Source organism: Kibdelosporangium persicum (assembly GCF_013280595.1).
GTDB lineage: Bacteria > Actinomycetota > Actinomycetes > Mycobacteriales > Pseudonocardiaceae > Kibdelosporangium > Kibdelosporangium persicum.
In genome coordinates this window covers 171,455-227,705 of the sequence record NZ_JAAATY010000008.1, presented here as the reverse complement: position 1 = coordinate 227,705, position 56,251 = coordinate 171,455, and the positions used below count along the sequence as shown (strand labels likewise).

The 56,251-nt window shown below is 68.0% G+C and carries 54 protein-coding genes and 1 tRNA gene (2 of these 55 cut by a window edge); 25 read left to right on the top strand and 30 right to left on the bottom strand.

The genetic code is table 11. The annotated features are described in order from the left end of the window. Nucleotides 1–260: the end of an RdgB/HAM1 family non-canonical purine NTP pyrophosphatase gene (gene rdgB, locus GC106_RS17160; protein ID WP_173131236.1), read on the top strand. The gene continues 346 nt to the left of window position 1, outside the view; the window shows 260 of its 606 coding nt (coding positions 347–606); the start codon falls outside the window, past its left edge; the stop codon is at nt 258–260. A gap of 36 nt (nt 261–296) precedes the next feature. Here rdgB and GC106_RS17155 read toward each other — a convergent pair whose 3' ends face one another. Further along, a complete protein-coding gene (locus GC106_RS17155) occupies nt 297–815 on the bottom strand; it encodes a TetR/AcrR family transcriptional regulator (RefSeq protein WP_173131234.1) in 519 nt (172 codons plus the stop codon). Between the two features lie 62 nt (nt 816–877). On the opposite strand from GC106_RS17155, the gene GC106_RS17150 reads away from it, so the two are divergent. After that, nucleotides 878–2,026: an FAD-dependent monooxygenase gene (locus GC106_RS17150; protein ID WP_173131232.1), complete on the top strand. Its 1,149-nt coding sequence runs from the start codon at nt 878–880 to the stop codon at nt 2,024–2,026. A 289-nt stretch (nt 2,027–2,315) separates the two neighbouring features. Here GC106_RS17150 and GC106_RS17145 read toward each other — a convergent pair whose 3' ends face one another. The 7 genes from GC106_RS17145 to GC106_RS17115 form a co-directional block, all read right to left on the bottom strand. Continuing rightward, nucleotides 2,316–3,242, bottom strand: coding sequence for a hypothetical protein (locus GC106_RS17145; protein WP_173131230.1), 927 nt, complete (start codon nt 3,240–3,242; stop codon nt 2,316–2,318). Nucleotides 3,243–3,360: 118 nt separating this feature from the next. After that, nucleotides 3,361–3,834 carry a thioredoxin-dependent thiol peroxidase gene (gene bcp / locus GC106_RS17140; RefSeq protein WP_173131228.1) on the bottom strand — a complete coding sequence of 158 codons (474 nt, stop codon included), beginning with the start codon at nt 3,832–3,834 and terminating at the stop codon, nt 3,361–3,363. Nucleotides 3,835–3,854: 20 nt separating this feature from the next. Continuing rightward, nucleotides 3,855–4,403 (bottom strand): hypothetical protein, encoded by a 549-nt coding sequence (locus GC106_RS17135; RefSeq protein ID WP_173131226.1) that lies wholly within the window; start codon nt 4,401–4,403, stop codon nt 3,855–3,857. Between the two features lie 173 nt (nt 4,404–4,576). Then, entirely contained in the window at nt 4,577–4,759 is a 183-nt protein-coding gene (locus tag GC106_RS17130; RefSeq protein WP_173131223.1) for a hypothetical protein, read from the bottom strand. A gap of 98 nt (nt 4,760–4,857) precedes the next feature. Then, the gene (locus tag GC106_RS17125; protein ID WP_173131220.1) at nt 4,858–5,091 is read right to left on the bottom strand and encodes a hypothetical protein; all 234 of its coding nucleotides are present in this window, start codon (nt 5,089–5,091) and stop codon (nt 4,858–4,860) included. A gap of 19 nt (nt 5,092–5,110) precedes the next feature. Then, complete coding sequence (locus GC106_RS17120) at nt 5,111–5,677, bottom strand: GNAT family N-acetyltransferase (protein WP_312872696.1); 567 nt, start codon at nt 5,675–5,677, stop codon at nt 5,111–5,113. 1 nt (nt 5,678) lies between these two features. Continuing rightward, a complete protein-coding gene (locus GC106_RS17115) occupies nt 5,679–6,122 on the bottom strand; it encodes an NUDIX hydrolase (protein ID WP_173131217.1) in 444 nt (147 codons plus the stop codon). Nucleotides 6,123–6,184: 62 nt separating this feature from the next. Here GC106_RS17115 and GC106_RS17110 point away from each other — a divergent pair, with 62 nt between their 5' ends. Beyond that, nucleotides 6,185–6,634 (top strand): nuclear transport factor 2 family protein, encoded by a 450-nt coding sequence (locus GC106_RS17110; RefSeq protein WP_173131213.1) that lies wholly within the window; start codon nt 6,185–6,187, stop codon nt 6,632–6,634. Here GC106_RS17110 and GC106_RS17105 read toward each other — a convergent pair. The 4 genes from GC106_RS17105 to GC106_RS17090 form a co-directional block, all read right to left on the bottom strand. Beyond that, complete coding sequence (locus GC106_RS17105) at nt 6,594–7,391, bottom strand: TetR/AcrR family transcriptional regulator (RefSeq protein ID WP_173131487.1); 798 nt, start codon at nt 7,389–7,391, stop codon at nt 6,594–6,596. The two genes, GC106_RS17110 and GC106_RS17105, sit on opposite strands and share 41 nt — an antisense overlap. A 114-nt stretch (nt 7,392–7,505) precedes the next feature. Continuing rightward, the gene (locus GC106_RS17100) at nt 7,506–7,715 is read right to left on the bottom strand and encodes a hypothetical protein (protein ID WP_173131210.1); all 210 of its coding nucleotides are present in this window, start codon (nt 7,713–7,715) and stop codon (nt 7,506–7,508) included. A 408-nt stretch (nt 7,716–8,123) separates the two neighbouring features. Beyond that, nucleotides 8,124–8,498, bottom strand: coding sequence for a Rossmann-fold NAD(P)-binding domain-containing protein (locus GC106_RS17095; RefSeq protein WP_173131207.1), 375 nt, complete (start codon nt 8,496–8,498; stop codon nt 8,124–8,126). Between the two features lie 361 nt (nt 8,499–8,859). Continuing rightward, nucleotides 8,860–8,933: transfer RNA gene (locus GC106_RS17090), tRNA-Leu, on the bottom strand. 133 nt (nt 8,934–9,066) lie between these two features. Here GC106_RS17090 and GC106_RS17085 point away from each other — a divergent pair. Beyond that, nucleotides 9,067–9,288 carry a DUF3618 domain-containing protein gene (locus GC106_RS17085; RefSeq protein WP_173131203.1) on the top strand — a complete coding sequence of 74 codons (222 nt, stop codon included), beginning with the start codon at nt 9,067–9,069 and terminating at the stop codon, nt 9,286–9,288. A gap of 16 nt (nt 9,289–9,304) precedes the next feature. On the opposite strand, the gene GC106_RS17080 is transcribed toward GC106_RS17085, so the two are convergent. Continuing rightward, nucleotides 9,305–9,694 (bottom strand): hypothetical protein, encoded by a 390-nt coding sequence (locus GC106_RS17080; protein WP_173131200.1) that lies wholly within the window; start codon nt 9,692–9,694, stop codon nt 9,305–9,307. Nucleotides 9,695–9,819: 125 nt separating this feature from the next. Then, nucleotides 9,820–10,458, bottom strand: a complete 639-nt coding sequence (locus GC106_RS17075; RefSeq protein WP_312872695.1) for a TetR/AcrR family transcriptional regulator — start codon at nt 10,456–10,458, stop codon at nt 9,820–9,822. 76 nt (nt 10,459–10,534) lie between these two features. Between GC106_RS17075 and GC106_RS17070 the strand changes: the two genes are divergently transcribed. After that, a complete protein-coding gene (locus tag GC106_RS17070) occupies nt 10,535–12,004 on the top strand; it encodes a flavin-containing monooxygenase (RefSeq protein WP_173131197.1) in 1,470 nt (489 codons plus the stop codon). Nucleotides 12,005–12,049: 45 nt separating this feature from the next. Here GC106_RS17070 and GC106_RS17065 read toward each other — a convergent pair whose 3' ends face one another. The 3 genes from GC106_RS17065 to GC106_RS17055 all read right to left on the bottom strand — a co-directional run bounded on the left by GC106_RS17065 (nt 12,050) and on the right by GC106_RS17055 (nt 16,553). Further along, entirely contained in the window at nt 12,050–12,574 is a 525-nt protein-coding gene (locus GC106_RS17065) for a helix-turn-helix transcriptional regulator (RefSeq protein ID WP_173131194.1), read from the bottom strand. A gap of 82 nt (nt 12,575–12,656) precedes the next feature. Beyond that, entirely contained in the window at nt 12,657–14,108 is a 1,452-nt protein-coding gene (locus GC106_RS17060) for an LCP family protein (RefSeq protein ID WP_312872693.1), read from the bottom strand. A 510-nt stretch (nt 14,109–14,618) separates the two neighbouring features. Then, entirely contained in the window at nt 14,619–16,553 is a 1,935-nt protein-coding gene (locus GC106_RS17055) for a phospholipase A2 (protein WP_173131191.1), read from the bottom strand. 94 nt (nt 16,554–16,647) lie between these two features. Between GC106_RS17055 and GC106_RS17050 the strand changes: the two genes are divergently transcribed. Both GC106_RS17050 and GC106_RS17045 read left to right on the top strand, forming a co-directional pair. Next, complete coding sequence (locus GC106_RS17050) at nt 16,648–20,082, top strand: tetratricopeptide repeat protein (RefSeq protein WP_173131188.1); 3,435 nt, start codon at nt 16,648–16,650, stop codon at nt 20,080–20,082. 367 nt (nt 20,083–20,449) lie between these two features. Further along, nucleotides 20,450–21,337, top strand: a complete 888-nt coding sequence (locus tag GC106_RS17045; protein WP_173131186.1) for an SDR family NAD(P)-dependent oxidoreductase — start codon at nt 20,450–20,452, stop codon at nt 21,335–21,337. Nucleotides 21,338–21,517: 180 nt separating this feature from the next. Here the strand turns inward: GC106_RS17045 and GC106_RS17040 are convergent, their stop codons facing one another. Continuing rightward, nucleotides 21,518–22,405, bottom strand: coding sequence for a universal stress protein (locus tag GC106_RS17040; protein ID WP_173131185.1), 888 nt, complete (start codon nt 22,403–22,405; stop codon nt 21,518–21,520). 84 nt (nt 22,406–22,489) lie between these two features. On the opposite strand from GC106_RS17040, the gene GC106_RS17035 reads away from it, so the two are divergent. The 4 genes from GC106_RS17035 (at nt 22,490) to GC106_RS17020 (ending at nt 27,615) form a co-directional block, all read left to right on the top strand. Continuing rightward, nucleotides 22,490–23,914: a PucR family transcriptional regulator gene (locus GC106_RS17035; protein WP_173131184.1), complete on the top strand. Its 1,425-nt coding sequence runs from the start codon at nt 22,490–22,492 to the stop codon at nt 23,912–23,914. Nucleotides 23,915–23,966: 52 nt separating this feature from the next. After that, entirely contained in the window at nt 23,967–25,301 is a 1,335-nt protein-coding gene (gabT, locus tag GC106_RS17030) for a 4-aminobutyrate--2-oxoglutarate transaminase (RefSeq protein ID WP_173131183.1), read from the top strand. After that, a complete protein-coding gene (locus GC106_RS17025; RefSeq protein ID WP_173131182.1) occupies nt 25,298–26,683 on the top strand; it encodes an NAD-dependent succinate-semialdehyde dehydrogenase in 1,386 nt (461 codons plus the stop codon). Before gabT ends, GC106_RS17025 begins: the two co-directional genes overlap by 4 nt. Before the next feature lie 182 nt (nt 26,684–26,865). Further along, nucleotides 26,866–27,615 carry a S1 family peptidase gene (locus GC106_RS17020; RefSeq protein ID WP_173131479.1) on the top strand — a complete coding sequence of 250 codons (750 nt, stop codon included), beginning with the start codon at nt 26,866–26,868 and terminating at the stop codon, nt 27,613–27,615. Nucleotides 27,616–27,677: 62 nt separating this feature from the next. Here GC106_RS17020 and GC106_RS17015 read toward each other — a convergent pair whose 3' ends face one another. Further along, on the bottom strand, nt 27,678–28,166 hold the full coding sequence (locus tag GC106_RS17015) for an Lrp/AsnC family transcriptional regulator (RefSeq protein ID WP_217280599.1): 489 nt from the start codon (nt 28,164–28,166) through the stop codon (nt 27,678–27,680). A 91-nt stretch (nt 28,167–28,257) separates the two neighbouring features. Here GC106_RS17015 and GC106_RS17010 point away from each other — a divergent pair, with 91 nt between their 5' ends. From GC106_RS17010 to GC106_RS17000, 3 genes are read left to right on the top strand one after another with little or no spacing between them, the layout of a single operon-like run. Further along, nucleotides 28,258–29,328 carry a thiamine pyrophosphate-dependent dehydrogenase E1 component subunit alpha gene (locus GC106_RS17010; protein WP_173131180.1) on the top strand — a complete coding sequence of 357 codons (1,071 nt, stop codon included), beginning with the start codon at nt 28,258–28,260 and terminating at the stop codon, nt 29,326–29,328. Further along, nucleotides 29,328–30,308 (top strand): alpha-ketoacid dehydrogenase subunit beta, encoded by a 981-nt coding sequence (locus GC106_RS17005; RefSeq protein ID WP_173131178.1) that lies wholly within the window; start codon nt 29,328–29,330, stop codon nt 30,306–30,308. The genes GC106_RS17010 and GC106_RS17005 overlap by 1 nt, the downstream gene beginning before the upstream one ends. Then, nucleotides 30,305–31,564, top strand: a complete 1,260-nt coding sequence (locus GC106_RS17000) for a dihydrolipoamide acetyltransferase family protein (protein ID WP_173131175.1) — start codon at nt 30,305–30,307, stop codon at nt 31,562–31,564. The genes GC106_RS17005 and GC106_RS17000 overlap by 4 nt, the downstream gene beginning before the upstream one ends. A gap of 38 nt (nt 31,565–31,602) precedes the next feature. Here the strand turns inward: GC106_RS17000 and GC106_RS16995 are convergent, their stop codons facing one another. From GC106_RS16995 to modA, 3 genes are read right to left on the bottom strand one after another with little or no spacing between them, the layout of a single operon-like run. Next, nucleotides 31,603–32,655 (bottom strand): ABC transporter ATP-binding protein, encoded by a 1,053-nt coding sequence (locus tag GC106_RS16995; RefSeq protein ID WP_173131172.1) that lies wholly within the window; start codon nt 32,653–32,655, stop codon nt 31,603–31,605. Next, nucleotides 32,652–33,446 (bottom strand): molybdate ABC transporter permease subunit, encoded by a 795-nt coding sequence (modB, locus tag GC106_RS16990; protein ID WP_173131169.1) that lies wholly within the window; start codon nt 33,444–33,446, stop codon nt 32,652–32,654. Before modB ends, GC106_RS16995 begins: the two co-directional genes overlap by 4 nt. Nucleotides 33,447–33,462: 16 nt before the next feature. Continuing rightward, nucleotides 33,463–34,221: a molybdate ABC transporter substrate-binding protein gene (gene modA, locus GC106_RS16985; protein WP_173131167.1), complete on the bottom strand. Its 759-nt coding sequence runs from the start codon at nt 34,219–34,221 to the stop codon at nt 33,463–33,465. A gap of 179 nt (nt 34,222–34,400) precedes the next feature. On the opposite strand from modA, the gene GC106_RS16980 reads away from it, so the two are divergent. Together GC106_RS16980 and GC106_RS16975 are read left to right on the top strand one after the other, a co-directional pair. After that, nucleotides 34,401–35,984, top strand: a complete 1,584-nt coding sequence (locus tag GC106_RS16980) for an ABC-F family ATP-binding cassette domain-containing protein (RefSeq protein WP_173131164.1) — start codon at nt 34,401–34,403, stop codon at nt 35,982–35,984. A gap of 229 nt (nt 35,985–36,213) precedes the next feature. Beyond that, nucleotides 36,214–36,681 carry an ester cyclase gene (locus GC106_RS16975; RefSeq protein ID WP_173131161.1) on the top strand — a complete coding sequence of 156 codons (468 nt, stop codon included), beginning with the start codon at nt 36,214–36,216 and terminating at the stop codon, nt 36,679–36,681. A gap of 3 nt (nt 36,682–36,684) precedes the next feature. Here the strand turns inward: GC106_RS16975 and GC106_RS16970 are convergent, their stop codons facing one another. Together GC106_RS16970 and GC106_RS16965 are read right to left on the bottom strand one after the other, a co-directional pair. Further along, the gene (locus GC106_RS16970; RefSeq protein ID WP_173131158.1) at nt 36,685–39,483 is read right to left on the bottom strand and encodes a helix-turn-helix transcriptional regulator; all 2,799 of its coding nucleotides are present in this window, start codon (nt 39,481–39,483) and stop codon (nt 36,685–36,687) included. Nucleotides 39,484–39,496: 13 nt separating this feature from the next. Continuing rightward, nucleotides 39,497–42,226, bottom strand: coding sequence for an ATP-binding protein (locus GC106_RS16965; RefSeq protein ID WP_173131155.1), 2,730 nt, complete (start codon nt 42,224–42,226; stop codon nt 39,497–39,499). Between the two features lie 324 nt (nt 42,227–42,550). Between GC106_RS16965 and GC106_RS16960 the strand changes: the two genes are divergently transcribed. Next, entirely contained in the window at nt 42,551–43,297 is a 747-nt protein-coding gene (locus GC106_RS16960; protein ID WP_173131152.1) for a metallophosphoesterase, read from the top strand. On the opposite strand, the gene GC106_RS16955 is transcribed toward GC106_RS16960, so the two are convergent. Beyond that, the gene (locus GC106_RS16955; protein WP_173131149.1) at nt 43,283–45,064 is read right to left on the bottom strand and encodes a sensor histidine kinase; all 1,782 of its coding nucleotides are present in this window, start codon (nt 45,062–45,064) and stop codon (nt 43,283–43,285) included. The genes GC106_RS16960 and GC106_RS16955 overlap by 15 nt on opposite strands. Nucleotides 45,065–45,580: 516 nt before the next feature. Between GC106_RS16955 and GC106_RS16950 the strand changes: the two genes are divergently transcribed. Beyond that, nucleotides 45,581–46,930 carry a DUF222 domain-containing protein gene (locus GC106_RS16950; protein ID WP_173131146.1) on the top strand — a complete coding sequence of 450 codons (1,350 nt, stop codon included), beginning with the start codon at nt 45,581–45,583 and terminating at the stop codon, nt 46,928–46,930. Here the strand turns inward: GC106_RS16950 and GC106_RS16945 are convergent. The 3 genes from GC106_RS16945 to GC106_RS16935 all read right to left on the bottom strand — a co-directional run bounded on the left by GC106_RS16945 (nt 46,927) and on the right by GC106_RS16935 (nt 49,603). Next, nucleotides 46,927–47,583 (bottom strand): response regulator, encoded by a 657-nt coding sequence (locus GC106_RS16945; RefSeq protein WP_173131143.1) that lies wholly within the window; start codon nt 47,581–47,583, stop codon nt 46,927–46,929. The two genes, GC106_RS16950 and GC106_RS16945, sit on opposite strands and share 4 nt — an antisense overlap. Before the next feature lie 303 nt (nt 47,584–47,886). Continuing rightward, on the bottom strand, nt 47,887–48,372 hold the full coding sequence (locus GC106_RS16940) for an ester cyclase (protein ID WP_173131140.1): 486 nt from the start codon (nt 48,370–48,372) through the stop codon (nt 47,887–47,889). Nucleotides 48,373–48,832: 460 nt separating this feature from the next. Further along, nucleotides 48,833–49,603, bottom strand: a complete 771-nt coding sequence (locus GC106_RS16935) for a DeoR/GlpR family DNA-binding transcription regulator (RefSeq protein WP_173131136.1) — start codon at nt 49,601–49,603, stop codon at nt 48,833–48,835. 220 nt (nt 49,604–49,823) lie between these two features. On the opposite strand from GC106_RS16935, the gene GC106_RS16930 reads away from it, so the two are divergent. The 6 genes from GC106_RS16930 (at nt 49,824) to GC106_RS16905 (ending at nt 54,639) form a co-directional block, all read left to right on the top strand. Continuing rightward, nucleotides 49,824–50,954 (top strand): sensor histidine kinase, encoded by a 1,131-nt coding sequence (locus GC106_RS16930; RefSeq protein WP_173131133.1) that lies wholly within the window; start codon nt 49,824–49,826, stop codon nt 50,952–50,954. Next, nucleotides 50,941–52,053 carry a hypothetical protein gene (locus tag GC106_RS16925; protein WP_173131130.1) on the top strand — a complete coding sequence of 371 codons (1,113 nt, stop codon included), beginning with the start codon at nt 50,941–50,943 and terminating at the stop codon, nt 52,051–52,053. The genes GC106_RS16930 and GC106_RS16925 overlap by 14 nt, the downstream gene beginning before the upstream one ends. Further along, nucleotides 52,050–52,691, top strand: coding sequence for a response regulator transcription factor (locus GC106_RS16920; protein WP_173131127.1), 642 nt, complete (start codon nt 52,050–52,052; stop codon nt 52,689–52,691). The genes GC106_RS16925 and GC106_RS16920 overlap by 4 nt, the downstream gene beginning before the upstream one ends. Nucleotides 52,692–52,777: 86 nt before the next feature. After that, nucleotides 52,778–53,437, top strand: a complete 660-nt coding sequence (locus GC106_RS16915; RefSeq protein WP_173131124.1) for a response regulator — start codon at nt 52,778–52,780, stop codon at nt 53,435–53,437. A gap of 3 nt (nt 53,438–53,440) precedes the next feature. Further along, nucleotides 53,441–54,082, top strand: coding sequence for a sensor histidine kinase (locus tag GC106_RS16910; protein ID WP_173131121.1), 642 nt, complete (start codon nt 53,441–53,443; stop codon nt 54,080–54,082). Between the two features lie 158 nt (nt 54,083–54,240). Then, nucleotides 54,241–54,639: a nuclear transport factor 2 family protein gene (locus GC106_RS16905; protein WP_173131117.1), complete on the top strand. Its 399-nt coding sequence runs from the start codon at nt 54,241–54,243 to the stop codon at nt 54,637–54,639. Between the two features lie 207 nt (nt 54,640–54,846). Here GC106_RS16905 and GC106_RS16900 read toward each other — a convergent pair whose 3' ends face one another. Together GC106_RS16900 and GC106_RS16895 are read right to left on the bottom strand one after the other, a co-directional pair. Continuing rightward, nucleotides 54,847–55,254, bottom strand: coding sequence for a DUF5313 family protein (locus tag GC106_RS16900; RefSeq protein WP_173131114.1), 408 nt, complete (start codon nt 55,252–55,254; stop codon nt 54,847–54,849). A gap of 224 nt (nt 55,255–55,478) precedes the next feature. Next, nucleotides 55,479–55,712: a hypothetical protein gene (locus GC106_RS16895; RefSeq protein WP_173131111.1), complete on the bottom strand. Its 234-nt coding sequence runs from the start codon at nt 55,710–55,712 to the stop codon at nt 55,479–55,481. 497 nt (nt 55,713–56,209) lie between these two features. Here GC106_RS16895 and GC106_RS16890 point away from each other — a divergent pair, with 497 nt between their 5' ends. Further along, nucleotides 56,210–56,251, top strand: partial view of an MFS transporter gene (locus tag GC106_RS16890; RefSeq protein ID WP_173131108.1) — the beginning only. The gene runs 1,218 nt beyond the window's last position; the window shows 42 of its 1,260 coding nt (coding positions 1–42); the start codon lies at nt 56,210–56,212; the stop codon falls past the right edge of the window.

Here is a 56,251-nt window from a genome sequence, read left to right as displayed (position 1 = left end):
AGCGCAGGGGAGGGGCCTTCATCTGCGCCGTCGCGCTGGTCGTCCCGGGCCAGGAGGATGTCGTGGTCCGTGGCGTATGGCCGGGCCGGATCATTCGGGAAGCCAGGGGCACCAACGGTTTCGGCTACGACCCGATCTTCGTGCCGGAAGGCGAGACCCGCTCGTCGGCCGAGCTCGAGTCGGCCGAGAAGGACCGCATCTCGCACCGCGGCCGGGCACTGAATCTCCTGCTCCCGCACTTGCGGGCACTCGCGGGCTGAGCCTGCTCTGTTGTGAAGCTCCGCTTCGCAACAGAGCTACACCGCGAAAGCGGCCATGAACAGCGGTGTCAGGGCCCGCTGCAGGTCCTCGAGCGATCTGGCCGGTCCAGCGCCGACGACCTGGTCGAAAAGCAGGCCGTCGATATGAGCGACCAGATCGGCCGCGCGGCGTTTGGCGTCGGGCACGTTCGTTTCGGCCAGCACCTCTTCGGCCATCGACCGGAAGTGCCCGCTGAGCCGCTCGAGGGCGGCCCGCAGTTGCGGCCTTCTGGTGGCCTCGAGGGTCAACTCGAACCTGGCGAGCATCCGCTCGCGTCCGGCCGTCGCCCAATGCTCGATGAGTCCGGCGACGGCGGCGAGGTCGTGCGCGTCCACGGCGCTGATCTCCGCGGTGCTCAGATCGGCGAGCCGGTCCAGCACCCCGACCAGCAATGCCTCTCTGGTGCGGAAGTAGTACGACGTCGAACCCTCCGCGACACCGGCCGCCCGGTCGACGGCGCGATGGGTGAGCCCACGCATGCCTTCGCGGGCCAGTGTGACGATCGCTGCGTCCATCAGTTCAGCTCGGCGGTCCGGCACTCTACAAGTGTAGAGTCCTCTACAGGTGTAGAGGGGAGATGATCGTGCCGAAAGCGGTGATCGCCGGCGGGGGAATCAGCGGCCTGGCCGCCGCCATCGCCCTGACCCGTGTCGGGTGGGACGTCGAGGTGTTCGAGCAGGCGCCCGAACTCGGCGAGGTGGGCGCCGGCCTGACGTTGTGGCCGAACGCGTCGCGCGCCCTGGACCACATCGGCCTGGGCGACCGGATTCGCGACGTCGGCCTGCTCGCCGGCAACGGCGGCATCATGACGTCGCGCGGCGACCGGCTCATCCACGCAGACACATCCGAACTGGACCGTCGATACGGTCCCGCCGTCGCACTCCATCGAGCCGATCTGCTCGCCGCGCTGGCCAAGGCAGTGCCGGACGGCGTGCTACGCACCGGAACTCTGATCACTGGGGCCCGGCTCGACGGCGAAGGGGTGGTCGTCTCACACAGCCACGGCGAATCGCGGGCCGACCTGCTGGTCGGCGCCGACGGCCACCGCAGTGTCATCCGTGCCCGGTTCTGGCCGGGTACGGACCCGATCTACTTCGGCGCCACGGCCTGGCGGACCGTCATCGACCGCCCGGGGCAGCGGCTGGAGGTGGTGGGCGAGTTCTTCGGCCAGGGCGAGGAGTTCGGGCTGATCCAGCTGCCCAAGGACCAGGTGTACGCCTTCGCGGGTACCCTCGCCCCGCCAGGCCGGCGCAGCCCGGACGGCGAACTGGCCGAGCTGCGCCGCCGGTTCGGCCACTGGGCCGCCCCGATCCCGCAGCTGCTCAGCGAGGCGTCGCCGGACAAGATCCTCCGGCACGACCTGTCGTACGTGCCGAAGCTGAAGACCTACGTGCACGGCCCGGTCGTCCTGATCGGCGACGCCGCGCACGCGATGACGCCGAACATGGGACAGGGCGCCTGCCAGGCCCTGGAGGACGCCGTCACTCTTGGCGTCGTCGTCCAGCGGGGAAACCTGGCGCGGTACGACAGCCTGCGCCTGCGCCGGACCCAGTCAGTCTCCCGGATGTCCCGACAGGCCGCCCGGCTCGGCCTGCTGACATCCCCCGTCATGGCCGCTGCCCGCGACCGGCTGATGAAACTGGTGCCTGCCTCGGTGATGTTGCGGTCATTCAGCCGTATGTACAACTGGTCACCACCTTGTACAACGAGCTCGACCTGGGGTTAGTGGAGCAGGGGCGCGGCGCGTTTGGCCGGGTGACACCCCGTCTCCTGTCTCGATGGTGTCGTGCCTCTTCGGCCATGTGTATGACTGCTCATCACTTTGGACAACGGCGCCGAGCTGCGTTGATGTGCGGAACTGTTCAATGTGCGCGGCGGGCTCCGGACCATCTGGGTGCACTGCTCGTCTTGGCTGCCGCGAGGTGACGGATCCGGGCTCTACCTCGGCGAAATCGTCGTCCTTTAGCCGTTTGTACAACGGGTCTCCCCTTTGTACAAACGGTCCGATCTGGCGGCTAGCGCAGCAGCGGGTTGATCGCTTGGGCGGCCACCGTGACCGATCTGGCGGCGGCTTCGTACTTCCGCCCGGCCGGATGCTCGGTCAGCAGCACCACGGTGTACCGCCATTTCGCGCCGACCAGGCCGGTGCTGTGCAGGGACACGTGCCGGTCGTTGTTTGTCCAGGCCTGTTTGATCGCCCATGGCTGATCGGTCGCCGACGGAATCCCGAAGTGCTGCTTGAACCCGTCCGATCCGGTCGGCGACGCGTTGGCCATCCCGTCGAGAATCGTCTCGCGGACCACGGGTGGCGCGTCTCCGAGGATGTAGTCGTAGATGCGGACCACGTCGTTCGCTGTCAGCAATGTGTCGCCCCATTGGCCGGGATTCCTGGGGGGCTCGGTGGCCCTCAGGCCCATCCGCTGGCGCATCCGGCCGATGATCGCCGTGCCGCCGCCCTCGGAAACCCACAACTCGCTGCAGATCTCGTCGTCGCTGACCTGGACCATGGTGGCGATCCGCTTGCGGAGCAGCCCATCGCCGGGGTGGCGCAGGATCGCGTCCACCCCGACGATCAGCTTGACCAGCGACCCCGCGTAGAACGGCCGGTCCGCGTTCTGCGACGCCAGCCGTGCGCCGGACCCGCGGTCGATCACCACTCCGGCGGCGGCCGAGTTCCTCGCCACCTGCCGCACCGCCTGCTCGATGTCCACTTTGTCCGCCAGCGCCCCCGGGGACGGCAGGGCCGGGGGCGATGCCGGGCCGGGTAACGGATCACTCGGCGGCACCGTCCATTCCGAGGGTGCCGGTGCCGCGCCGTCAGATCCGGTCAGCAACGGGATCTCCTGCGCCGGTTCGGGGCTTGCCTTTGTGGTGGCACAACCGGAGAGCCCCAGCACGACGGCCGTGATGGCCACCGTGAACGTCCACTGTGTCCGCCTCATGCCCCGGAAACGCCGGAGCTATATCCCCAGGTTGACGGCGGATCGGCTCAACTTTCCGGGGCTGAGCGGCGTTGACGCACGAGCTGGCGCCAAGGTTGAGCCAGCCGGCCGAAAATCCTCAGACGCCCAGGTCGCGGCGGAGTTTCGCCACGTGACCGGTCGCTTTGACGTTGTAGGCGGCCTTGGCGATCTTTCCGTCACCGTCGACGATGAAGGTGGACCGGATCACGCCCATCACGGTACGGCCGTAGTTCTGCTTCTCGCCGAACGTGGCCCACTGGGTCATCACCGCACGGTCCGCGTCCGACAGCAGCGGGAACGTCAGGCCCTCGGTCTCGACGAACTTCGCCAGCTTCGCCGGGCTGTCCGGGGAGATGCCGATGACGTCAAACCCGGCGTCGTTCAGTTCGGCCAGGTTGTCCCGGAAGTCGCACGCCTGCTTGGTGCACCCCGGCGTGCCCGCCGCGGGGTAGAAGTAGACGACCACCGACCGGCCGCGGTAGTCCGAAAGCGACACCGGCTTGCCGGTGCTGTCGGGAAGGGTGAACTCGGGTGCCGGATCGCCGACGGCCAGCCTCTTCTGCTCGCTCATAGCCGCAGAAACTACCCGGCTCAGGCGGTGCCCTCGAACTCGGCGCGGTCACCGGCCGTCGCGATGTCCGGCTGCACGGTGACCAGCAGGTCGACCGGCCCGGACGGCACCGCGAACGCGAACGTCAGCCGGATGCTCTTGCCGGGCGGGACCTCGATGTCGGCGCTGACGTTGCCCGCGTATCCCTGCGCCTTGTCCACCACGGGGACCACCGCGACGCCCTCGGAGTTCGTCGCCCGGACCACCAGCTCGGCGGGCCGGTACGTCCGGTTGCCCTGGTTCTCCAGCGCGACCTCGAATGCCACCGCGCGCGGCGGCCGTGGATAGGCGGTATCCCCTGGTACGAACGACTTCGGCGCCAACACGGTGACCATCAGGGAACCAGCGACGACCCGGCGTTCGCCGAACTTGGCGGGCCGGTCGGCGATCGCGTCCGGCGGCTGGGCCGGGGACGGCGCGGCGGCGGGGGAGACCCCGGTCGCGCTCGCGCTGTTCAGCACACCCGCATCACACCCAGTCGCCAGCGCGACGACCACGCATGCGGCGACCGCCAGTCCGACGGTTCTCACGGGTTCCTGCTTTCAGCCTATGGGGGAGAGAGGTGTGACTTCCACAGAGTGGGGCTTGTCGCGCTAAATACCCACAGTGATGCCGAGGTCGAGTCGGAGCTGGTGTCGTGATGTGGCCAAGCCGTAACCGAAACCGCACCTGGAGTGACCATGGCCACTCGGGCCGGCCACCCTCAGGCGGCCATGGCGAAGAACACCACGAAAAGGGCGACTGTGATCAGCCACGAGGCGATCAACCAGCCGAAGTCACGCCATGGGGAGACGGGGTGGTTGTCCTCACCGGGCACGTAGACACCGCGGGCCTCGAACCAGTCGACCACGCGAAGCGCCCGCCGCAGCGGTTCGAGTCCCCGCATGGTTCTCAGACCTCCCGGACGGCCGCGCCTCGGACACCTTTCGACATGGTGTCAGTTTCTCCGGATCGGTCAAGCCACCGGGTGGAGGATCACCGCGGTCAGACGGGTGGGGTGAACCCGGTGAGCCAGCCGGGGTCGGCGGACTCGCCGCAGAACGGGCACGGCCGCTCGACCATCACGCCCGGCGCGATCTCGTGGTAGATCGAGCCTTGACCAGGCACGGTCATCGGCCGGAGCACGGCCATCTCGTCCTCGTCCTCGAGACGGATGTGGGTGACCTGACGGCAGCCGTGGCAGACGGTGCGCTGAGGCAGTGACCCGGGCGTCGTCATGACCCCAAAGTACCGGTGCTCACCACACGTCGCCGGGTCGCCAATCGCACACGATTTCGCCCGACAGGTCGAATGGGGCGGCCACCGGCAGGACGTAGACGCTGCCGTCGTCGTCCTCGGTCCGCTCGACGCCGCGGGGCGAAAGCACCGATGACGGGCCTGTCCACAGCTGCCATCCGCGCCCTGCGTAGAGAGCCGCACCTTCGTCGCTGGCGCTCAACGCGCCCAGGTCGTATCCGCCGCGCACGATGCGTTCGAGTGCGTCCATGATCGTTCCACCGTGCCCTCGGCGTTGATGGCCCGGATGGACGGCCACCGCCTCCACGTAGCCCGCCCGCAGCGGCCGACCTTCGATGATCATGCGTCGCTGTCCGACGGCGCCGTGCGCGATCAGGTCGGGTCCGTCCCACAGCAGGGCGTGCATGCCGCCCAGCGCGTGCTCCCAGTCCTCGTCGGCGAAGTCGCCGTCGAAGGCGACGTCCATCAGCGCTCGCGCCGCGGCGGCCGTGGCGGCGTCCAGGTCGGCTGTGTGGGCAATCCGCAGTTGTGTCACGTAGCCATCCTGGTGGCGCACGGTTTCGGCCACCTCAGATTTTCGGCCACCCGAGCAGGGCGAACGTCTCCTTGGCGCGGTACGCGCGGATCCCGGCGGCCGGGTACTCGATCATGTCGGACGGCAGGTCGTCCAGGTCGAACCAGCCGAGTTCGGAGCACTTCCGCGGCTCCCGGTTCACCGGTTCGCCCGTCCACCGGAGCGTCTCGAAGAACAACCCGACCCGGGGTTCGATCCCGAAGCCGGTCACGTGGGACGTGTGCACGTGGGTCAGGTCACCGGGCTCGATTCGGACCCCGATCTCCTCGTCGGCCTCGCGGACGGCCGCGTCGAGCACGGATTCACCGGCGTCGAGCTTGCCGGATGGCAGGTGCCACATGCCGTCGAAGCGGGGCAGCGGGTCACGACGGCGGCTGAGCAGTAGTTCGCCGTCCCTGATCAGCAGCAGGTGTACGTCCACGATGTGCCGGTCTGTCATCGAGCGCGATTTTACGGGCCAGCCTGACGTACACTGTACGGTAAGCGAGGAGAGGCAGGGGTATGACGGAACTTCCAGAGGCTGTCGTGGCGAGCGGCGCGTTCGAGCCGACGGCCGAGGACATCGCCGGCGTCGAGGCATGGTTCGCCGAGTACGACGGGCATGCCGCCAACGCTGACGTGGAGCGGATGGCGGACATGGCGATGTTTCCGCTCAACATCGTCAGCGACAGCGCGGAGACGGGCAACGGCGGCGCGGCTCAGCAGACGCGCCGGCAGTTCGTCGAAAGCATGTCCCAGGTCATGGGCGAGCCTGGCGAAGTGAAGATGGAGTCACGGCGCACGCCCATCTTCCTGACCAAGCAGCTCGTGCTGGTGATCAGCGACGCGACCTTCACGGTCGAGGGGCACAGCCAGCAGGTGCGCTACGCAGACCTGCTGGTCAAGCGGGAAGGCAAGTGGTACTTCCAGACTATGGTCCAGGGTGGCTGGGGCGATCAGCTGAGCGGCTGACGAACACTTCGATCCCGTCGAGCAGCCGTCCCAGGCCGAACTCGAACGCGAAACCGGGATCGATCGTCCCGTCGAAGGCCGCACCCGCGGCGGCCCCGACGGAGGTGGCGAGCGGGTACTTCTCCGTGTCGCCGATCTGGGCGAGGAACGGCTGGTGGGCCACCCACCAGTCGTTGTCCGTCATCCCCGTCTCGCGCTCGGCCTGGGTCTTCTCCACGCTGACGCGGGCGGCACCGTGCACGTACTGCAGGACGAGGGTGAGCACGGCGTCCATTTCGATCTCGCTCAGGCCGACGTCGGCGACGGCCCGCAGCTCGTAGTCGTACTTGGCGATCAGGTTCGGCCCGAGCGGCGGGCGCGTCGTCGCGACCTGCAGCAACCAGGGGTGGCGCGAATAGAGGGCCAGGTTCTCCCGGGCGAGGAACTCCAGCCGTTCGCGCCACGGCCTGGCCGCCAGATCGGGCCGGTCGGTCTCGCCGTAGACCGTGTCCAGCATGACGTCCAACAGTTCGCCCTTGCCGGGCACGTGCGTGTAGAGCGACATGGTCCCGACGCCGAGCTGGTCGGCGACCTTACGCATGGACAGGACGGCCAGGCCCTCCCGGTCGGCCAGGTCGATCGCGGCGCGCACGATCCGGTCGACCGTCAGCGCGGGCTTCTTACCGCGACTGGGTTTCTCGGCCGTACGCCACAACAGGGCGAGGCTTCGCGCGGGATCCCCTGAACCGCTGTACTCGACCACCGACACCTCCCGCATCGCCCTTGTGGTCGTCACCGTACAGCGCACGGCAAGCAATTCCAGCAGGATGAGCGGGCCGGTGATTCCGGACTGTCGATTATGGACGGGGGACGGCGGGGGAGAATGATCGAATCAATTCCCGCGGGTGTCGGCGGGGCCGGTGTCGCGCGTGGCGTACGCCAGATCCATTTCGATGCCGGAGATCTTGCCGTCGGTCACCAGAATCGCGCGCTTGCCGAGGCCCGCGGCCTCAAGACGCAGCCCGACCTCGTAGGCCAGGCTCGCGTACTGCCGGTTGGTGAAATCACCGAGCACCCGGATGGTCAGATCTCGATAAGTCATGCCGTTGACCATGGCGCGCCGCGGCGGCTCGCACAAGTCGCCCGATGGTGCGGGTTTTGCCACGCGGCAAACGAATACGGAGTGTCGAATCGCGAATTGTAGATCACGAATATGACGGCTGTGTCCGAACGAGACTGTGCCCGTCGGACGGCGACGGAATTGCGATGGCGATATGCGGACTGGCACTGCTCAGCCCTGATCCCCGCTCCGTTGTCACCGCGGTCGTCGCTGTTCGCCGAACCCCGGGAAGACGTATCCGGATGCATGTCAAGCGTCGTCCTGTGTTGTCCCACCTTCGTGTGATACTCCGGTGTTGAGTGCGCTTCTGAGTGTCCGTTTGTCCTTCGTCCACAATTGGTGCGCTGTCGGAGACCGAACCGACGACTGTCCCGGATGTGGACGAAGAGATCACGGCCTTCGTCCAGCCGTTCGTGAAGCCGGGCTGACACCGCACAATTCGGCCGCCATGCGCCACAGTTCTTCCTCACGGCCGCGGTCGTACGACTCCACAGAGGACTCCGTCACGGTGCCCCGGTCGATGTACGAGCCGCTGGCTGCCGGTCGAGGACCGACGGCGGCTTGTGTCAGCAAGGCGGCTGCCGAGCGGGCTGACATGGCGAACGGCGCCGCGACAAGTCCGTGCAGCAGGGTGCACGACAGCCACCGCACCACTGGCCCGGCGTCGCGCACCAGTCCGGTGCCGGGGACGAAACCCGGATTGAAGGTGTAGACGTCCACGCCGTCCGGCAGGCGCCGCGCCAACTCGTGCGCCAGATAGATCACGACGAGCTTGCTGGTCGAGTACGCGGTGCGTCCTTCCTTGGTCGTCCGTCCGGCCGCGTCGTCCCGCGGCTGGGTCAGGGCCTTCGGGGTCTCCCAGCGGGGGGGCGGGCACCATGCCCAGGTTGTGCCGCAGATCCCCGAAGTGGGTGTCGCTGCTCACGAGGACGATGCGGCCGGGAGCGGTGAAGTGGTCCCACAGGTGCGCCACGATGAGGTAGTTGGCCAGGACGTTGACGGCGAACGTCGTTTCGAGGCCGTCCACGGCGGCGGCAAGCCGTGGATCTTCGTCGCCCCGTTGTCGCCCCGTTAGCGGGTCGCCCCGCCAAGGCGGCAGGTTCCGGTGCTGGTCAGGGGAGGGAAGTAGGGCCGGGGGGACTTGAACCCCCACTTGCACGGACCTAAACCGTGTGCCTCTGCCAATTGGGCTACGGCCCCTTCTCGACTTCGGGGCCATAGCCTAGTGGTAGCGGCCGGCGGGTGGTCCGGCGCCGGTCATATCCCGGGGCCGCGGGTACGTGCCCCGTGATCTACCGTGGTGCGCCGAGAGCCAGCCAGCTTTGGAGGACATGTGGCCCGCGACCCTGACACCATCCAGCGCGACATCGAGCAGGCTCGGGAGGCGCTGGCGTCCACTCTCGACCAGCTCGGCGAGAAGGCCAACCCGAAGAAGTTGGTCGACGACGCCACGTCGAGCGTGAAGTCGAAGTTCGACGACCCGCGGGTGAAGGCCGCGCTGATCGGCGTCGGTGTGCTGGTCGCGGTCATCGTCGTGCGGAGGCTCTTCCGCTGAGCCACCCCCGGGGGCGCTATGAGCCCTTCGCGGCTTGCGCGGGCTCATCGTCCCCGGACGGTTTCCCGGCGCTGTTGTCCGCGGCGCCCGCCTTGGTCGCTTCGGTGTCGTCCTTGGCGGGTTCGGCGGGCTCGGTCTTCTCCACCGGCGCCGCCGCGGGTTCTTCCGGCTTGGCCAGGCGGGCGTTGAGATAGGCCGTGGTGAACTCCAGCGCGTCGCCGTCCAGCCGGTGCACCACGGTCCGGTTCTTGTCGTTCCCGGCGATCTGGTTGACGAGCTGTTCGGCCTGGTCCCGGGCCGCGACCAGTCCCGGTGCGGTGGCGGTAAGCGTCTGTCCTCTGCCGACGATCGTGATGGTCCAGCCGTCGCCGTCCGGCACGTAGTTCGCCTCGATGGGTTCCATCATGGCCGGCCCCTCTCGCCGCGGCTCCTTCGTCCAGCTTGTTCGTCATCATTAGACGTCTTACGAGCCTATCCCGACACTTCAGCGGCGGGTGATCGATCCAGAGTGTCATGGGTCGCGCTGATCTGCTACGCACCGTGGTCGTCTGGGTGCTCGAGCTCGCTCCGAAGGCCGAACCATGTCATCCGCATGATGTGCTCGGCGGCTTCCTCGGGTGTCACATCGTCATGACGGACATACCACACCGACAGTCGTTCGCAGGCTCCGACGAGGATCTCGGCGGCGGCTTCGAGTGACCGCTGCTCCGCGTTGGGCATGTACGCCGAGAACAGCGCGATGTGCAGCTGGATCTGCTCCTGACGTGCGGTCTCGATCTCCGCGACGGCGGCCGGGCCGACCACGGCGGTCTCCGTGCGCAGCAGCAGCTCCCACGACCGGCGGTGGTCGTCGGTGAACCGGAAGAACGACACCAGGCCGTTGCGCAGCGCCTCCTCCGGGGAGCGGGCGCCGATGACCGCCTGGGCGGTCACCTCGCGAAGCTCGGTCCGCACCTGCCGGATGCAGGCCACGAGCAGGCCCTCCTTGGACCCGAAGTACTCGTAGATCATCGGCTTGGACACGCCCACGCGGTCGGCGATCTCGTCCATCGAGGTCGCGGCGTACCCGCGCTCGGAGAAGACCGCTTCGGCGATCGTCATCATCTGCCGTTCGCGGTCCGCCCGGGGCATCCGGCGCCGGCGTTCGGTCCTGGTCTCCGCACTCGTCACGACTTCACTCTACCGTTCCCTACTGGAAGTAACCTACTATCGGTAACATCGGTGGCTCCGCAGGCTTGGAGGTCAGATGGGCGAGCGGTACGAGACGGGCGTCGTGGTCGTCGGCACCGGCTTCTCCGGGCTGGGAATGGCCATCCAGCTCAAGAAGACCGGCCGGGACGACTTCGTCGTGCTGGAGAAGGCGCAGGACGTCGGCGGCACCTGGCGGGACAACACGTATCCCGGGTGCGCCTGTGACGTCCAGTCGCACATGTACTCCTTCTCGTTCGAGCAGAACCCGGACTGGAGCCGTTCGTTCTCACCGCAACCGGAGATCTGGGACTACCTGCGTCGTGTCACCGAAAAGTACGGCGTGCGCGACCATGTCCGATTTGGGGCCGAGATGGTCGGCGCCCGGTGGGACGCCGAGGAAAGCCGCTGGCACGTGTTGACGCGCAACGGCGACGAGTACGTCGCGAGGTTCGTCGTCTCGGGTATGGGCGCGTTGCATATCCCGCGGATCCCCGAGCTGCCGGGACTGCCGGACTTCAGAGGCAAGGTCTTCCACTCGGCCGAGTGGGACCATGACTACGATCTGCGCGGCAAGCGGGTCGCGGTGATCGGTACCGGGGCGAGCTCGATCCAGTTCGTCCCCCGGATCGCGCGGGACGTGGCCCAGTTGACGGTCTTCCAGCGCACGCCGCCGTGGATCATGCCCAAACCGGACCACGCGATGCCGCAGTGGGCCAAGCGGTTGTTCCGGCTCGTGCCCGGCGCGCAGCGGCTGTACCGCGACGCCATCTACTGGATGCTCGAAGCCCGGGCGATCGGGTTCAACGGCCGTCTCGGCCTGATGAAGGCAGGCGAGTGGGTCGCGCGCAAGCACATGACGCGCCAGGTGAAGGACCCCGAGCTGCGCCGCAAGCTGACCCCGGACTACACGATGGGCTGCAAGCGGGTCCTGATCTCCAACGACTACTACCCGGCGCTGGCTCGCGAGAACGTCCACGTGGTGACGGAGGGCGTGACGCACGTGCGCGAGCACAGCGTGGTCGCGGCCGACGGCACCGAGCACGAGGTCGACGCGATCATCTTCGGCACGGGCTTCCACGTCACGGACGCCTTCGACGAGCTCGACGTGATCGGGCTGGACCAGAAGAACCTGTCCAAGGAATGGCGGCAGCGCGGGATGCAGACCTACAAGGGCATCACCGTCTCCGGCTTCCCGAACCTGTTCTTCCTGCTCGGCCCGAACACCGGACTGGGCCACAACTCGGTCGTCTTCATGATCGAGTCGCAGATCCGGTACGTGACCGAGGCCATCGAGATGGTCGAACGCAATGAAGCCAAAGCGTTGAACGTCCGGCCCGAGGTGCAGGACGACTTCAATGAGCGGGTGCAGCACAAGCTCGTCAAAGGCGTCTGGACGCAGGGCGGATGCAAAAGCTGGTACCTCGACGCGATGGGCGTGAACCGCACGGTGTGGCCGGGATTCACGTGGCGCTACTGGCTGGAGACCCGCAAGGTCGACCCGGCCGACTTCGAGCTGATCAGCTGACACGACCGGTGGCGGCTGCGGTGCGCCAGGGAGGCTTCGCAGCCGTCAGTCCACGTCGGCCCGGTCTGAACCGGCGGGTGGCTCGTTGGATGTGCCACCGATCCGGCGCAGCAGCCCGATCAGGTCGATGGTGTCCATTCCGCACAGTTCGGCCATCCGTTCCAGCGCGGTGAAGTCCAGGTGCACCTCGGCGGCGCTCGCGGTGTGGCCGGCCGGGTGGTGGCCGAGTCTGTCTCTGGCCCAGCGCCGCAGCGGCAGCAGTTCGGGGTGGTCGTCGCGGACGACCTGACGCAGGTCGACGCGAACCCGGCCGCGTGGCGAGTCGGTGAACACCCGCTCGTGCACACGTGCGATCAACTCGTGGGGCAGCTCGTCCAGCGCCAGGCAGATCTCCACGAACCGGACGATCGAGCACTGCCGGGTGCCCAGCTCGTAGGTGGCCAGGGTCTGCAACGAGATGTCACTCTGCAAGCGGCGGTTGAGCTGCTTGCGAGTCAGGCCGCGCTTCTTGCGCAGCCTGCGGATCTCGTCCCCGAGCACCCGTTGGTACACAGCCACGTCGAACAACACACTGGAGGAACTGGCCAGTAGCGCCGCTCTTACGCGGAAGTAGCGTTTTCTTCCGGTGTTACTCCCAAAGAGTGAACGTCGGTCAGTTCACGCAGGGAGCGCCGTTGGAGCCGATCCGCGGGGGCGGCGGCTGCTGAGCACGGACCCCGCCCGGCGGGTCGAGTCGCAGCAGTGGCTGCCCAGCCAGGCCGTCGGTCGCCTTGTAGTCCTTGCCGAGGAGGACGACCACGCGGCCCTTGGCCACGTTGGTGTCCTGCTCCACGGTGACGCTGCCACCGAGCGCGTCCGCGACCTTGTCGGCGTTGGCCTTCTCACCCCGCGGGTAACGGACCACGGTCGTCGTCCGCGCGGCGGTCGTCTTGGTGTCGCCGGGGTTGAAGCCCTGGCCGGCCAGCAGCTCGGCGACCTGGGCGGCCAGGCCGTCCTTGCCGTTGCCGTTGCGGACGTCGACGGTGATCGCGTTGTTGCTCGCGTCGGCAGGCCTGCTGCCCGACGAGGACGGCGCACCGCTGGACGGCGGCGCCTGCTGCCCGCCGAGCAGGCCCTGGACGAACGACTTGACCTCGGCGGGCTTGATCTCGATCGCGTCGCCGTCCTCCGGCGTCTTGAGGTCCGGACGGCCGGTCGGGATGGTCTTGAAGTCCAGCGCCCCGCCGGTCATGCCCTGCATCTGCTTGGCGAACTGGACGATGTTCCACTTCTGGTCCAGCACCACGGACTTCTTGATCGCGGCGAGCAGGTTGTCCAGCTTGGACTGGTCGGTCAGCGTGCCCGCGCTGAGCACCTTGGTCGCCATGCTCTTCATGAAGACCTGCTGGCGCACGATCCGGTCCAGGTCGCCGTTGGGCAGGCCATGCCGCTGGCGCACGAACTGCAGCGCCTGAACACCGGAGACCTCCTGCTCACCGGCCGGGAACCGGGCTCCGGAGTAGCTGTCGTTGACCGACTTGACCAGGCAGATCGGCACACCGCCGACCGCGTCGGTGATCTCGGAGAAGCCGAGCAGGTTGACCTCGGCGTAGTTGTCGATCTGCGCGCCGGTCAGGCCCTGGATGGTCTTGATCAGCTGCGCCGCGCCCGCCTGGTTCGACCTGACCTCCAGTTGTGCCTGGTTGCTCTCGCCGCCGGCCCTCAACTTTCGCATCTCCGTGGCCTTCGCGCGGGCGTACGCGGAGTTGATCTTGTGCTTGCCGAACCCGGGGATGTCGACGTACGAGTCGCGGGGAATCGAGATGCCGACCGCCTTCTGGCCGTCGTTCGGGATCCGCATCAGGATCAGCGTGTCGGTGTTCAGCTCGCCGTCGGCCTTGCCGCCGTTGAGCCTGGCCAGCAGCTCCTTCGACAGCGGGTTGCCCTGCGCGTCCACCCGGCTGTCCAGGCCGACCAGCAGAATGTCGGTCGCGCCGTCCGCCGGTTTCGGGCCGCCCGCGCCCTCGTCGAGCACGTTCGCCGTGGTGTAGCCGCCGACGATCTCGTTGTACATGCCGTAGCCGTAGCCGGTGGCACCCAGCAGGACGAGCGACGTCAGGGCCACCGCGACCTTCCCGCCGATCCGCTTCGGCCGGTAGGGCTCAGGGGTCCTACGCGGCCGGGCGCGCTCCGATCCGCGGTCACGCGGCGGCGCCTGTCGCGAGCGACCCGGCTGGTCGTCGTGGTCGTCTCTGTCCCGCAGCGGAGTCCGAGCAGGGTGGCCGGGTGGTGGGAGCTGGTCGCGACCGGACGGCGGAACCCGCCGACGTGGTGGCGCACCCTGCTGGCCACGCGGCGGTGCCGGACGTCCCCCTCGGCCCTGATCGCCAGCGCGGCCGCTTGACCTAGGCGGCCCGTACTCCAACTACCTCTCCTGTCAGCTCGGCTGGTGCTTCCCAACTACCTATCGGACGCTTAGGGAGGGCATCCGGTTGTCGGTAGGGTGGCACACCCTCGCGCCCGGGGTGTCGACCACATCGTGATACGGCGCGCCGCCGTCGGTCCCGTAGTCCCTGACCTGCGGCAACTCCTCTGACCCCGGATGGCGCGTTTTGTGCGCCACATCCATATGAGGCTACCTAGCGCTCACGACGTCCGCCTTGGTCCGGAACCTGAGCACCGTGACGTGGCCCGCAACACCGATAGCCACCGCGATGGTGGCGCCGTGGACGACTGTCCCGAACGGACTCCAGGTGGACAGCATCGGCGGGACGCAGGCCGCCGCCGTGAGCAACCATGGCCAGATCTTGCCGGTTTTCTCGCTGTGCACCACGTGCAGCAGGTAGCCGCCGAGCATCAGGTGGATCAGGTTGGCCAGCGGGTCCAGCGCCATGCCCAGCAACGCGGGCGCGCCGACTTGCCAGGTCACGCCGGTGACGGCGAACCCGAGAACCCCGAGTGTCGCGTATCCGACACCGAGGGTGCACGCCAGCGTCTGCACGCCGCTGATCGGGCCCGCCAGTTCGGCCACCGGGCGCGGCCGCCGCTCGTACCAGAGGAACGCGACCAGGGTCGCCGCGGTGATCATCGAGATCGCCAGCCAGGTGCGCGGCAGGCTGAACCAGTCGACTCCGGCCGAACTGGTCAGTCCGGCGAACAACAGCACGATCCCGACGTAGACGAGGTAGACCGTCATCGGCCGGGACCGGAGGAATGCGACGGCCCTGACCGGGACCCACTCGAACCTCCGGACCGTGCACGCCAGGCTGACCTGGGCGATCCCGAGCAACGGCAGGTACCCGAGGACCACGAACCCGACCAAGGCCGCGACAGCCGTTCCGGCCAGCAGCCGCCTGGGCACGTGGCGTAGCGGGCCGTCCTCCCAGTGGAACGCCAGCTGGCCGAATCCGAGAGCCAGCAGCACACCGCTGACCAAGAGGTAGGCGTCCGTCGATCCGGCCGCGTGCACGGCGGTCGATCCGGCCAGGAAGATCACGGGCACGGCGGCCTTGAACCGCTCGTACAGCCACTCCATCGCGGGGCACGCGGCGACCGTGATCAGGAAGATGCCCAGCACCCAGAGCGGCTCGAGCACCAGCGACCCGACCGAGGCGATCGAGTTCTCGGGCGCGTCCAGCAACTCCAGGGTCAGCGGGATCAGCAACCACGCCAGCACGAAGGCGAAGACAGGTCTGAGCAGGGCGTGGATCCGGATCGCCAGGTACGACCCGTAGTCGCCGTCGGCGGAACGCCAGGCGACGAGGTTCGCGTGGCCGCCCGCGAAGAACAGCAACGGCGCGAGTTGGAGCAACCAGAAGGCGCTGGCCTGCGTGAACGCGAGGACGGTCTCCCCGACGACGATCCCGGCCATGCTCACCACTCGCAGCATCGACATGTAGTCGACCGGTGGCTCTTCTGGTGAGCCAGGGGCTGGCCTGCGGAAACGTGACCACGGTGGTCGTCCGGCGAGCAGGAAGACCACCACGAGCAGGCCGACGGCCCACGACGAGATCGGTTCGGCTCGCGGCGGGCCCCACCGTTGGTGCCAGGAGTTGACCACCAGGCCGACCGTGTAGATGTCGGCGACCATGCGGCACGCGCCGGCTGAGTTCTGCGGATTGAGCTCACACTGCTTGTGCATGTCGCGCGACAGTTGGTCGTCCAGCCGGCGCCGCAGGTCGGCGGGCAACGGGTGGCCCTTTTTCTCGGCATACCGCAGCAGGTCGTAGCCCAGATCATGTGCTTTGCAGCCGACGCTGTAATCCCAGCGGGTGTTCTCGTCACCCAATGGTGTGGAACATCCGCCGTCCACGTGGACCGCGCGCATTGTTCCGTCCGGCGCACGCATCCGGCCCGGTACGACCCTCTCCACGGCGGAGAAGTCGGCGGGCAACAAGGCGATCGGATCCACGCCGGACGTGGGGTCCAGCAACGCCTCGATCGTGCGCGCGGCCGCGGCGAGGTCACCGCCCGGCGGGACCTCCGCCGGGGGCGGCGCCGGGCGGGACGCCACTATTCCGAAAGCCAAAGCCGCGATCGTGACCGCCAGCACCCCCAGTAACCTGCGCACACGCCGAAACTACCGTTCTGGCCGCGATGTCGCGGTAAGGGTTGCCCCACCGGTCCGGTATGGCTGGCCGGGTTGTTCCGGCAGGATCATCGGTATGCCGTCCGGCCCGAACGAATTGGGTGAGCTGCTGCGTGCTCACCGGGTCCGTGCTGGGCTGACCCAGCAGGAGCTGGCCGACCGGGCCGAAGTGAGCGTCCGAGCGGTGCGGTACATCGAGCAAGGCCGCGTGGCCAAGCCACGTCCGGCGTCGATGCGCCGGCTCGCCGAGGTCGTCGGGCTCGTCCTGGACGGCCGCACCGAGCTGCGGATCGGCGTGCTGGGGCCGTTGAGCGTGCGGACCGGCGCGGGCCCGGTCGACATCGGGCCCTCGATGCCGCGCTCCCTGCTGGCGTTGCTCGCGCTGCAGCCCAACCGGGTGGTCACCCGCGAGGAGATCGTGGACGTCCTGTGGGGCGACCACCCGCCCAAGTCCTCGATGAACCTCGTTTATACATATGTCGCACGTCTTAGACGTTCGTTGGACCCGGCCCAGCCGATCGCCGCGGCACACGGCGGCTACCTGCTGAAAGTGGACGCGACCGGGCTGGACTCGTTGCGGTTCGACGAACTGGCCACCCGGGCGCGGGTGCTGGCGAACGACGATCCGCACACCGCCGAGGCGAACTTCGTCGAGGCCCTGCAGTGCTGGCGCGGTGGCGTGCTGTCCGACTTGCCCGACCGGCTGCGCCAGCATCCGGCCGCGATGGCACTCGCGCAGCGCCGCCTGGCCACCGCGCTGAGCTACGCCGACCTGGCCATGGCGCTCGGCCAGCACGAGCAGGCCGCCGTCCAGTTGCAGCGGCTGACCGGTGAGGACCCGCTGCACGGCGGACTGCACGAAGGCCTCAACGCGAGGCTGATGCTGGCGTTGGCCGGATCCGGTCAGCAGGCCGCCGCGTTGCGCCTGTTCGGCGAGGTACGGGACCGGCTGGCCGACGAACTCGGCGTCCGGCCGGGCGTGGAGATGCGCGACGCCCACCTGCGGATTCTGCAGCGGGAAGCCCCGACGGCCGCGGCCGTGTCGCCGTCGACGGGCCACAGCATCCCGGCTCAGCTGCCCGCGGACGTCACCGGGTTCGCCGGCCGTGAGGCCCAGATCGAGGCCCTGGACGCGCTGGTTCCGGAAGGCAGCCAGGCCAGCGCCGTGGTCATCGTGACCATCGAAGGCATCGCGGGAGTCGGCAAGACGGCGTTGGCCGTGCACTGGGCGCACCGGGTCCGCGACCGGTATCCGGACGGCCAGCTGTACGTCGACCTGCGCGGTTACGCCTCTGGCGCGCCAGTTCGGCCACTCGACGCGTTGTCCCGGTTCCTGCACGCCCTGGGCGTACCGGCCGAGCAGGTCCCGATCGACGTCGAGGAGGGCATGGGCCTGTACCGGACGTTGCTGGCCAACCGCCGGGTGCTGATCGTGCTGGACAACGCCGGCGGCGTCGACCAGGTCCGGCCGCTGCTGCCGGGCAGCGCGGGATGCCTGGTCCTCGTGACGAGCCGCGGCCGGCTCGGCGGGTTGTCGGCGCGGGAAGGGGCGTACCGGCTCGCGCTGGACGGCCTGCACCCAGACGAAGCCCGGGCCTTGCTTGAACGCAGCATCGGCGTGGACCGGGTGCGCGAGGAAGCGGGCTCGGTCGCGGATCTGCTGGAGGCCTGCGCCTATCTGCCGCTGGCGCTGCGGATCGCGGGAGCCAACATCAACTCCGGTCCGCACACCGAGATCGCGGCGTACACCGCGGACCTTCGCAGGCAGGGCAGGCTCGCCGGGCTGACCGTCGAGGGCGACGAGCAGGGCGCGGTCCAAGCCGCGTTCGACCTGTCGTACGCCCAGCTCGAACCGGATTCGCGGAACCTGTTCCGGCTGCTCGGCCTGATCCCCGGCTCGGACTTCTCGGTCGACGCCGCGATCGCCCTGACCGGGAGCACTCCGGCCAAAGTCCGCCGGGGCCTGGGGCACCTCGTCTCGGCCAACCTCGTGCACCCGGAATCCGGCGACCGTTACGGACTGCATGACCTGCTGGCCGAATACGCGGGCCTCCGCGCACGCGAGGACGACGTGGCCGGGGCGCTGGACCGTTTGCTGGACTTCTACCTGCACACCGCCCACGCGGCGACGAGCCTGCTGTTCCCGGACACCTCGCGGTTGCCCGTGCCCAAGATGGCCGAAGGCGCGCACGTGGTCGTGCTGGCCGACGAGACCGAAGCGATCAGCTGGCTCGACGCCGAGCGCCCCAACCTGATCGCGGCGGTGAACTGGGCGGCGGCCAACGGGCCGCGCCGGTACGCCTGGCAGATCACCGACGTGCTGCGCGGGTACTTCATCAGCCGCGGGCATGGGGTGGACGGGCTGGAGATCTGCCACGTGGCGCTCGAAGCGGCCCGGCAGGAGGGCGACCGGCTGGCCGAGGCGTCCATGCTCGACATCCTCGGGCTCGTCTACTACAACCTCAGCGACTACCAGCGCGCGATCATGCACCACAACGACGCGCTGGCCCTCAATCGCCGGATCGGCAACCGGGCCGGTGAGGCGGCTTCGCTGCACAACCTCGGCCGCGTGCACTCGCAGCTGGGCAGGCCCGCGCAGGCGGCCAGCTACTACTCGCAGGCGCTGACCATCAACCGGGAGACCGGCAACCGGGTCGGTGAGGCGACCGGCCTGAACTACGTCGGCGTCGCACAGTTGTCGCTCGGCCGCCCGGACCAGGCGTTGAGCTGGCACAAGCAGTCCATCACGTTGGCCCGCGAACTCGGCAACCGATACGTGGAAGCCCGGGCGTTGAACGGAGCCGGGCTCGCGCACTGGGCCATGGGCGAGCTGGACAACTCCGTCCAATGCCACCTGCGGGCGCTCGCGACGTGCCGTCAGCTCGGCGACCGGCACGGCGAGGTCAGCACGATCATCTGTCTCGCGGAGACCCACTGCGACGCCGGCCGCTACCGCCGCGCGGTCGTCCTGGCGCGGACCGGGATCACGCAGGGGCGCCAGTTGGGGGAGCGGCGCCACGAGGTCAGCGGCCTGGACATCGTGGCGACCGCGCACATGCGCCGTGGTCACACGGACATCGCGCTAAGCCACTACCGGGAGGCGCTGCAACTGGCCAGGGACATCGAGTTCCGGTACGGCGAGACCTCAGTGCTGATCGGGATGTCCGCGGCCTTACGCCGGTCCGGTCACGTCGCCGAGGCGCTCACGGCCGCACGAGACGCCCTGGCCGTCATGCGCGACTCGGGTATGCGCCTGTTGGAGGCACGCGCGTTGACGGTCCTCGCGTTGGGCCACCTTGCCTTCAACGACTTCTCCCGGGCGTACGACCACGCCCAGCAGGCGCTGACGATCGCGCGGAAAACGGGCCAGCGGCTGGTGGAGGCCTGGGCGCGCCAGGCCAAGGGGCAGGTGCTGCACGGCCTGGGGGAGACCGGTGACGCGTTGGTCGAGCGCGGTGCCGCCGAAGCGATATTCACCGCGCTCGGTGTACCCCCGGCCGACGACCACTGAGGCCGTCTGGTGATCCCTTCAGATGCCCGGTGCGTATTACGACATACCCCCCGATGCCGTAATACGCCTTCCGGGCATCTGGAACGTTAGTCTGCGGCAGTGGATCTCCAGTGAAGATTCCCTATACTTCCGAACGCTGTTCAACGGCAGCTTCGTAGCGGTTCTGAACTGTGTTTATGCCGTGGGCCTTGATCTGGGACCGGCAACTTCTCGCCGGAAACCGGCAGTTGCTTCACATCTTCGGGTTGTTCGGTGATAGGTGCGGCTCTACGGTGCGGGTGAACTCGTTGGCGCGTTTGGCGCAATGTCCAGACCGTTCGCCGCCGGTCACCCATTCGGGTCCACGCCGGGTGTCGACACTGGACGCATGAGGTTCTTGGACGGGAAGGCAGTGGTCATCACCGGGGCCGGGCGCGGCCTCGGCGAGGCGTTCGCGCTGCACGCCGCCCATGCGGGGGCGGCGGTCGTGGTGAACGACATCGATGGTGACCTGGCGGAAAGGACCGCGGAGAACATCCGCGCGCAAGGAGGGAGGGCCGTCGCCAGCGGCCATTCCGTGGCCGATCCCGGCCAGGCACAGGAGATCGTCGACTTGTGCGTCCGGGAGTTCGGCGCGGTGCACGGCCTGATCAACAACGCGGGTGTCAACTACGAGGCACTGCCATGGGACGAGGACATCGACCAGATGAGGGAACTGGTCGAAGTCAACGTCCTCGGGGTGATGTACGTGGGCGTCGCCGCGTCACGCCAGATGCGTGCCCAGGGCGGCGGTTCGATCGTGAACGTCTCCTCCGGGGCGCATCTGGGACAACGCAAACTCGGCGTCTACGCCGCGTCCAAAGGCGCGGTCGCGTCGCTCACGTACTCGTGGGCACTGGACATGGAGGAGGCAGGAATCCGCGTCAACGCGCTGTGCCCGTTGGCGCACACCAGAATGGTGTGGAAATCGGAGCGCTCCCTGCGGGCGTGCCCGCCGGACCGTACGCCCAGCCGGATCGCGCCCGTGGCGTTGTTCCTGCTGTCCGACCGTGCGCACGGGATCACCGGACAGGTGGTCCGCTGCAACGGCCCGCAACTGCACATCGTCGGGCAGCCGTACTTCAAGGCGCCGATCCTGGAGCGGGACGTCTGGGACTCCGACGGCGTCGAGCACGCCTTCAACGAGGTCTTCCAGGCGCATCTGGAGCCGTACGGCATGGAGAAGCGTCTCCCGCCGCGGCTGCGCAAGTGGATCGTTCCCGCTACCGCGTCCTGAGGACGGGGCGGGCGACGATGTCGTTCTGGCGGAACGCCGGCGAGTTGACGTTGGGGCGGGAGAACGCTGCCACCGCGACCACACTCGTCGGCGCACCGAGAGGAAATCGCCGGCGATGGACGTTGCCGGCACCAGTGCCCGCATCTCCGGCGAGTGCATGATCGCCCACAGTGGACAGCTTCAGGTCTCTCGGAGCACAGCCACCGGGCGCTGGGCGTAGTGCAGGACGGCCTGGCTGACCGAACCCAGCAGCATGCGGCGTACCGCACCGCGACCATGGCTGCCCACGACGATCAGGTCGGCCTTCTGGCCCTCTTCCAGCAGCGCCTCGACCGGCTTGCTCATCGTCACGACCTGGCGCACCCGCACGTCCGGGTAACGCGCGGAATGCCCGGCCACGGTCTCGGCCAGGATGACCTTCGCCTGTTCGGTGATCTCGTTCCAGTCCACGTCCCATTCCCGGACCGCGCCGAGGGCGTCCAGCGGCAGATCGCTCCACGCGTGCACGGCGACCAGTTCCGCGTCGTGCCGCGTCGCGAAGTCGAACGCGAAATCGACCGCTCGAGTACTCGTCGCGGACCCGTCGACACCGACGACGACACGGCGGTGCCGCGCGGGGTTGTCGGTTTCGCGGACCACCACGACGGGCGTGGTCACCGACCGCACAAGCTCCGCTGAGGTGGAGCCGAGCAGGACCTGGTGCACCGCGCCGTGCCCGGACGAGCCCAGGACAAGCAGGTTCGCGTCCGTGCCGAGACTGTTGAGCACGTCGACCGGATCACCGGGGATTACTTCGCCCTGGACCTCGTTGTCGCCCGCCAACGGGCGGCATTCCTCGACCAGTTCGTCCACGAGGTTCTGGTACTCGCCTCGGAACGGGTCCTCCGAGAGAACCAGGGCCTCGGTGCGCAACTGGGTCAACTCGGTCAACGGCCAGCGGAACGCGTGCGCGATCACCAGGCGCCGGCGCCTCGTGGCGGCCTCCCGCGCCGCCCAATGCGCGGCCCGCCGCGCGGCAGGAGAACCGTCGTACCCGACCACGACGGCATCGTGCGTGGATTCGGACATCACGCCTCCTTCACAGGTTCGCTCTTTCGTGTGCCATCCCGGTGCTTGCCCTTGGCCCGCATCACCGCGTGCGACAGTGACGCGGTGACCCTCACTTTGGCCGCACTTGTCCGCGAGCGCGAATTCGGCTTGCGCGTGCTGGCCGGGGAGGAGGCGGTGAACCGCACGATCGGCTGGGTACACGTCAGCGAACTGGCTGATCCGGTGCCTTTCCTGCGTGCCGGAACGCTGCTGCTGACCACTGGCCCGCGATTGGGGCCACCTGACGCTTTCGTGGCGCGGCTCAGTGACGCCGGCGTGGTCGGCATCGGGTTCGGGGTGGGTCTGTCGCACGCGTCCGTGCCGCCGGGGCTTCTGCGTGCGTGTCAGAACACCGGGATGCCGCTGGTCGAGGTGCCCCTGGAGACCCGGTTCTCGGACATCACCAAGTTCGTGGCCGACGACCTGGCCCGCACCGCCGTCCGGGCGGCGCGATCGACCGCGGACGTCGAGCGGGCGCTGATCCGGTCACTGGCCGCGCCGGACGTCCCCGGCGAGATCGTCCGGCGCCTGGCGAAGTGGCTCAACGGTTGGGCCATGGTCTGTGACCAGGAGTTCCGGGTGATCGCGGCGGCTCCGTCCAAGGCGAGGCGCGAGGTGAAACGGGTCCGGGCGGAGCTCGACCGGGTCTCGCCCGCCGGGCGTTTCTCCCTGTCCTGGTCGGCGGACAAGACCCAGGTGTCCGTCCACCCCATCGAGCACATGGACGGATATCTCGCCGTCGGGACGTCGAACCTGAGCTCCGACGGGCACGGCGTGATCAGCATGGCGTCGAGCCTGTTGGCGTTCCAGGCCGAGCAGGCCACTGCGGTGCGCCGGGTGGAGCGGGCCTTGCGGGCGTCCGCCGCCCGGTTCCTGGTCCGCGGGCTCGTCCAGGACGCGATCGAGACCGGAGTTTCGCTGCCCAAGCCGCCGATTCGGGTCGCGGTCATTCTCGGCGACGTGGCGGCACAGCTGGAACGGGCGATGCCCGAGGCCTTGAGCATTCAGGGCGACGGCTACCTGCTGTGCGTTTTCGAGCGGTACGGCGTCCGGCAGCTGGCCGAGGTGCTGGAAGGCCGCGGCCGGGCGGCCGTCAGCGACGCCGTGGCGTGGGAGAAGGCATCGGACGCGTTCACGCAGGCGTTGAACATGTCCGGCGCGCTGGCCGGCGCCGGCCCGGTGATCATCACCAACGCGGAACTGCTGGACACCGGCTTGTTGTCGCGTGTGGACACGCCGGAGGTCCGTGCCTACTCCGAAGCGTTGCTGGCGCCGCTGCGCGGCCACGAGTCGTCGCTGGACTTGGTCGGGACGCTCCGGACTTTCCTGGCGTGCGACGGGAACTGGAACGAGACCAGCGCACGACTGGAGATCCACCGGCACACCCTGCGGTACCGGCTGCACAAGATCGAGGAACTGCTCGGTCGCAGCCTCGACACGGTCAGCACCCGAGCCGAGTTGTGGGTAGCACTCCACTTGGACAACTGATACGCCAGATGTACAACTGACTGATCCGCAGGTCAGCGGATGTACTCCGGATATGACCACCGCGACTTCGCAAGGTGTCGCGCAGCGGCGTGTGCTGCGCACCGAGATTCCCGGCCCGCGCTCCCGGGAGCTGCATGCCCGCAAGGTCGCGGCGGTGGCTCACGGAGTGGGCACGTCCCTGCCCGCGTACGTTGTGCGCGCAGGCGGCGGCATTGTCGTGGACGTCGACGGCAACCACCTGATCGACTTCGGCTCCGGGATCGCGGTGACGAACGTCGGCAACTCCGCGCCCCGGGTCGTCGACGCCGTCCGCGCTCAGGTGGACGACTTCACGCACACCTGCTTCATGATCACGCCGTACGAAGGTTACGTCGCGGTGGCCGAACGGCTGAACCAGATCACCCCCGGAGATCACGAGAAGCGGTCGGCGCTGGTCAACTCCGGCGCCGAGGCCGTGGAGAACGCCGTCAAGATCGCCCGGCACCACACCGGCCGGTCCGCGATCGTGGCGTTCGACCACGCCTATCACGGGCGCACGAGCCTGACCATGGCGCTGACCGCGAAGAACATGCCCTACAAGCAGGGGTTTGGGCCGTTCGCGGGTGACGTCCACCGGGTCCCGATGGCCTACCCGTACCGGTGGCCGTCCGGATCGGCCACTTGCGCTGACGAGGCCTTCGAGGCGTTCACGACCACCGTCCGGGGGCAGATCGGCTCGGCCAACGTGGCCGCGGTGATCGTCGAGCCGATCCAGGGTGAGGGCGGTTTCGTCGTGCCCGCGCCCGGGTTTCTGAGGCGCGTCGCGGACTGGTGCGCGGCCGAGGGGATCCTGCTGATCGCCGACGAGATCCAGACCGGTTTCTGCCGGACCGGCGACTGGTTCGCCTCGACCCACGAGAGGATCGTGCCGGACCTGATCACCACCGCGAAGGGCATCGCGGGTGGCCTGCCACTGGCCGCGGTCACCGGCCGCGCCGAAATCATGGACTCGGTGCACGTCGGCGGGCTCGGCGGGACCTACGGCGGCAACCCGATCGCGTGCGCCGCCGCCCTGGCCGCCGTCGACACCATGCAGGCCGAGGATCTCTGTGGAGCGGCCCGGCGGATCGAATCGGTGATGCGCCCCAGATTGGCCGCGCTGGCCGCGAAATACGACCAGGTCGGGGAAGTCCGCGGCAGGGGCGCCATGATGGCCGTCGAATTCGCCGAACAGGCCCCCGCGCTGGCTGGGGCGATCTCCGCGGCATGCCACCGTGCCGGGTTGATCACGTTGACCGCGGGCACGTTCGGCAACGTTCTGCGGTTCCTGCCGCCCTTGGTAATCCGTGAGGAGCTGCTTGCCGAAGGCCTGGACATCCTCGACGCGGCTTTCCGGGAGGTGTTGTGAGGACCGAACTGTTCATCGACGGCAAGTGGGTCCCCGGATCCCAGGGCATGTTCCCGGTCCTGGATCCGTCCACCGGACAAGTGATCACCTCGGTCGCCCGAGCCGGTCTCGACGACCTCGACGCGGCGATCACCGCAGCTCACGCGGCATGGCCGCGCTGGGCGGCCACCCCGCCACGGCGGCGCGGCGAGGTACTGCACCGTGCCTTCGAGGCGATGACGGCCCGGCGCGACGAGATCGCCGCGCTGATCAGCCAGGAGATGGGCAAGTCCCTGGCCGATGCCCAGGCCGAGGTCGCCTACGCCGCCGAGTACTTCCGGTGGTTCGCCGAGGAGGCCGTCCGGATCGGCGGTGAACTGCGGACCGCCCCCGGCGGGGCGAACCACATTCTCACTTTCCGGCGCCCGGTCGGCGTCTCGCTGTTGCTGACCCCATGGAACTTCCCGGCGGCCATGGCGACTCGCAAGATCGGCCCGGCGCTGGCGGCCGGTTGCACCGTCGTGCTCAAACCGGCCGAGGACACGCCGTTGACCGCGTTGCTGCTGGCCGATTTGCTCGCTGAAGCCGGCCTGCCCAACGGGGTTGTGAACGTCCTGACCACGGACAAGCCGGGTGATCTTGTAGAACCGGCGCTCGCGGACGAACGAATTCGTAAGCTCTCTTTCACAGGATCGACCCGGGTCGGCAGGATCCTGCTGGCCCAGGCCGCCGGTCACATCGTCAAGTGCTCCATGGAGCTCGGCGGCAACGCGCCCTTCGTGGTCCTCGACGACGCCGATGTGGACGCGGCCGTCGAAGGCGCGCTGCTGGCCAAAATGCGGAACCACGGTCAGGCATGCACCGCCGCGAATCGTTTCCTCGTTCAGGAATCTGTCGCGGACGAGTTCACCGCCAAACTCGTTTCCGCTATGCGGGACATGTCATCGGCGCCGTTGGTCAACGAGCGCGCGGTGACAAACGTGCAATCCAAGGTGGAATTGTCCGGCGGCACGGTCCGGCTCGGCGGAAAGCGAGGAAACGGACCCGGGTTCTCCTATCCGCCGACCGTCGTAACAGGTCTTCCCCGTGACTCGGTGCTCGCCCGCGAGGAGATTTTCGGACCAGTGGCGCCGATCTTCACCGTCCAGGACGACGATGACGTGGTCGCGTTCGCCAACGCGACCGAGATGGGCCTCGCCGGCTACGTGTACACCACTGACCTGGCCAGGGGACTGCGCCTGTCCGAGCGTCTCGAGGCCGGGATGATCGGCCTGAACCGCGGCCTCGTGTCCGACCCGGCCGCGCCGTTCGGCGGCGTCAAAGAGTCCGGGCTCGGCCGGGAAGGCGGCTTCGAGGGCATCGGCGAATACCTGGAAACCACGTACGTGGCAACATCCTGGTGACACAATTGGGATCAACATCCGAAGAAAGTCGGGTTGACCGGCCCGAATCCGCTCTGGTGTAGTCGATTTCGTTCCACCCTCCCTGCACTTGAGTGGACTTCGGAAGGACTGATCCATTGAGCACCAACACGTGGTTCAGCGCGCTCAAAAAATCCGCGGTGGCCATTGTCGGCGCCGCGACCATGCTCGGACTCGCCTCACCCGCCGCCGCCCAACCGGGCCCGGACGGCGAGGTCGGCGTCCAGGTCGTCGGGGGCACACGGGCGGCCAAGGGCGAGTTCCCGTGGATGGTCCGGCTGTCGATGGGCTGCGGTGGCGCGCTGTACGCGCCACAGATCGTCCTGACCGCGGCGCACTGCGTCGGCCGGACCGGCAACAACAACAGCATCACCGCCACGATCGGTGTGGTGGACCTGCAGGACACGACCGCCACCAGGGTCCGGTCGACCTACATCTACCGGTCGCCGACGTACGGCACGTCCACTGGCGGCGACTGGGCGCTGATCAAGCTGGCCAGCCCGGTCACCGGCGTCAAGCCACTCAAGATCGCCACCACCAAGGAGTACGACACCGGCACGTTCGACATCGCCGGCTGGGGCGACACCCGTGAGGGCGCCAACACCGGCAGCCGTTACCTGCTCAAGGCCCAGGTGCCGTTCGTGTCCGACGCCACCTGCCGGGGCATCGGCGGCTACTACTCCAGCCTGATCCCGGCCGCCGAGATCTGCGCGGGCAACCTCGCGAGCGGCGGCGTCGACACCTGCCAGGGCGACTCCGGCGGCCCGATGTTCCGCAAGGACAACGCGGGCGAGTGGATCGAGGTCGGCATCGTCAGCCACGGTGACGGCTGCGCCAGGCGCAACGCACCGGGTGTCTACACCGAGGTGAGCACCTTCGCGAAGGACATCGCCGCGGCCGCCGCCCGGATATAAGCCGTCCGGACATAACCCGGCAAAACCGCAGGTCCTCGTAGGTGGCTCAGCCGGTGAGCCACCTACGAGGGCTTCGGCCTCAGCTCGTCCAGGATGAACATCGTGTGCGTAGCCATGACCTCGGGCATGGACTGCAACCTGTCCAGAACCACGTCGCGTAAAGCGTCGCTGTCGGTGGTCCGTACAAGCAGCAGGCCGTCGTACCCGCCGGACACCATGGCCGCGTGCTCGACTTCGGGCATGTCGGCCAGACGCTGGGTGAACTCGCGCCATGACCGCTGGCGCAACTTGACAGCCAGGTACGCCGAAACGGTGTAGCCGTACTGGTGCGGGTCGATCGTCGCGTGATAGCCGGTGATCACGCCGGACGTGGTCAGCCGCTCGATCCGGGCATACGCGTTGGCGCGCGAGACGTTGACCTGTTCGGCCAGCTTGCGTACCGAGATCCGGCCATCCGCCCGCAGCAGTTCCACGATCCTGCGGTCGATGTCGTCCAGGGCCGGGGCAATCCGTCCATCGGTCTCCCGGTGGCCCGACATCTGGTGGGACATCCGGGCCTCCCGTCAGGTTCACGTCGACAAGTCGTCTCGGTCTCGGCCCCGAGCGTGGACAAGTGTCACGATACCAACTGACCATTCGGTCATGAAGTCGATCGAGGCGAGCCCCGAGCTCATGCTGCCGGGCCGGAAACCCATCCAGCTGGTCGACGAAAACGGGTCGGCCGTCGGCGACCTGCCGGACGAGCGCGTGCTGCGGTCCTTGCATCGTGGCATGGTCTTGGGCAGGAGGTTCAACCGTCAGGCCACCGCGCTGACGAAACAGGGCCGCCTCGCGGTCTACCCGTCCTCGGTCGGCCAGGAGGCCTGCGAGGTCGGCGCGACGCTGGCTCTCGAAGACAACGACTGGTTGTTCCCGACGTACCGCGACACCGTCGCCGTGGTCACTCGCGGTGTTCCCGCGGCCGAGACGCTCACGTTGCTCCGTGGCAACTGGCACTCGGGCTACGACCCGTACGAGCACCGCGTCGCGCCCTTGTGCACGCCTCTGTCGACGAACGGACCGCACGCGGTCGGCCTGGCGCACGCGGCGCGCCTGCGCGGAGATTCGTTGGCGGTGCTGGTGTTCATGGGCGACGGCGCCACCAGCGAAGGCGACGCGCACGAGGCGTTCAACTTCGCGGCGGTGTTCAACGCCCCGGTCGTGTTCTTCATCCAGAACAACCAGTGGGCGATCAGCGTCCCGCTGGCCAAGCAGTCCAAGGCGCCGACGTTGGCACACAAGGCCATCGGTTACGGAATGCCCGGCCACCACGTCGACGGCAACGACGCCGCGGCCGTCTACACGGTGGTTTCCGAGGCGCTGGCCAGGGCGCGAGCCGGACACGGACCCTCCATTGTGGAAGGCCTGACCTATCGGGTCGACCCGCACACCAACTCCGACGACACCAACCGGTACCGCGACCCCAGCGACGCCGAGCCGTGGCGGGCCAGTGACCCCATCATCCGGTTCAACCGCCTGCTCGGCGTCGACGAATCGGCGTACGCGGAGGAAGCCGACCGCATGATGGCCGAGTTGCGGGCCGAGATGAACAAGGACGCGCACGTCGACCCGGACGAACTGTTCGAGCACGTGTACGCCGAGCCAACGCCCCGGTTGCGCACCCAGCGCGCCGCGCTCCGAGCCGAGCTGGCGGCGGACCGAGGTGAGGCGTGATGGCGCAGATCAACATGGCGCAGGCGTTGAACCGCGCGCTGCGCGACGCGATGACCGACGACCCGAACGTCGTGGTGTTCGGCGAGGACGTCGGACCGTACGGCGGCGTCTTCACGGTGACCGACGGTCTCACGGCGCAGTTCGGCGAGGACCGTTGTTTCGACTCGCCGCTGGCCGAGTCGGGAATCGTGGGCACAGCGGTCGGCATGGCGATGTACGGCATGCGCCCGGTCGTCGAGATGCAGTTCGACGCGTTCGCCTACCCGGCGTTCGAACAGATCACGTCGCACGTGGCGAAGATGCGCAACCGCACTCGCGGCAAGGTCGCGCTGCCCATGGTCATCCGCATTCCGTACGGCGGCGGCATCGGCGGCGTAGAGCACCACGGCGACTCGTCCGAGGCGTACTACACGCACACCCCTGGACTGACGGTGGTCACGCCGGGCACCACGGCAGACGCGTACTCGCTGCTGCGGGCCGCGATCGAGAGCCCGGATCCGGTGATCTTCATGGAGCCGAAGTCGCGCTACTGGACCCGCGCGGACCTCCAGCTCCCTGCCCGGACCGACCCGATGAACCGCGCGGTGGTCCGCCGGACGGGCCAGGACGTCACGCTGATCTCGTACGGCTCGACCGTCCAGACCTGCATGGAGACAGCGGACGCGGCGAAGGAAGAAGGTTGGGACGTCGAGGTCATCGACCTGCGGTCACTCGCCCCGCTCGACGAGGACACCGTCTGCGCGTCGGTCCGTAAGACCGGCCGTGCCGTCGTCGTGCACGAGTCGTCCGTGTTCTCCGGCTACGGCGCCGAGGTCGTGGCCACCGTGACGGAGAAGTGTTTCCACTGGCTGGAGGCGCCGGTGCTGCGGGTTGGCGGTTTTGACGTGCCATACCCGCCGAAGGACCTCGAGGAGCACCAGTTGCCGCACCCGGACCGGATTCTGGACACGATCGCCCGGCTGCAGTGGGAGGACCAGTGAACGTCCGCGAGTTCACCCTGCCTGACCTCGGTGAGGGCCTGGTCGACGCGGAGATCGTGCGGTGGCTGGTCGCGGTCGGCGACGCGGTCGAGGTGGACCAGCCCGTGGTCGAGGTCGAGACCGCGAAGGCCGCGATCGAGGTGCCCGTTCCGTACGCCGGCGTGGTGACAGCACTGCACGGTGAGGCCGGTTCGACGATCAACGTGGGCGCTCCGCTGTTGTCGGTCGCCTCGGCGGGGTTGTCCGAGCCTGGTGTGGAGACGAGCCCGAACCTCGTCGGCTCCGGCGTCACCAAACGCGGTCGCCGCCACGGCCGTCGTCGGGCGATGGCTGCCGTCAACGGCACGGTGGCTCCTGCGGCGAGCCAGGTGGCCATCGCACCGGAAAGGCCGGTCGAGAAGACAGGCCCGGTCGCGGTGATCTCTCCCGTGGTCCGCAAACTCGCCAAGGAGAACCACGTCGACCTGCGAGCGCTGAGCGGCAGCGGGCCGGACGGTCTGGTGCTGCGCAGGGACGTGGTGGCCGCGATCGAGAGCCACACCCCTGACCAGGCCGAAAACCGCGGGGAGACGAGGATTCCGCTGCGTGGGGTCCGCGGCATGATGGCCGAGCGGTTGAGCCGGTCCCGCCGGGAGATCCCGGAGGCGACGGTATGGGTGGACGTCGACGCCACCGGTCTGCTCGCCGCGCGCCAGGAGATCAACAGCGTCGACCCGGCTCGCCCGGTGAGCCTGCTGGCACTGCTCGCGCGGTTCTGCGTGCTTGGCCTCAAGCGGTTCCCGGCGCTGAACTCCACTGTGGACACCGAACGCGGCGAGATCGTCCTGTCGGACGCGGTGAATCTCGGGTTCGCCGCGCAGACGCCCCGCGGTTTGGTCGTCCCTGTGGTCAAGGATGCCCAGAACCTGACCACCCGCGAACTGGCCGCTCAGTTGGGCCAGCTCACCGAGGCAGCCAGGGAAGGCTCGTTGCCGCCTGCCAAACTGACCGGCGGCACGTTCACCGTGAACAACTACGGCGTGTTCGGAGTGGACGGATCGGCCGCGATCATCAACCACCCGGAGGCCGCGATCGTGGGCGTCGGCCGGATCATCGACCGGCCATGGGTGGTGGACGGTCAGCTCGCGGTTCGCAAGGTGACCGAGCTGACCCTCGCCTTCGACCATCGCGTCTGCGACGGCGAGGTCGCGGGTGGCTTCCTCCGGTTCGTGGCCGACTGCGTCGAGCACCCGACCGCGCTGCTGGGCGATCTGTGATGGCGCACCAGCGCGGCCATAGCGGCTGACCTGGGCTTTCAGATGGGGTAGGCGTTGGTCTCGGTCGCTTTGACCGTGACCCACACCTGCTGCCCGGGGGTCAACGACAGTTCGGCGACGGCCGCCGTGGTGACGTCGGCCAGCAGATCCGGGATGCCGTTCAGCCGGACGCGCACGGTGTCGGCGTGCTGCTCGATCCCGGCCACTTCGGCGAGCCAGGTGTTGCGGGGACTGCCGTCGGGCCGGGTCTTGTGCAGGCTGACCGCGTTCGGTGGGAACGTCACGAACACCGCGCCCTCCATAGGGTGCGCGGTCGTGAGCACGCCACCGTCGTTCAGCTTGATGGTCACACCGTCGGCCGTGCCGCGATACAAATTCAGCCCCACGAGCGCGGCGATGTAGTCCGTCCGTGGGCGCTTGGCGATCTCAGCGGGTGCGCCTGCCTGCACGACAGTCCCGTTCTCGACGACGAGCAGACGGTCGGCGAGCACCATGGCGTCCAGTGGGTCGTGTGTCACCAGGACGGTCGCGCCGTCGTATTCGTCGAGGTGCTTACGTAGTTGCGCACGTATCTGGATCCGTGTGGCCGCGTCCAATGCGGCGAGTGGTTCGTCGAGCAGCAGAAGGTCCGGCCGGATGGCCAACGCCCGGGCCAAGGCGACGCGTTGCGCCTGACCGCCGGACAACTGCCGCGGCTTGTGGCGTGCCTGCGCGGCCAGGCCGACCCGATCGAGCCATTCGGCAGCCGCGGTGTTCGCTTCACGCTTGCGCATGCCACGTGCCCGCAGTCCGAACGCGACGTTGTCCACTGCGGACAGGTGGCCGAACAACAGGTAGTCCTGGAACACCACTCCGACTGATCGCTGTTCCGGCGGGACGAACACGCCCCGCGCCGGGTCGTCAAGCGTGCGGCCGCCCAGTTCGACCACCCCGCCGGTCAACGGCCGTAGTCCCGCCAACGCCCGCAACGCGGTGCTTTTCCCGGCTCCGTTGGGCCCGAGCAACGCCAGGGTGGTGCCCGGTTCCACACCGATGTCTGCGGCCAGAGTGAACGATCCAATGTGGACGCTTAAGGTCGCCTGCAATGTCATGCCCGTGCTCCGATCCACCGGTCACGCAGGCTGACCAGGATCGCCACCGACACGACCAGCAGTACGAGGCTCAGCACGGTGGCGCTGTCCGGGTCCTGTTCCAGAGCCAGATAAACGGCCAACGGCATGGTCTGCGTGGTTCCCGGAAAGTTGCCGGCGAACGTGATCGTCGCGCCGAACTCGCCAAGGGCCCGCGCCCAGCACAGGACCGCGCCGGCCGCGATGCCTGGAGCAACCGTCGGCAAGGTGACACGCCGGAAAGCCATCCACCGCGACGCGCCCAGTGTGGCGGCGGCCTCCTCGAACCGCGGATCAGCGCCGCGCAACGCGCCTTCGACCGCGATCACGAGGAACGGCATGGCTACGAACGCTTCCGCGACGATTACGCCTGTTGTCGTGAACGGCAGCGAGAACCCGAACCACGAGTCCAAGTACTGGCCGATCACGCCGCGACGCCCGAAGACCAGCAACAGCGCCACACCACCGACGACCGGCGGCAGCACCAGCGGCACGGTGACGAAGGCCCGCGCGATGCGCCTGCCCGGTATCTCCGTTCGCGCGAGCATCCACGCCAGCGGTACGCCCAGCACGAGGCAGATGGCAGTCGCGGACGTGGCGCAGATCAACGACAGCCGTAACGCTTCGCCGACCTCCGCGGTGCTCAGGTGGTCGACCAAAGTGGCCCACGGCGCCCTGATGACCAACCCGATCAAGGGGAGCACCAGGAACGCCAGGCCGATCAGCGCGGGGATGACCAGCGCTACCGGAACCCGCGCCCGTACCGCTCTCATGCCGTCAGTGTGACTGTCATGGGGCGTCGAAGCCCGCGGTGGTCAGTACCTGACGGCCCTTTTCGGACAGGACGTAGTCCACAAAGGCCTTGCCGCCTGCGGCGTTCGGCGCGTTGGTCAGCGTCACGATCGGATAGTCATTGACGGCCTGTATAGCCTCCGGGAAGTCCACCCCGTCGATGTCGTCGGCTGCGGCGGACACGTCGGTCCGGTACACCAGGGCCGCGTCGACCTCGCCGAGCTTGACCTTGGTGAGCGTGGCCTTGACGTCCTGTTCCAGCGTGACGGGTTTCGGTGTCAGCTTGGCCACCTCGAATGCCTTGGTCGCCGCGGCGCCGCAGGGTACCTGCTGTGCGCACAGCGCCAGCTTCACCTCGGGCTTGGTGACGTCCGCAAGCGTTGCGATCTTCAGCGGGTTGCCCTTGCCCACGGCGATCTGCGGTTTGTTGCGCACGAAGGTGACCGCGCCGGTGTCGGCGACCTGCTTCATGTTCGCGGGGCTGGCCGAGGCGAACACGTCGGCGGGCGCGCCCTGGCTGATCTGCTGAGCCAGGGCGGAGCTGCCGCCGAAGTTGAACCTGACCCGCACGCCAGGGTGGCCGGCCTCGAAGTCCTTGCCGATCTGCGTGAAGGTCTCGGTCAGCGAAGCGGCCGCGAACACCGTGACCGCACCGGTGACCGACCCGGCCGCCGCGGGTGAGGACGGTGGCTGTTCTGGCGCGCCACACCCGGCGAGCACGATCGGGGCCAGGAGTAAGGCCGCCAGTTTCCTCACGTCGTCCTCCGTATCTGCGGAACTTTTAGCAATCTACGTCAGCATCTGCGGAGAGCCAATATTCGGTTGCCCGTCTTGCTATGGTCGTAACCATCATGGAGAGCTGACATCGCCACCTGTCCGCGCCCGAGGCGTGCTGCCCGGCGGACGTTCAACCGAGCTTCTTCCGGCGGTGTGCGATGTCTCCATCCCCCTACTTGCTCGCGCGTGACCTCGACAAGGTCTACGGCGACCGGCGCGTTCTCGACGGTGTCTCGTTGACCGCGTCTCCCGGGCAGAGGCTCGGGTTGGTCGGCGAGAACGGCGTCGGCAAGTCGACCGTCCTGAAACTGCTGGCCGGCATCGAAGAGCCGGACGCAGGCGAGATCATCCGGCCACCCGACTGCGGGTACCTGGCCCAGGAGCTGCCATACGACCTGGCCCACACAGTCGGCCAGGTCGTCGACGACGCGCTGGCCGAGATTCGCGACGCCGACCGGCAGCTGACGGAACTCAGTACCAAACTGGACGATCCAGCCGCACTCGCCGAGTACGGCGAGCTGTTGGAGTGGGCGCAGGCTCACGACATCTGGGACGCCGACCGGCGAGCCTCACTCGTCATGGAGGGCCTCGGCCTCGCCGGGGTGGCGCACGACCGGAAGCTCGGTTCGTTGTCGGGTGGGCAGCGATCCCGTCTCGGCTTGGCGGCGCTGTTGATCAGGCAACCCCAGGCGTTGCTCCTGGACGAGCCCACGAACCACCTCGACGACGAGGCCATGGCCTTCCTGGAGAGCCAGCTGACCCGACTGCCCGGCGTGGTTGTGGTCGCGTCGCATGACCGCGTGTTCCTGGACGCTGTGTGCACCTCGATCGTCGACCTTGACCCGACACGGGGCGGGATCACGCTGTACGGCGGCGCTTACACCGACTACCTCGACGCCAAGCGTGCCGAACGCGCCCGGTGGGAGCAGCAGTACGAGGCCGAGCAGGACGAGCTGAAACGCCTCAAACACGCCGTGGCCGTCACCGCTCGCGGAGTCGCGCACAACAGAGCGCCGCGTGACAACGACAAGATGAGCTACGACTTCTTCGGCGGCCGGGTCCAGAAGCAGATCTCGCGGCGTGTACGCAACGCGCAACATCGGCTTGACGAGCTGACTCGTACGCAGGTGCGTAAGCCGCCTGCGCCGTTGCGGTTCGCGGCGGCTCTGACGGCGTCGCCTGCGGAGAACAAGCTGGCTCTCTCCATGCGCCAGGTCCGCGTCGGCGGACGGCTCCACATCGGCCAGCTCGACGTAGTGACCGGGGACCGGCTGATGGTTTGCGGCTCGAACGGTGCCGGGAAGTCGACGTTGCTGCACGTGCTGGCGGGAAAGCTGGCCCCGGACGACGGCGAGGTCCGCCGTGCCCGGGGCGTCCGGGTGGGTCTGCTCGAACAGGACGTGGAGTTCCCGGAGCCGGCGAAGTCACCGCGCCAGCTGTACTCGGGCGCGGTGCCGCTGGCCGAGCTGGGCCTGGTGGCGCCGAAGGACCTGGACCGGCCGGTGAGCCGGCTCTCGGTCGGGCAGCGGCGCAGGGTGGCCCTGGCCGTCCTGATCGGCCGCCCGCCCGACGTGCTGCTGCTGGACGAGCCGACGAACCACTTGTCGCTGAGTCTGGTCGAGGAACTGGAGGACGCGCTGAAGTCCGCGCCCGGTTCGGTCGTGATCGCTTCACACGACCGGTGGCTGCGGCGGACCTGGGACGGAGCCGAGCTGGTCCTCCGGGACGGCCAGGTGGCGTGACCAGCAACCTCGCCCTCGGGTGTGCGTCCTTGGGCGAGGTCGTCGGGTACACGAGGAAGGTGATGCGGCCGCCCGGCTGGCTACCCACAGGTGCCCCTCCGCTACGCGTCGAAGCGTCTTGTGTAGCAGTTGGACAGGATGTGCGTAATTACCACGAAGCGCTGCCGCCCGCCGTGAGTCACCATTGTCCGGGGCAACGGGACCTCCTGGGGAGAGGGTCGAGGAAGCAATGACGGGGACCGCTCATTACAAGCGCCTAGTACTGGAGCTGTGCCGGGCGTTCAACGACGGGACGATTTCCAGGATCGACGACTACCTGACGCCGGACTTCGCCGACCTCGGAGTCTCAGCGGGGCCGGACTGGTTCAAAAGCTCCTTCCAGACGTTGCGGCGCGCGTTCAAGGACGCTCGCTGGGACGTGCTCGGTCTGGTCGCGGAAGGCACGACCACAGTGGTGCGGCTGCGGTTCACGGGAGTGCACGTGGGTGAGTACCTCGGCGTCGCGCCCACGGGGTGCGCGGTCAGCGTGGAGCAGGTGCACATCTACGAAGGCCGTGACGGGCGCCTGGCCACGCACTACTGCGTTCGCGACGACCTGGAACTGCTCGACCAACTTGGAGTGCGTCCGGACCCCACGATGGTCGGCAAGACCAAGCCGATGCGGAAGAAGAAGGTCACCGTCGCCGCGGTGTTGTGAGCATCATGAGGCCTGACCGGCCCGGATGACGGTTGCGGCCAGCGCGGCCCTGGACTCGACGTGCAGTTTGCCCCGGATGTTGGAGATATGAGTCTCGACGGTCCGTCTGCTGAGCCGCAACCGCTGCATGATCTCCCGATTGGTCAGGCCGTCCGCGACAAGCTGGGCGACTTCGGCTTCGCGGGACGTCAGTTGCGGAAGAATGGTCTGCACGGGTGACCTGCGGGGTGCCACAGCGTTGTGGCCCAACGCCCGCAATTGCTGGTACACGCCGTCTTGGCGGCCGGGCATGTCACAACGCTCGTACAGGCTCGCCGCCTTGGCCAGTTCCTTGATCGCCGCGGCGACGTCGCCGGACGCGGCCAGCGCCATGCCCAGCAGTTCGCGACTCTCCACTTCGGGCACTACGTGATCGGTCGCCTGGAAGGCCGATATCGCGGTGGCCGCGTGTTCGACTGCTTTGTGCGGCTCTTTCGACGCCATGTGCACCATGGCGTTCGAGAAGGCGAGATAACCCGATCGGTTGGCCAGCAGGTGACCGCCGGGACTCTCCGCGACGGACCGTTCCATCAGCGCGATCCATCTCCTTGCCTCGTCGGGACGTCCCCGGGACAGTTCCGCCGCCACGAGCCCTCTCGCGAAAACCGGGCGGTGCAACGGGTCCAGCAACGGCAACGCCGGACCGCCGGAGAGGCGCACCAGATTGGCCACACTGGCGTCGGCGTCACCGTTGATCAACCATGCCGCACCGAGCGCACATCCCGCGACCGCCGACCACCAGTCCAACGTGCCGCCGCACGCGCGCACGGCTCGTTTGCCCGCCCGCAACGCGAGGTCACGGTTGCGGCGGCTTGTTTCGACCATGCCCTGAATCGTGTACGACGCGGCCCGCAGTTTGTCGCTTGCGGACAGTTCAGCGACCTCGACCGCCTCGGCCGCGCTCGCACTCGCTTCGACCAGGTCGCCCAGCAGCATCTGCGCCATGGCCTTGCCGGTGAGCAGATACACGAGCTGGTGGCTCTGACCGGTGCGGGCCGACAACGCCAGTCCTCGGTCAAGGTGGCGCAAGGCGACGCGTGGCTGCGCCAGGTACAACTCCGCCCAGCCCAACGTCGCGGTCGCGTTTAGGTTGGCGGCCAGATCATCGTCGGACAGCTGGTCGATGACCATGGCGCTTTTTTGCTGCCACTCCAGCGCCGTCGCCGCGTCAGCCGAGCCGTAGGCGGCCAGGGCGTGCACCGCGCACGCTTCGGCTTCCAAGGTCCGGTCACCCAGGTCGCGTGCCGTGGCGAGGGCGTCGTCGATCCACCTGATGTCGATCCGGAAGTCACAGCTGATCAGTCCGACGGAACCCAGTTCCAGTTCGAGCCGAACCTTTTCGACGCGATGTGTCACGGGCAGGCGCGCCAGTTCGGCCAGCAGCAAGCCGCGGGCTTCCTGGTGATGGCCGAGCAGTTGCTCCACCCGCGCACACGACACCACCGCCGCTGCCCGCCGGGCCGGGTCGTCACGCGGCAACTGGTGCAGCACTGCTTGGAGGACATCGCGGCCCTCGTGCAGCGAACCACTCAGCACGAGCGCGTGGCCGAGCTCGGCCAGCAGCCCCAGTCGCTGGTCAGCGGCGGTCTCGGGCAGGAGGTCGATCGCCGCACGCAACCACTGGGCGGCCATGGCCGGGCCATGCGCGAGCGCCTCACGTGCGGCGCCGGTGAGCAGGTCGATTGCCTCCTGGTCACCTACGTGCGCCACCCGCATGACGTGCGGCGCTTGCTGGACGACCGGCGCGTCCACCAACGCCCGGGCCGCTCGTGCGTGTGCGCCGTGCAGCCAGCCGCGACTGGCGGACCGGTACGCGGCGCGCCGGACCAAGGGATGCCGGTAGCGCCATTTGGTGCCCGCCGCGCGGATCAGATCACGCGTGAGGAGCCCGGCGAGCGCGGACTCGGCTTCCTGCCGGGACATTTCCGCGACGAACGCGGCTGTGTCGAGATCGAACGGGTCGTCCAGGGTCGCGGCGGCGTGCGCGATCAGCCTCTCCGGTTCGGCGAGCACGGCCAGTTCCGCGCGCAGCACGGCGTCGAACGAGGCCAAGGTGCCCACTTTGGACAGCGCGTCCAGGTAGAGCGGGTTTCCGCCGCTGAGGTCGTAGAGCCGGTTGAGGCGGTGCTGCGACACATCCGGCCCGAGCAGTTCGGCGATCTGATCGCGGGACAACGGGGCCAGCTCGACGATCTCGCTGTTGCCCGCCGCGAGCGCCGCCGTCAGATGCGGCGGCTGCTGGCGCGGCCGATACGCCAGCACGATCACCATCGGCACCTGCGGCGGCCGACGCAACAGACGGCCCAGCAGCTCCGAGGTCGCTTCGTCGGCCCAATGCACGTCGTCGAGCGTCAGCACGAGTCCACCTGGACTGGCCAGCCACTCCAGCAACTCGCTCAGCGCGCCGTGCACGCGGTATCTCCCACCGCCGGCCGGTCGTTCGGCGGGTGCGAAATCCTCGATCGACGGCAGCACGTCGGCCAGCAACGCCAGCGACCGCTCGTCCAGCGGTGGCCGGCACCCGGCCAGGACGTCGTCAAGGGCGTCGACCAGCACGGAGAACGGCGCCGTCCCGGACAACTCCCCGGCTTGACCAGCCAGCACCCGGTGGCCCTTCTCAGCGGCCACCGCACGGAACTCCGCCAACAACCGGGTTTTGCCGATACCGGGTTCGCCGACGATCTCCGCGACGCACAACCCTGGGCGCGCCAGCAGTGACGTCAACACCGCGAGTTCGTCGGCCCGTCCCACGAAGTGCGCCATGGCCTCCATATCCCTATTCGCGCCGGGTGCGTTGCGCCGCGAGCGCAGCCCGCGAAGAGACTCCCAGTTTGGCGTAGATCCGCGTCAGATGGGTTCCCACCGTGCGTTCGCTGATGACCAGGGCCTCAGCGATCTGCCGATTCGACCGGCCGGCCGCGACCAGCTCGGCGATCTGGCGCTCCCGGGCGGTCAGCGTCTCCGAACCGGCCGTCCGGCGGCCGAGCTGCCGAAGCTCCCGGGTCGCCTGCGCGGCCAGGATCGGGGCCCCCGCGGCTGTGAGCAGCGCGGCGGCCTTCTCGAATTCGCTGACCGCGTTCGCTGATTCGCCCAGCGCCGCCGATGCCCGGCCACAGGTCAGGTAGGCGCGCCCGACATCGAACCGGGCGGCGACCCGTTCGAACGCCTCGACCGCCGCCAAGGCGTGGGTCTTGGCGAGCCGATTGTTCCCGGCGCCCAGCTCAGCCTTTGCTGCCGCGAGATGCGCCACGCCCACGCATATCGGCAGGTCAGGGTGAGTGGCTTGCTCGGCGCGCCACGCCCACTGCCGGGCGCGCTCGACGTGCCCGTCGGCCACGTCGGCGTTGGTCAGCTCCTCGTAACGGAGGGGGCGGCTGTACCTGTCGACCTTGGCCAAGTCAGGGCCGCCGAGCACGTCCATCAGCACGTCCATCCGATCCGGCTGGCCGGTCGTGAGCGCCAGCACCTGGCGTGCGCTGTCGGATGGGCTGGTGGGGTCGTCGTTGAGACGATCCATCGCCGACCGCGCGGCCTCGGCGGCACCCGCAGGATCACCCGCGACCAGACGGGTTCGGCTGATGACCATCAGAGCCATGCCGCGGATCGGTCGGCTGCCCTGGTCCAGCGCGAGCGCCGCGCCGTCCTGCGCATGACGACTCGCCTCGTCGAGTTTGCCGAGCCAGCGGAGCATGAGCGCTCGGCGTACCAGCAGTTGCGGCACCACGTACGCACGTCCGGTGGTCGTGGCGAGCGCGATACCTCGGTCGATGTGGCGCAGCGCGTCATCGAGACGATCAAGGGCCCCTTCGGCATGGCTCAACCAGATGACCAGTTCGATCCACTCGCCGATCTCGCCGTCCGGCAGCCCGTCGAAAAGCGACTTCGCCGCGTCACAACTCTCGATGGACTTGACCAGGTCACCCGCCAGGTAGCTGGCCCACGACATCAACGCGAGCGCCGCCGCCTCCAGCACTCGGTCGGCCGATCGGCCGGCGAAATCGAGGACCTCGTCGACGAGGTCGATGTGCTGTCCGAACTCGCCGCGCGCGACGCTGTTGAGAACCACCTCGAGTTTCAGCCTCGCCGAACCGATGGTGTGCGTCCCGTCGGGCAGCTCGGCCAGCAGAAGGGCGTGCGCGGCTTCTTGTTCACCGAGCAATCGCTCGACCATCCCGCACAGCGTCGCGGCGACGATCCGCGTTTCCGCGTCCTCACGCGGAAGTTCGGCCAACGCCGTACGCAGCAGGTCTCGGCTCTCGGCCAGCCGCCCCGTGATGGCCAGGGCACGGCCGGTCATGGTCAGCAGCCGCTGACGAAGCCGTGGTTCTCCAGGCGGCAGCAAGTCCAGCGCGACCTGGAGCCACTGTGCTGCGGTAGCCGGAACTTCGGTCATCGTCGAACCCGCGGCACGGACCAGCGTGCTGATCGCGTCGAGGTCGCCCGCCCGTGCAGCCAGCGCGGTGTGGTGTGCCCGGACGGCCACCGGCGCGTCCTGCTTAGCCAATTCGGCAGCGGCGCGTCCGTGCGCGAGCGTTCCCCAGGCCTCGTCGCCGTCGAGGTAAACAAACCGCCGGACCAGCGGATGACGGAACCGCAACCTGCGTTCGCCGTCCGCTCGGATCAGGTCACGGGCCAGCAGGTCGTCGAGCGCCTCCAGAGCGCTGCGGGTGTCCACGTCGGCGATCGCGGCCACCAAACTCGGCTCGAACGGGTCGCCCGCCACCGCGGCTGCCCGGGCAACCAGACGAACCACAGCGGGCAGCCCGGTCAGTTCGTCGACCAGCGACCTCTCCGCGGTGCTGCCCGACGGTGAGGTCAGCAGCCGCAGGTAGTACGGATTTCCGCCGCATCCGCGATGCAGATCGACGCAACGGGCCCGGGGCACGTCAGGTCCGAGAAGCTGCGCGAAGTCGTCAACGGACAGCGGTGCCAGGACGATCCGCTCGGCCTCGCCCGCTTTCGTCGCCTGATCGATCGCAGCGGTGACTTGGGCTGACGCCTGTGCGGGCCGATATGAAAGGACCGTGAGGATCGGGCCGACGGGAGGGTGGCGCATCAGATGCGCCAGCAGTTCGGCGGTCGCGTCGTCGAGCCAGTGCACGTCGTCGAGGATCAGGACGAGGCCGCTCGGTTTGGCCAGCGAATCCAGCAACGCCCGCGCCGCTCGGTGGATCCGGTACCGCTCAACCGTGGCCGGCTCAGGACCGAGTTCTGGAAACAGGGAAGCCAAGGCGGACCGATGTGCCTTGCCGAGGTCGGCGGCGCTGACATGTCCCGTGAGCGCAGTAGTGATCGTCCGGAACGGAACCCGCTGGGTGAGTTCAGTCGACCTGGCACCCAATACCAGCGCACCGTGATCCAGTGCGCGTGCGCGCACCTCGTCGAGCAGATGGCTCTTGCCGATGCCCGGCTCGCCGACGACTTCGAAGATCCAGGGCTTGCCGCCTAGCCGGTTGAGGGCAGCCGTGAACCTGGCCACCTCGTCAGCCCGGCCGAGCAAGGTCATGACGGGAAGTATCACAGGCTCCAACCATCGGTGACAGGGCTCCCCGAGTCTGCTCTCGACAGCCACTGTCGCTACCTCGATCTCGCCAGCCCAGGCATCTGGTGGCGCGGCCACGGAGACGATCTCCGACGACTCGCGCTGCCAACCGCCCTCGCAGGCGAGGGCGTCTCGCTCAACCGATCGATGGCCTCCTGCCTGCCGGTGGAACGGGTGGCGCGCCAGATGAGCCTCGCTCGTGACCTCACAGACACGGTCGCACCCAAGGCTCGAAACGCAATACCGTCGTCACCTGCTGGACAGTTACGCGGCGGATGGGGACCACTCATGATCGTGCTGGCGCATGTGAGCGACATTCACATCGACAACGAGCAGCGGAGCGTCGACAGGGCAACCCAGGTCTTCGACTACCTCCACCGGCTTCCCGGGAAACTCGACGCGATCCTGGTCACCGGAGACCTCGCGGATCACGGCCTGCCCGAGGAGTATGAGAAAGTCGCCAAGTTGTTCTCCGGTTCGCCGGCACTCCTGCACTGCCCCGGTAACCACGACTCACGCGGCCCATACCGCGAGGTGCTGCTGGGTGAAAGTGCGAGCGGCGAGCCCATCAACCGGGTGCACCGCGTTGGCGAGGCCGTGTTCGCCATGTGTGACTCAAGCATTCCCGGTCGTTCCGACGGCTTTCTCGCCGACGAAACGCTGGCCTGGCTCGAGTCGGTACTCATCGACGCCGCAGACGCTCCGGTGTTCGTGTGTTTCCACCACCCGCCGGTGCTGCTGCACATCCCCTTCATCGACGGGATCAAGCAGAACGGTGAGGATCGGCTGGCTGCGCTGATCACGCGATACCCCAATGTCGTGGCGGTTCTCTGTGGACACGCGCACACCAGCGCTGCGAGCACGTTCGCGGGCTTGCCGCTGCTTGTCGCGCCAGGCGTCGTGTCGACAGTCATGCTGCCATGGGAGACCGACGAGATCGTGGATCTCACGGTGCCGCCCGCGGTCGCCTTTCATATCCTGGACGACAACCGCCGGCTCACCACGCACTATCGCGTGATCTCACCAGGGCTTTAACGGCAGCACCGCTTCGACGTTCCCGCCGTCCACGCCGGGACGGGCCTCGCAGCGTCCGCCCACCTCCGCCGCGCGTTCGGACATCGACGCCATGCCGACACCCGGCGCCCAGCCGTTAGGTCCGGGACTGCCGTCGTCCCGGACCTGGATGTGGAGATCATCGCTGACGGTGATGCGCACGCGGACGTTTTCGGCGCCCGAATGCTTCGCCGCGTTGTTCAACGCCTCCGTGCTGATCCGGTAGGCGGCGACTTCGACGGCCGCGGGAAGTTCGGGCATGTCGGCCGGTGCCTCGACGCTGACCGTCAGCGGGCGCCCGCCTTCCTGATAGGACAGTCGCTCGGCTTCCCGGTGCAATGCGCCGACGAGCCCCAGTTCGTCCAGGGCGGGGGGACGGAGGCCTTCGACGAGCCGCCGGATCTCCACGATCGCGTCCCCGATGTCGCCGCGGAGGCGCACGAGAAGGTCCACCGCGGTGTCCGGGTCCGTCCGAGCCAGATTTCTGACGGCGTCGGTCGCGTACGCGACACCGCTCAGCGTCGGCCCCAACCCGTCGTGCAGGTCGCGGCGCAGACGTCGTCGTTCTTCCTCACGTGCGGCGACGATGCGTTCTCGTGACTGCTGCAGTTCCTCGGACAACATCGTCGCTCGTAACGCGACACCCAATGGGATTGCCATGACGGACAACACGTGCATGTCCTGGCTCGCCAGTCGGCTTTGCCCGGGACGGACCCCGATGACCAGTTCGGCGCCGGCCGGGCCTGACGCGGCGAGGGGGACCACCTCAAGCACACCGGCGGCCGATCCGGACGCTGCGACTTCCCTGCCTTGCAACCTGAACGCCACGTAGGGAAGTTGCATCGCGTCACGCACCGCCGTGAGCAAGTCGTCCAACGACCCCATCTCGGGGTCGAGGCGTGTGCTCAGGTGGTTCAACGCACCGACCGGGTCGCGGCGGTGCCCGTAGAGCACGCGGTCGAGGACACGCTGCAGCCGGACCCTGACCGGGTCGAACAACACAGCCACTGCCACGGCGACCAGTGCCGCCACGCCCAAATGCGTCTCGAGGTTCAACGCCCGGCCCAGCAGCACGACCAGACCGGCGTAGATCATGATGACGCCTACGGTCAGCAGCAGGAACAGCAGGCCACGCGACACCAGGAGCCGGATGTCGAGCAGCCGGTATCGCAGGATGGCGATCGTCATCGCCACCGGTACCAGCGTCGACGTCGCGAGCAGCAAGCCCGGGCCGAGCCGCATGAGCCAAGGCAAGGACGCCCAAGCGTTGCAGATCAAGGCCAAGACCAGCCACAGCAGTTGCCGGCGCAACACCTCGTCGCCGCGCAGGTAGCGCAGCAGCAGTGAAACCAGGACGGCGGCGATCAAACCCAGCCATGTGAACCTGGCAGCAGCCCAGCCGATGAGGACGAGCGGACTGGCCACCACCAGCGCGCCGGCGAGCACTCCCCACCACTTGCCGGGCAGTCTCCCGGTCGGAAACATCAGCAACGCCAACGGGAGAAGCAAGGCGGCGGACAAGATCCAGGCCTCGTGGCCCGGAACGCCGCCCAGCGGGATTGTGACAGCGCTCGCTGCGTGAGCCAGGCTCGCGGTCAGGAAAAACCACCCGATCGGGTTCTTTGGGCGTTGCGAGGCAAGCAGAGCACCACTCGCGGACAACGCCACGCCCATCGCCGCGTTGGCGACCACAGGACCCCAGCCCGCGCGTCCCATCACAGCCAGCACAACGGCAACGGTCGCGCCCATGGCAGCGACCGTGAACATCGCCCAAGCCAGACTGGTCGTCGGGCGGCGAGCGGAAAGCGGCACCCTGTAATACTCCGTCGTCCAGGCCGATTTGTCCTGGGATCAGGGTCCCGAACTCGTCCGGAGTGTTTCCCGCCGTTCCCCGGACCCGGCCTCTGCCAACTGAGGGTGGTAGTGGGCCAGAGTTGCCGTCCCGGGAGATCCCACCTCTCACCTGCCTCGAAGGGGTAGCACATGTGTATCCGGGTCAGCGTGCTCGCGACGGTCACGTTGTCTGCACTGCCCTGGTCATCTGGGGCGTGCCGACGACTCGACACAACGCGTCGGTGGCTCCGACCGAGATCCGCGCCGACTGGCAGGACACCGACGGCATCCCAGCCGGAGCCTCCAGGTCGATGAAGTTGTTCGTCGGACGGTAAAGGCAGGCTCGCCAGTTCGAGATGTCGATTTCGGGTGACGGTGACGGCGGATCGATGCAGTGGGACTTCTTCGACTGCGGTGCGCCGGTGAGGACCGATGCACCGGCGCCGGGCCAGAACGAAGGCAACTGAGAACAGGCCGCCGATCACCGTTCCCCCAGCCGGTGACCGGGCAGGGAATCACCCTGTCCTGGCAACAAGTCCGTACGAACGGACCGTTCGTACGGACTCATCGAATCGGCTGGCCCTGAACAACGCAAAACTGTCGGACCCGTCCTCTACGGTCGCAGACATGACAAACACAACGCCCGACATCAGGGCCATAGCAGCAGTGCACGAAGCCGAGAAGCAGCAAGGCCGTTGGGCCGCGGCGCAGATTCGTGACTTGGCCAAGTTCGCAGGATGCCGGCCACCAGGCAGGCCAGGGATCAAACTCGCCGACGGCGCGCCCGAAGAGGTCGCCGCCACCCTGCACATGTCGATCAGGGTGGCCACGAACCGAATCCTCGAAGCCGACTACATCGTCCGGCGTCTACCCGCCACGCTCATTGCCTTGGAAGAAGGCACAATCGACATTGCTCGTGTGCGGGCGACGTGTCAGATCACCAAGCCATTGTCCGATGAGGACGCACGCCGGGTCGAAGAGGCCGTTCTCGCTCAAGGGCCACATGCGACGTACCAGGAGTACCGACGCGCGCTGCGGCGCCAGGCGATGAAGGTGGACCCGGAAGCCGCTGAACGGAAACGTAAACAACGGGAGGAACAGCGCGACGTCGTGACCCGCAAGTCCGAGGACGGATCGGGCAAGCTCGTGGCGACGATGCTGGCCGGTGAGGTCGAGGCGGCCTACAACGTGCTGAATCACCTTGCCTACAGGGCGAGGACGCCGAATGACACCCGCACGCTCGCCCAGCGCAGGGCCGATGTGCTGGTCGATCTCGTGCTGGGCAGGAATCGCGAACGAGTACAGGCCAACATCAACGTCACGGTGCCACTGAGCACGTTGATCGGCTTGAACGACAAACCGGGTGAACTGTCCGAGTACGGGCCCATCACCGCGGAGCAATGCCGCGAGCTGGCGAGGAACGGAGCGCTGCGTCGACTCGTCACGGACGACTTCGGGCATCTGTTGGACGTGAGCCCCTATCGCTATGCCGCACAAGGTCTGGCGAACCGAATCCGGATGAGGGATCGCAAGTGCCGGCAGCCCGGGTGTCCTGTGTCCGAACGAAGGTGCGAGATTCATACCAAGTCGGAGGGAACCGGCCGTCGTCAGCGACGACGAGAACGCGACTACCGCTTGATGTGCAAGCGTCATCGGTTGATGCACGAACGCGCGAAGGGCTGGATACTCGCCCAACCTGAACCCGATCGGGTGGTCTTCGTGACACCCACGGCGCAGGTGCGGCAGGTCGTGGCGGAACGGTTCGAAGAACCAGCCGCCTAGCGCCCGAGGCCTGCTTCTCGTGCTCGCACGATGGCCGCTGCGCGGTCGACCACCCGCAGCTTGGCGAAGATCGCTGAGATGTGGTTGCTCACGGTCTTGGGCGCCAAGTGCAACTGGCGGGCGATGACGGCGTTACCAAGCCCTGCGGCCACCAGGTCGAGCACTTCTCGTTCGCGGGCAGTCAAGTCAGGGAAGGGCTCAGCGGCACGGGGTGTGGCGAGGAGGTCCAGGACTCGGTGGGCGACGTTCTGCCCGAAGATCGCTTCGCCCGCCGCCACACCACGGACCGCGCGCACGATGTCCTCTTGGCCTGCGCCTTTGAGGATGTAGCCCCTGGCGCCGGCTCGCATCGCCGAGACCACTGACTCGTCGTCGTGGAACATCGTGAGGACCAGCACCGCCACTTCCGGGGCGGCCCGCAGAACCTCGCGAGTCGCCGCGATCCCGTTCAAATTTGGCATCTGGAGGTCGACCAGCAGCACATCCGGCCGATGCTTGACCGTTTCCTCAACGGCTTCCCGCCCGGTGGTCGCCTCGGCGACCACCGTGATCCCTTGGACGGAGGACAACAATGCCCGCAACCCACCACGAACCACAGGATGGTCGTCCGCGAGGACCACCGTGAGCTCCTGCTCCGGCGGTAGCGGTGTCATGGCGCCTCCGTCGTTCTCGGCGGGACTTTGTTCCTCGCCCAGAGTGTGGCGGACTGACGCGGCCTCCATTGGCGGATCATCCCGCCTGCCGACTCCCAGAGGGGAGGGACCGTGCACCTAGTCCGGCCGGGAAATGTTCCCGGCCGCGATCCAGTTCGCGCATGTCCGTGTTCCGCGGTTGCCGACACAGGTGCCCGGCCTCCGGCTCTCATGGGCCGTCGCTCCCAAGATCAGCGGGATCGGCCTTGCGGCCAATTCCGTGTACGCACATAAATCCGTGGCACCACATCATCTCGCAGCGTGTCAGCCCGCGAAATGGGCCAGGTGAACGTGCTTGATCTGGCGGTCTGGCCGTAGGCGCATGGTCGCCAGCATGTCGGACCGCACGCCCAGCTGGCCTAGCAGGGCCAAGTCGTCCCGGATGTAGTGGTGGGTCGCGAGTCGGCCGTCGCGGCCTTCGTAGAAGTGGACCTGCTCGACGTCGATGTGGCGCCTTGTGGGTGCCACCCCGACGATCTCTCCTACGTGGACGCCGGTGAGGCGGACCCGGAGCACCACTGTGGATCCTTCGGCGACGAGGCCGAGCACCTCGGACCTGGGTTCGTGCAGCGCGGCGCGCCACTGCCGGACCACTGCCTTGTATCCCTCCGGCCCCGGGGGCATGTCTCGCTCCGCGAAGTCGGGGGTGAGCAGGTCGTCCACGCCCGACAGGTCGCCGGCGTTGAAGGCGTGGTTGAGCGCGAGGACGAGGTTCTTGTACCGCGAGTTGGGCGCAGACCGATCGCTCATGCCGAAAATCCTGCACGGTGTCGGCCATTCGGGGTATCCGTGGCACTACCGAATTCACTACATAGAGCCGTCGCGACTGAGCTGTTCCGTCAGGCGGCGGGGACGGCCTCGATGCTGGTGAAGACCGGTTTGCCCTCGGCACGGGCCTGCTCCATCATCTCGTCCGCACCTGCGGACGGTCCACCGACTCGCAGGACGGCGTCGCAATCGGGACAGCAGTTGCCGGGCGATCGGGTGGAAGATGTCGTTGAACGGGCCATCGCCGACTCTGGTTGATCCGGCGAGCTGGATCAACGGCAGGGCCAGGGCCTCGCCGGTGACCGGTAGGTGTCCGGCCCGGAACAGGCGCAGAGCCGCTTGGTTCATCGCGTCGACGTTGGCTGCGAGCTTGGCGGGATCGTCGCCGGTACCGGACCGGTACGGGCCCGCGACCAAAATCATCAGGGACAAGGTTGCTCCTTCAGGCCAGCACGACGTCAACGCCGACGTCGCGGATGTGGTTCAGGGTCTCCATGGCTGTGCCGGGGCCGGGATCGTCGGTCACGAACGTGTCGACGTCGTCAAGGCCGGCTACTCGGGCGAAGGCGCGTACGCCCAGCTTGGTGGAATCGGCCACGACGACCGTCTTGGTGGCGCGGCATCGTGCGTGTTGCTTCACGGTGGCGTCTTCCATCGAGAATTCCGACCACCCGAGCTCGCGGTGCACGGCGCCGATCGACATCACGAAGGTGTCGAACCACAGTTCTTCCAGCATCCGGAGAGTCAGGTGGCCGACGAGACTGCGCTCCCCGGCACGTGACTCGCCCCCGATCACCAGCAGCCGGATACCGGGTTTGTCGGCCAGCGCCTGCGCGGCCTGCAGACTGAGCACAGCGACCGTCAACGGGGCGCGGGCGATCAGGCTGCTCGCGAGTGCGGCTGTGGTCGTTCCGGCGTCCAGGAGGACGGTCTGGTCGGGGTCGATCAGTTCGGCAGCCGCCGCGCCGATGCGGTGTTTGGTCGCTGCCTGCCACGCCTCGCGGGCGGCGAAGCCTGCTTCCTCGGCTGGTGCGGCGAGCGAGACCGCGCCGCCCCGGACTCGCTGGACCAGGCCCCGCGCTTGGAGTTCGTCGAGGTCACGCCGCACCGTCATCAGGGAGACGCCCAGCCGGTCGGCCAGTTCGTTCAGCGATATCCGTTCGGCGTTGCGCACCAGGCGCAGCGTCAGGTCCAGTCGATCGGCGACAGCCATAAGACCATTTCTATCATCATCTTGGTAGAAATGGTAGATTTTTGTGAGATACGGGTTCTGCTGGTCCAGCGCGGAATCTGGGACCGGGTATCGGCCTGACATTGCCTGTGCCGACACCGCCGCGGTGACTTCCTCACCACTAGGATGAGTGAGTGAGAGTGGCGCGCAGGGGTGACCAGCCCTTCGTCGGCGGCCTGCCGCCTGGACGGAACCACCGTCCATGACCGGTCCGGCGGAACGGGAACTGAATCGCCTCGGTCTGTTCTACGCCGTGGTCATCCGTGCTGTCGTGGTTGCGCTCTGCAGCCTGATCTCGTGGGTCACCACCACGCCACGGGACGTCCTGCTCACCGCTCTGGTCATTGTCGGCTTCAACGCGTGGAACGTCTTCTTCACCGTCCGGATGCTGCGGCGGCGCCAACCCTGGCTACTCGCGGCAGACCTGGCGGTCGTCGCCGGAGTGTGTCTCGCGCAGGTGTGGACGACGGCGCCGGAGATGCAAGCCGACCGCGTGAGCTGGGTGCTTGTCGCCACCTCGATCATCGTCGTGGCGTACCAGTTCCACTCGTCGACGCTGGTCGGCGGGGTGGCCACGCTGGTGGTCCTGGCCGCGTACCTCACAGGCGGTGTGCTGGCCGAACTCCAGGACTGGACCTTCGTCGTGCCCATCGGGTCATGGATGGTCATCGAGGCGATCCTCGGCCGTGGCCTCTATCTGCTGGTGCGGCACGGCGGACGGGCCGCGGACCGGGAGTTCGAACGCGGGGAGCAAGCTCGGCGGAAGGCGGCTGTCGCGACTGCCCGGCGCGCGGACGAGCGGGAGTACCTGGCGGCTCTGCACGACACGGCCTCAGCGACGTTGCTCATGGTCGGCGCTGGTGTGGCGAACCGGCCGGAGCCCTGGCTGTCCGAACAGGCCGCGCGTGACCTCGAAGTGATCGAGGGGCGTACCGATCCCGCGGACGGCGAAGTCGAACTGGTCCTCATGCTGCGCCATGTCGTCGAACACGTGCCGGTCCGGATCGAATGGCGCAGGCAGGACCCGGCCAAATTGCCGGCCGTGGTGGCCGTCGCGTTGTGCCGGGGCGCCCGCGAAGCCTTGACGAACGTCGTCCGGCACGCGGGCGTCGACGTCGCCGAGATCGCTGTGGAACACGTCGGCGGCGTCGTGCGGGTCCGGATCCGTGACCACGGCCGAGGTTTCGATCCGGCCAGATCCGGGGGCCACGGTTACGGCGTGACGGGTTCGCTGGTCGAGCGGATGGCGCGTCTGGGCGGCCAGGCCGTCGTCACGAGCGCGCCAGGGCAAGGCACCGAGGTCGTATTGGAGTGGCCCGATGCACGCGCCTGAGCTCGACGTCCCTCGGCACGCCGAAGACGTCGCCACCAAGTACATGCGGGGCCTGCGGTGGGGCTCGGCCGGGATCAGCCTGGTCATCCTGTACGGCCTCGAGGTGCCCAAACTGCTTGCCAACTGGGATTCCTACCGGCCGGTCGAGGTGCAGATCGCCGCTGTGGCCGTGCTGACGGTCGTCTCGGTCCTGGGCGCGTTCGACCGGACTGTGCGGCGCTGGCGTTGGCCGTTGCTTGTTCTCGTGCTGGCGACGTCGATCGCGGCGACGGTGACGGTCGCGCCCGTCGACCGGCTGGGAACGCCGCACTGGTCCGACGAAGTCGTGGGCTGGTCGTTGGTTCTGCTCGCCATGGGCAGGCCCGCCGGGCTCTTCGCCGGACTGCTGGCGGTGCACTACGTCCCCGCGTTCCTGCTCGCGATCTTCGACGGCCCCGTCGACGTCACCTTCGCGGGCGTGGTGAACACGACCTTGGTCTCGTCGGCGTTCCAGGTCGCGGTCATCCTGTTCGCCAACGCGTTGCGGCGGATCGCGATGTCGGTGGCCAGGATGGCGCGCGAGGAGGAGCAGGTCCGGACCGCTGAGGCCGTCGCGGCCCAGTTGCACGCCGACCGCAAGGACCGGTACGCCGCGCTCGCCGAGACCACCGCCCCGGTGCTGGCCGGGCTGGCCGCCGGGGCGCTCGATCCCGGCGAGGAATCCGTGCGGCGGATCTGCGCGATCGAGGCCGCGCGGATGCGCAGGCTCTTCGGGGAGGCCACCGTCGGGCCGGACCCGTTGGTGGACGAACTGATGGCGTGCGTCGGCCTGGCCGAGCGAAACGGAGTGTCGGTACGGTTCTCGGAGCGGGGCGAACGGCCGCCGGTGCCTGTCACGATGCGCCGGCTGCTCACCGAGCCCGCTGTCGCAGTGCTGGCCACGGCTCGTGGCGACGTCCGGCTCACCGTCGTCGGCACGGGAGAACAAGTCACCGTCAGCGTCGTAGCGGAGTCGGTGCCCGACGCGGTGCCGATCGTGGACAACGACGAGATCACCACTTCCACTGTGACCAGTGGGGACCTGTTGTGGGTGCAGGCGACCTGGAGGGGCCGCGGATGACGAGCATCGTCGTGGTGGACGACCACCCCGCTGTGATCGCGGGGGTCAAGGCGTGGTGCCAGGCCGCCGACCCGCCGATCGAGGTGCTGGACTCGGGCCCGAGCGTGTCCGTGGCCTGGCTGGATCCGGGGGACCGGGCCGATGTCGTGGTGCTCGACCTGCAGCTGGACATCACCGGTCCGGCCTACGGCGACCTCAAGCGGCTGGTCGACGCCGGCCGCCAGGTCGTCGTGTACACCATGCGGGAGGACCGGGAGACCGCGCTGACGTGCCTGGACATCGGCGCCTTCACGTACCTGACCAAGGCTGAGGGGGAAGACCACCTCGTCGCGGCCATCCACGCGGCGGCCAGCAACACCCCGTACACCCCGCCGGCCTTGTCGGGCGCCCTGGGCACTGATACGAGAGCCAACCGGCCGAAGCTCACCCAGCGCCAGATCGACGTGCTGCTCGAGTGGTTCCACTGTGAGTCCAAGGAGATGGTGGCGCAAAAACTGAACCTCACCGTGAGCACGGTCAACGGCTACCTCGACCGGGTCAGGGTGAAGTACGCCAACGTCGGGCGCGAAGCACCGACGAAGGCGGCGCTCGTGGCCCGCGCCATCCAGGACGGCATCGTGCGGGTCGACGAGCTCTAGCCCCGATGAGGGCTGATTGACTGTCAGCCGCCACCTCGCGGACCGCTTACCGTCCAGTCGAGCGATCCCGATGGGGAGGGGAGTCCATGGCCGCCACCAGGATCCCGGTCAGTGTGATCGAGGACCATCCGTTGTACCGAGCCGCCGTCGCCGAACTGCTGGCCGACGCGCCGGACATCGAAGTGGACGCCGTCGCGGGGTCGGTGGCCCAGTTCGCCGCCCACCGCGAACATCCGGCGGGTGTGGTGGTCCTTGATCTGCGCCTGCCGGGCGTGCAGGGTTCGGCGGCCGTGGTCGAGGTCGTCGGCATGGGCCATCGTGTGCTGGTCCTCTCGGCGTCTTCGGGGCGTGCCGAGGTGCTGGCCGCGATGGCCGCCGGGGCGCGCGGCTACCTGTCGAAGGACTCCGACGGCGCCGAGATCCTGCACGCGATCCGCCGGATCGCGGGCGGCAACAGCTACGTCAGCCCGATGCTGGCGGCGCACGTGCTGGACGCGATGCCGGGCCGGGACAACGGCCTGGTGATCGAGCTGTCGGCGCGGGAACGTCAGGTGCTCTCCCTGGTGGCGGCAGGGGAACGGGACCAGGACATCGCGGAGGCGCTGGACATCAGCATCCGCACTGTGCGGTCGTACCTCGACCGGATCCGGGACAAGACGGGCCAGCGGCGGCGGCCGGAACTGACCAGGTACGCCATCGAGAAGGGCGTCGCGTACACGCCAACGTCACCGACCGTGCCGGTGTAGCCGATGGACGTCCTCCTCGCGGTGTTGGCAGCCGGCGCCGCAGTCGTCGCTGCCTTCGTGATCGGCTCACGGCACGGCCGGGCGGCCGAACGGGCTGAGCTCAACCGCTACGTCCACGACAACGTGTTGCAGGCGTTGGAAGCCATGGCGATGCGGACGCCATCGGACGCCATCGACGCCGAGGCCAAACTGGCGGAGCTCCGCAACGTCGCCAGGGCGCAGGCCATCGCGCTGCGCCGGGGTTTCGTCGAACCGGCGGCCGGTGGGCGGCTGACCGAGGACCTGGCCGCCGTGGCGACCGACATGGCGCGGGACGGGCTGCGTGCGCAACTGGTGATGGCCGATATCGACGACCAGTTGCCGGAGGCCAGGCGCAAGGCGGTCAGGGACGCGACCAGGGAAGCCCTACGCAACACGTTGAAGCACGCCCAGACCACGCAGGTGACGGTCCGTGTCGAGGAGCGGGACGGCGGGATCGCGGTGACCACGCGGGATCACGGCGTCGGCTTCGACATGGCCGAGCGGCCGCGCGGGTTCGGCATCAACGAGTCGATCATCGCGCGGCTCAGCAAGGTGGGCGGCCATGCCGACATTGTGTCCCGGCCGGGCGGCGGCACGCGGGTGACCTTGTGGGTGCCCAGGTAGCTCACGTGCGGGCGAGCTGGGCAGCCGGATGCCGAGGACGATCAGCACCACGCCGTAGATGAACACCCCCGCGTGACCGACTGCGCATGGCTAGACAAGCGGAGTCGTAGCTCCGTATGATGGATCCGGAGTGAAGGTTCCGATTGTGGGGGTGGAAGATGACGCTGAGCCCGTTTGAGGTCGTCCAGCAGTTGATCGCCGGCATCTCGTCGGAGACATGGACGGATTTGTCGCGGCTGTACGCCGAGGACGCCGTGGTTGAGCACCCGTACGCGGTGGACGGGCCGTCACGGATCGAGGGACGGGCTGCGCTGCACAGCCGCTTCAGTGGCGCGCGAGAACGGCCATTCAAGGTGACCGCCCACCACGTCGTGGTGCGTCAGACTGACGATCCGGAGGTCGTGGTGGCCGAGTACGACTATCGCGTCGACGTGCACAGGACCGGTGAGTCGTTCGAGGTGGCCAATGTTCTGATCGTCCGCGTGCGCGACGGCCTCATCGTGCATTCGCGCGACTTCCACGACCATCACGCGCTGGCGAGGGCTGTGGCCGCGTAGCCGGCCGGGTGCTGGTGGCCGGGCGGCCTCCGGCCCCCGGTCACCAGCTTACCGACGGGGTCCGACAACGCCCGGGTCGTTGGTGTGGGTTGTCCACAGCGTTGTGTGGACAGGGAAGCTGGGCGGCCTCCGGCCCCCGGTTGCCAGCGTATCGGGAAGGTCCGACAACGGGCGGATGTGTGGCCTGGGTTGTCGCCAGGCCATCGGTCACAGGGAAGGGGCGCCGCCGTTGCGCCAGCGGGCGTTGTAGCGCTCGCGTTCCGCCTGCTTCAGGGCTTTCCGCACCTGCGAGGCGTACTGGTCCGGGTAGCCGTGCCGGGTCACGCGGCTGTCGACACTGTGCGTCGAGAAGATCAGGGAGTAGTACATGCCCGTATAGACGCCCAGGCCCAGGCCGACGAGCACGATCATCAGGTCGAAGTCGAGCCACACGGCCAGCACCAGGTAAAGCAGGGCCAGGATCGGCGCGAGGAACACGATCCGCCGGATCACGTGCCGCACGAGCCAGGTCGGCACCGTCGCGTCGTGCAGGACCCATTCGCGGTACCGGTCGGGCAGTTTGCCGCCCACCGCGTACCACAGCCACAACGCCGGGTTAGGCCGTTTCACGTCCATCGGGTACCACTCCCGTCCAGGTTCACACACCCGCCCGCGCCTAGTGTGCGCTCCCTTATGTCCGGGTTCGCAGGCAGCATGGGTCCCCAGTGACGTGGATGACTGTCCGGGCGCCATCAATTCCGGCCGGTGCGGCATTCCGTCTGTCGAAAGTGGCGTCGCGGGAAGCCGCCGACCAGCGGAAACCCGTGCCGTGTGCACGCATGGCCGAAATCGTCAACGGCTCAGGACGAAACGACGTCATTCGCGCCGATGACGGCACCATTATTCGCCTCCCGGCCGGGGACGTCCATCGCCGTGCGGTCCTGATCCCGGAACTTCAGATCTGCTTTGTCGGATGGTCGCATTCCAGCAAGCGCGGCTTCAGATCCTGACCATTCCTCCTCATATGCGGAGATCCCGAACTCCGGACTCGCGCCCTGGCGGATCTTGGAATCGGTATCCGCCCAGTACGGCACGGGCGGTCACCGCACCAGGCAGGCCACGGCAGCCCGAACGCTTTGGACCGGTCCAATCCGGCCACCTTGCGCACCGTGGGATCCGCACGAAACTCAGGCACTTCGGCGTGGCCGTGGTTCATGACTGTGCTCAGTTCCTGGCGGGAACGTTCTCGCACTTCACCGGTTGCTTCGAACTAATGTTCGATATCGGGATAGCCTGCCACACGCCCAAAAGGGCGATTGACCGGCCCGCCAACAACAGCGACTCTTTTCTATGACGGTCGCCGCCGGTGCGGTTCGCGGGGAGTCGCACCGTGTGCGCCCAGAGGGAGGCTCGTATGAAGAGTCTGGGTCGTGGAGCGTCGATCCCGTCATTGCATGACCATCCCGAAATAGGTCATTCGCCCGCGTAACGCGGATCCTCCTTTTTATTTTCGCAGGCCACGGGCCGTCTGCCCTGCTCAATAGACGGTCCGGCGGTCGCGCACACCCCACTGAAGAGAAAGGGGGATGCGGTGAAGCAGACGCCACCCGTCAGTACCGCGGTTGTGTTCCTG

Bases quoted from the DNA above. Each gene is read 5' to 3' on its own strand.
- GC106_RS16940 (WP_173131140.1), bottom strand. From the start codon at position 48,372: ATGAGCGATCGGTCTGCGCCCAACTCGCGGTACAAGAACCTCGTCCTC.
- GC106_RS16955 (WP_173131149.1), bottom strand. From the start codon at position 45,064: ATGGGCGCGACCGTTGCCGTTGTGCTGGCTGTGATGGGACGCGCGGGC.
- GC106_RS17100 (WP_173131210.1), bottom strand. From the start codon at position 7,715: ATGACTTATCGAGATCTGACCATCCGGGTGCTCGGTGATTTCACCAAC.
- GC106_RS16915 (WP_173131124.1), top strand. From the start codon at position 52,778: ATGGCCGCCACCAGGATCCCGGTCAGTGTGATCGAGGACCATCCGTTG.
- GC106_RS17105 (WP_173131487.1), bottom strand. From the start codon at position 7,391: ATGCGGGAGGTGTCGGTGGTCGAGTACAGCGGTTCAGGGGATCCCGCG.
- GC106_RS16945 (WP_173131143.1), bottom strand. From the start codon at position 47,583: ATGACACCGCTACCGCCGGAGCAGGAGCTCACGGTGGTCCTCGCGGAC.
- GC106_RS16980 (WP_173131164.1), top strand. From the start codon at position 34,401: ATGTCTCCATCCCCCTACTTGCTCGCGCGTGACCTCGACAAGGTCTAC.
- GC106_RS17040 (WP_173131185.1), bottom strand. From the start codon at position 22,405: ATGTCCGAATCCACGCACGATGCCGTCGTGGTCGGGTACGACGGTTCT.
- GC106_RS17125 (WP_173131220.1), bottom strand. From the start codon at position 5,091: ATGACGACGCCCGGGTCACTGCCTCAGCGCACCGTCTGCCACGGCTGC.
- GC106_RS16995 (WP_173131172.1), bottom strand. From the start codon at position 32,655: ATGACATTGCAGGCGACCTTAAGCGTCCACATTGGATCGTTCACTCTG.
- GC106_RS16975 (WP_173131161.1), top strand. From the start codon at position 36,214: ATGACGGGGACCGCTCATTACAAGCGCCTAGTACTGGAGCTGTGCCGG.
- GC106_RS17110 (WP_173131213.1), top strand. From the start codon at position 6,185: ATGACGGAACTTCCAGAGGCTGTCGTGGCGAGCGGCGCGTTCGAGCCG.
- modB (WP_173131169.1), bottom strand. From the start codon at position 33,446: ATGAGAGCGGTACGGGCGCGGGTTCCGGTAGCGCTGGTCATCCCCGCG.
- GC106_RS17005 (WP_173131178.1), top strand. From the start codon at position 29,328: ATGGCGCAGATCAACATGGCGCAGGCGTTGAACCGCGCGCTGCGCGAC.
- GC106_RS17155 (WP_173131234.1), bottom strand. From the start codon at position 815: ATGGACGCAGCGATCGTCACACTGGCCCGCGAAGGCATGCGTGGGCTC.
- GC106_RS16905 (WP_173131117.1), top strand. From the start codon at position 54,241: ATGACGCTGAGCCCGTTTGAGGTCGTCCAGCAGTTGATCGCCGGCATC.
- GC106_RS17020 (WP_173131479.1), top strand. From the start codon at position 26,866: ATGCTCGGACTCGCCTCACCCGCCGCCGCCCAACCGGGCCCGGACGGC.
- GC106_RS17070 (WP_173131197.1), top strand. From the start codon at position 10,535: ATGGGCGAGCGGTACGAGACGGGCGTCGTGGTCGTCGGCACCGGCTTC.
- GC106_RS17010 (WP_173131180.1), top strand. From the start codon at position 28,258: ATGAAGTCGATCGAGGCGAGCCCCGAGCTCATGCTGCCGGGCCGGAAA.
- bcp (WP_173131228.1), bottom strand. From the start codon at position 3,834: ATGAGCGAGCAGAAGAGGCTGGCCGTCGGCGATCCGGCACCCGAGTTC.
- GC106_RS17130 (WP_173131223.1), bottom strand. From the start codon at position 4,759: ATGCGGGGACTCGAACCGCTGCGGCGGGCGCTTCGCGTGGTCGACTGG.
- GC106_RS17050 (WP_173131188.1), top strand. From the start codon at position 16,648: ATGCCGTCCGGCCCGAACGAATTGGGTGAGCTGCTGCGTGCTCACCGG.
- GC106_RS17115 (WP_173131217.1), bottom strand. From the start codon at position 6,122: ATGACAGACCGGCACATCGTGGACGTACACCTGCTGCTGATCAGGGAC.
- GC106_RS16900 (WP_173131114.1), bottom strand. From the start codon at position 55,254: ATGGACGTGAAACGGCCTAACCCGGCGTTGTGGCTGTGGTACGCGGTG.
- GC106_RS17145 (WP_173131230.1), bottom strand. From the start codon at position 3,242: ATGAGGCGGACACAGTGGACGTTCACGGTGGCCATCACGGCCGTCGTG.
- GC106_RS16950 (WP_173131146.1), top strand. From the start codon at position 45,581: ATGCACCGGCGCCGGGCCAGAACGAAGGCAACTGAGAACAGGCCGCCG.
- GC106_RS16970 (WP_173131158.1), bottom strand. From the start codon at position 39,483: ATGGCGCACTTCGTGGGACGGGCCGACGAACTCGCGGTGTTGACGTCA.
- GC106_RS16965 (WP_173131155.1), bottom strand. From the start codon at position 42,226: ATGACCTTGCTCGGCCGGGCTGACGAGGTGGCCAGGTTCACGGCTGCC.
- GC106_RS17045 (WP_173131186.1), top strand. From the start codon at position 20,450: ATGAGGTTCTTGGACGGGAAGGCAGTGGTCATCACCGGGGCCGGGCGC.
- GC106_RS17150 (WP_173131232.1), top strand. From the start codon at position 878: ATGATCGTGCCGAAAGCGGTGATCGCCGGCGGGGGAATCAGCGGCCTG.
- GC106_RS16925 (WP_173131130.1), top strand. From the start codon at position 50,941: ATGCACGCGCCTGAGCTCGACGTCCCTCGGCACGCCGAAGACGTCGCC.
- GC106_RS17015 (WP_217280599.1), bottom strand. From the start codon at position 28,166: ATGTCCCACCAGATGTCGGGCCACCGGGAGACCGATGGACGGATTGCC.
- GC106_RS16960 (WP_173131152.1), top strand. From the start codon at position 42,551: ATGATCGTGCTGGCGCATGTGAGCGACATTCACATCGACAACGAGCAG.
- GC106_RS16920 (WP_173131127.1), top strand. From the start codon at position 52,050: ATGACGAGCATCGTCGTGGTGGACGACCACCCCGCTGTGATCGCGGGG.
- GC106_RS16935 (WP_173131136.1), bottom strand. From the start codon at position 49,603: ATGGCTGTCGCCGATCGACTGGACCTGACGCTGCGCCTGGTGCGCAAC.
- gabT (WP_173131183.1), top strand. From the start codon at position 23,967: ATGACCACCGCGACTTCGCAAGGTGTCGCGCAGCGGCGTGTGCTGCGC.
- GC106_RS16930 (WP_173131133.1), top strand. From the start codon at position 49,824: ATGACCGGTCCGGCGGAACGGGAACTGAATCGCCTCGGTCTGTTCTAC.
- GC106_RS16910 (WP_173131121.1), top strand. From the start codon at position 53,441: ATGGACGTCCTCCTCGCGGTGTTGGCAGCCGGCGCCGCAGTCGTCGCT.
- GC106_RS17080 (WP_173131200.1), bottom strand. From the start codon at position 9,694: ATGATGGAACCCATCGAGGCGAACTACGTGCCGGACGGCGACGGCTGG.